The 57,671-nt window shown below is 63.1% G+C and carries 43 protein-coding genes and 1 rRNA gene (1 of these 44 running past the window's edge); 13 read left to right on the top strand and 31 right to left on the bottom strand.

The window, feature by feature from the left end:
- The 6 genes from pgaC to HX866_RS32220 form a co-directional block, all read right to left on the bottom strand.
- Nucleotides 1-881: the 5' portion of a poly-beta-1,6-N-acetyl-D-glucosamine synthase gene (gene pgaC, locus HX866_RS32245; RefSeq protein WP_177141126.1), read on the bottom strand. The gene continues 475 nt to the left of window position 1, outside the view; only the first 881 of its 1,356 coding nucleotides appear in the window; it begins with the start codon at nucleotides 879-881; its stop codon lies beyond the left edge, outside the window.
- A gap of 3 nt (nucleotides 882-884) precedes the next feature.
- Nucleotides 885-2,882 (bottom strand): poly-beta-1,6-N-acetyl-D-glucosamine N-deacetylase PgaB, encoded by a 1,998-nt coding sequence (gene pgaB, locus HX866_RS32240; RefSeq protein WP_177141125.1) that lies wholly within the window; start codon nucleotides 2,880-2,882, stop codon nucleotides 885-887.
- 12 nt (nucleotides 2,883-2,894) lie between these two features.
- Nucleotides 2,895-5,375, bottom strand: a complete 2,481-nt coding sequence (pgaA, locus tag HX866_RS32235) for a poly-beta-1,6 N-acetyl-D-glucosamine export porin PgaA (protein ID WP_177141124.1) — start codon at nucleotides 5,373-5,375, stop codon at nucleotides 2,895-2,897.
- A 181-nt stretch (nucleotides 5,376-5,556) separates the two neighbouring features.
- Nucleotides 5,557-7,866, bottom strand: a complete 2,310-nt coding sequence (locus HX866_RS32230; RefSeq protein WP_177141123.1) for a CHASE2 domain-containing protein — start codon at nucleotides 7,864-7,866, stop codon at nucleotides 5,557-5,559.
- A gap of 18 nt (nucleotides 7,867-7,884) precedes the next feature.
- Nucleotides 7,885-8,880, bottom strand: coding sequence for a FecR family protein (locus tag HX866_RS32225; RefSeq protein WP_177099473.1), 996 nt, complete (start codon nucleotides 8,878-8,880; stop codon nucleotides 7,885-7,887).
- 319 nt (nucleotides 8,881-9,199) lie between these two features.
- A complete protein-coding gene (locus HX866_RS32220) occupies nucleotides 9,200-9,451 on the bottom strand; it encodes a hypothetical protein (RefSeq protein WP_177099475.1) in 252 nt (83 codons plus the stop codon).
- Nucleotides 9,452-9,685: 234 nt separating this feature from the next.
- On the opposite strand from HX866_RS32220, the gene HX866_RS32215 reads away from it, so the two are divergent.
- Nucleotides 9,686-10,399, top strand: a complete 714-nt coding sequence (locus HX866_RS32215) for a response regulator transcription factor (RefSeq protein ID WP_177091217.1) — start codon at nucleotides 9,686-9,688, stop codon at nucleotides 10,397-10,399.
- 9 nt (nucleotides 10,400-10,408) lie between these two features.
- On the opposite strand, the gene HX866_RS32210 is transcribed toward HX866_RS32215, so the two are convergent.
- From HX866_RS32210 to HX866_RS32170, 9 genes are all read right to left on the bottom strand, one after another.
- Nucleotides 10,409-11,923, bottom strand: coding sequence for a YdgA family protein (locus HX866_RS32210; protein ID WP_177141122.1), 1,515 nt, complete (start codon nucleotides 11,921-11,923; stop codon nucleotides 10,409-10,411).
- A gap of 276 nt (nucleotides 11,924-12,199) precedes the next feature.
- Complete coding sequence (locus HX866_RS32205) at nucleotides 12,200-12,835, bottom strand: NADH:ubiquinone oxidoreductase subunit N (protein ID WP_177091221.1); 636 nt, start codon at nucleotides 12,833-12,835, stop codon at nucleotides 12,200-12,202.
- 102 nt (nucleotides 12,836-12,937) lie between these two features.
- Entirely contained in the window at nucleotides 12,938-14,386 is a 1,449-nt protein-coding gene (locus HX866_RS32200) for an efflux transporter outer membrane subunit (protein ID WP_177091223.1), read from the bottom strand.
- Nucleotides 14,383-15,285 (bottom strand): efflux RND transporter periplasmic adaptor subunit, encoded by a 903-nt coding sequence (locus HX866_RS32195; protein ID WP_177091225.1) that lies wholly within the window; start codon nucleotides 15,283-15,285, stop codon nucleotides 14,383-14,385. Before HX866_RS32195 ends, HX866_RS32200 begins: the two co-directional genes overlap by 4 nt.
- Nucleotides 15,282-15,491 (bottom strand): DUF1656 domain-containing protein, encoded by a 210-nt coding sequence (locus HX866_RS32190; protein ID WP_177091227.1) that lies wholly within the window; start codon nucleotides 15,489-15,491, stop codon nucleotides 15,282-15,284. The genes HX866_RS32195 and HX866_RS32190 overlap by 4 nt, the downstream gene beginning before the upstream one ends.
- Entirely contained in the window at nucleotides 15,488-17,572 is a 2,085-nt protein-coding gene (locus HX866_RS32185; RefSeq protein ID WP_177091229.1) for an FUSC family protein, read from the bottom strand. The genes HX866_RS32190 and HX866_RS32185 overlap by 4 nt, the downstream gene beginning before the upstream one ends.
- Nucleotides 17,569-18,027 carry a MarR family winged helix-turn-helix transcriptional regulator gene (locus HX866_RS32180; protein ID WP_177141121.1) on the bottom strand — a complete coding sequence of 153 codons (459 nt, stop codon included), beginning with the start codon at nucleotides 18,025-18,027 and terminating at the stop codon, nucleotides 17,569-17,571. The genes HX866_RS32185 and HX866_RS32180 overlap by 4 nt, the downstream gene beginning before the upstream one ends.
- A gap of 422 nt (nucleotides 18,028-18,449) precedes the next feature.
- The gene (locus HX866_RS32175) at nucleotides 18,450-18,695 is read right to left on the bottom strand and encodes a DUF2789 domain-containing protein (RefSeq protein WP_177091233.1); all 246 of its coding nucleotides are present in this window, start codon (nucleotides 18,693-18,695) and stop codon (nucleotides 18,450-18,452) included.
- Nucleotides 18,696-18,801: 106 nt separating this feature from the next.
- On the bottom strand, nucleotides 18,802-19,263 hold the full coding sequence (locus HX866_RS32170; protein ID WP_100942667.1) for an aminoacyl-tRNA deacylase: 462 nt from the start codon (nucleotides 19,261-19,263) through the stop codon (nucleotides 18,802-18,804).
- A 241-nt stretch (nucleotides 19,264-19,504) separates the two neighbouring features.
- Between HX866_RS32170 and HX866_RS32165 the strand changes: the two genes are divergently transcribed.
- Entirely contained in the window at nucleotides 19,505-20,086 is a 582-nt protein-coding gene (locus HX866_RS32165) for an NfeD family protein (RefSeq protein ID WP_371319308.1), read from the top strand.
- A 2-nt stretch (nucleotides 20,087-20,088) separates the two neighbouring features.
- Nucleotides 20,089-20,856, top strand: a complete 768-nt coding sequence (locus HX866_RS32160) for a slipin family protein (RefSeq protein ID WP_177091235.1) — start codon at nucleotides 20,089-20,091, stop codon at nucleotides 20,854-20,856.
- A 7-nt stretch (nucleotides 20,857-20,863) separates the two neighbouring features.
- Here the strand turns inward: HX866_RS32160 and HX866_RS32155 are convergent, their stop codons facing one another.
- From HX866_RS32155 to HX866_RS32130, 6 genes are all read right to left on the bottom strand, one after another.
- Nucleotides 20,864-21,844 (bottom strand): sulfotransferase family protein, encoded by a 981-nt coding sequence (locus tag HX866_RS32155; RefSeq protein WP_177141120.1) that lies wholly within the window; start codon nucleotides 21,842-21,844, stop codon nucleotides 20,864-20,866.
- On the bottom strand, nucleotides 21,832-22,623 hold the full coding sequence (locus HX866_RS32150) for an aspartyl/asparaginyl beta-hydroxylase domain-containing protein (protein ID WP_177141166.1): 792 nt from the start codon (nucleotides 22,621-22,623) through the stop codon (nucleotides 21,832-21,834). Before HX866_RS32150 ends, HX866_RS32155 begins: the two co-directional genes overlap by 13 nt.
- Nucleotides 22,624-22,714: 91 nt before the next feature.
- On the bottom strand, nucleotides 22,715-24,211 hold the full coding sequence (locus HX866_RS32145; RefSeq protein WP_177126023.1) for a TolC family protein: 1,497 nt from the start codon (nucleotides 24,209-24,211) through the stop codon (nucleotides 22,715-22,717).
- Nucleotides 24,212-24,303: 92 nt separating this feature from the next.
- Nucleotides 24,304-31,230: an Ig-like domain-containing protein gene (locus tag HX866_RS32140; RefSeq protein WP_256345047.1), complete on the bottom strand. Its 6,927-nt coding sequence runs from the start codon at nucleotides 31,228-31,230 to the stop codon at nucleotides 24,304-24,306.
- A 121-nt stretch (nucleotides 31,231-31,351) separates the two neighbouring features.
- Entirely contained in the window at nucleotides 31,352-32,197 is an 846-nt protein-coding gene (locus HX866_RS32135) for a sulfotransferase family protein (protein ID WP_177091240.1), read from the bottom strand.
- Nucleotides 32,198-32,354: 157 nt separating this feature from the next.
- Nucleotides 32,355-33,950: a glycosyltransferase family 39 protein gene (locus HX866_RS32130; RefSeq protein ID WP_177091242.1), complete on the bottom strand. Its 1,596-nt coding sequence runs from the start codon at nucleotides 33,948-33,950 to the stop codon at nucleotides 32,355-32,357.
- A 243-nt stretch (nucleotides 33,951-34,193) separates the two neighbouring features.
- On the opposite strand from HX866_RS32130, the gene HX866_RS32125 reads away from it, so the two are divergent.
- A complete protein-coding gene (locus HX866_RS32125) occupies nucleotides 34,194-34,784 on the top strand; it encodes a phage tail protein (protein ID WP_177091244.1) in 591 nt (196 codons plus the stop codon).
- A gap of 142 nt (nucleotides 34,785-34,926) precedes the next feature.
- Nucleotides 34,927-35,238: a DUF6916 family protein gene (locus HX866_RS32120; RefSeq protein WP_177091246.1), complete on the top strand. Its 312-nt coding sequence runs from the start codon at nucleotides 34,927-34,929 to the stop codon at nucleotides 35,236-35,238.
- Here the strand turns inward: HX866_RS32120 and HX866_RS32115 are convergent.
- From HX866_RS32115 to HX866_RS32100, 4 genes are read right to left on the bottom strand one after another with little or no spacing between them, the layout of a single operon-like run.
- Nucleotides 35,231-35,725: a GNAT family N-acetyltransferase gene (locus tag HX866_RS32115; RefSeq protein ID WP_177141119.1), complete on the bottom strand. Its 495-nt coding sequence runs from the start codon at nucleotides 35,723-35,725 to the stop codon at nucleotides 35,231-35,233. The two genes, HX866_RS32120 and HX866_RS32115, sit on opposite strands and share 8 nt — an antisense overlap.
- Nucleotides 35,726-35,754: 29 nt before the next feature.
- On the bottom strand, nucleotides 35,755-37,851 hold the full coding sequence (locus HX866_RS32110) for an HlyD family efflux transporter periplasmic adaptor subunit (RefSeq protein WP_177141118.1): 2,097 nt from the start codon (nucleotides 37,849-37,851) through the stop codon (nucleotides 35,755-35,757).
- Complete coding sequence (locus HX866_RS32105) at nucleotides 37,851-39,173, bottom strand: efflux RND transporter periplasmic adaptor subunit (RefSeq protein ID WP_177141117.1); 1,323 nt, start codon at nucleotides 39,171-39,173, stop codon at nucleotides 37,851-37,853. The genes HX866_RS32110 and HX866_RS32105 overlap by 1 nt, the downstream gene beginning before the upstream one ends.
- On the bottom strand, nucleotides 39,170-39,955 hold the full coding sequence (locus HX866_RS32100) for an efflux RND transporter periplasmic adaptor subunit (RefSeq protein ID WP_177126006.1): 786 nt from the start codon (nucleotides 39,953-39,955) through the stop codon (nucleotides 39,170-39,172). The genes HX866_RS32105 and HX866_RS32100 overlap by 4 nt, the downstream gene beginning before the upstream one ends.
- A 213-nt stretch (nucleotides 39,956-40,168) precedes the next feature.
- Between HX866_RS32100 and HX866_RS32095 the strand changes: the two genes are divergently transcribed.
- From HX866_RS32095 to HX866_RS34980, 3 genes are all read left to right on the top strand, one after another.
- The gene (locus tag HX866_RS32095) at nucleotides 40,169-42,343 is read left to right on the top strand and encodes an outer membrane assembly lipoprotein YfiO (protein ID WP_177141116.1); all 2,175 of its coding nucleotides are present in this window, start codon (nucleotides 40,169-40,171) and stop codon (nucleotides 42,341-42,343) included.
- Entirely contained in the window at nucleotides 42,344-43,063 is a 720-nt protein-coding gene (locus HX866_RS32090) for a DUF3142 domain-containing protein (RefSeq protein ID WP_177141115.1), read from the top strand.
- 292 nt (nucleotides 43,064-43,355) lie between these two features.
- The gene (locus HX866_RS34980) at nucleotides 43,356-43,502 is read left to right on the top strand and encodes a DUF6124 family protein (protein ID WP_177091260.1); all 147 of its coding nucleotides are present in this window, start codon (nucleotides 43,356-43,358) and stop codon (nucleotides 43,500-43,502) included.
- A gap of 249 nt (nucleotides 43,503-43,751) precedes the next feature.
- On the opposite strand, the gene HX866_RS32085 is transcribed toward HX866_RS34980, so the two are convergent.
- From HX866_RS32085 to HX866_RS32070, 4 genes are read right to left on the bottom strand one after another with little or no spacing between them, the layout of a single operon-like run.
- Entirely contained in the window at nucleotides 43,752-44,618 is an 867-nt protein-coding gene (locus HX866_RS32085; protein WP_177099498.1) for an ABC transporter permease, read from the bottom strand.
- A gap of 19 nt (nucleotides 44,619-44,637) precedes the next feature.
- Complete coding sequence (locus HX866_RS32080) at nucleotides 44,638-45,492, bottom strand: ABC transporter ATP-binding protein (protein ID WP_177091265.1); 855 nt, start codon at nucleotides 45,490-45,492, stop codon at nucleotides 44,638-44,640.
- A 5-nt stretch (nucleotides 45,493-45,497) separates the two neighbouring features.
- Nucleotides 45,498-46,535 (bottom strand): ABC transporter substrate-binding protein, encoded by a 1,038-nt coding sequence (locus tag HX866_RS32075; protein ID WP_177141114.1) that lies wholly within the window; start codon nucleotides 46,533-46,535, stop codon nucleotides 45,498-45,500.
- Nucleotides 46,536-46,560: 25 nt separating this feature from the next.
- Nucleotides 46,561-47,457, bottom strand: a complete 897-nt coding sequence (locus HX866_RS32070; protein WP_177124961.1) for a TauD/TfdA dioxygenase family protein — start codon at nucleotides 47,455-47,457, stop codon at nucleotides 46,561-46,563.
- Nucleotides 47,458-47,968: 511 nt separating this feature from the next.
- Between HX866_RS32070 and HX866_RS32065 the strand changes: the two genes are divergently transcribed.
- The 5 genes from HX866_RS32065 (at nucleotide 47,969) to HX866_RS32045 (ending at nucleotide 55,184) form a co-directional block, all read left to right on the top strand.
- Nucleotides 47,969-48,658 carry a GntR family transcriptional regulator gene (locus tag HX866_RS32065; RefSeq protein WP_177091271.1) on the top strand — a complete coding sequence of 230 codons (690 nt, stop codon included), beginning with the start codon at nucleotides 47,969-47,971 and terminating at the stop codon, nucleotides 48,656-48,658.
- 866 nt (nucleotides 48,659-49,524) lie between these two features.
- Complete coding sequence (locus HX866_RS32060) at nucleotides 49,525-50,304, top strand: DUF3050 domain-containing protein (RefSeq protein ID WP_177091273.1); 780 nt, start codon at nucleotides 49,525-49,527, stop codon at nucleotides 50,302-50,304.
- Nucleotides 50,301-51,230, top strand: coding sequence for a diiron oxygenase (locus HX866_RS32055; protein WP_177099507.1), 930 nt, complete (start codon nucleotides 50,301-50,303; stop codon nucleotides 51,228-51,230). Before HX866_RS32060 ends, HX866_RS32055 begins: the two co-directional genes overlap by 4 nt.
- Before the next feature lie 14 nt (nucleotides 51,231-51,244).
- The gene (locus HX866_RS32050; RefSeq protein WP_177141113.1) at nucleotides 51,245-54,688 is read left to right on the top strand and encodes an amino acid adenylation domain-containing protein; all 3,444 of its coding nucleotides are present in this window, start codon (nucleotides 51,245-51,247) and stop codon (nucleotides 54,686-54,688) included.
- A 28-nt stretch (nucleotides 54,689-54,716) separates the two neighbouring features.
- Nucleotides 54,717-55,184 carry an SRPBCC family protein gene (locus HX866_RS32045; protein WP_177091279.1) on the top strand — a complete coding sequence of 156 codons (468 nt, stop codon included), beginning with the start codon at nucleotides 54,717-54,719 and terminating at the stop codon, nucleotides 55,182-55,184.
- Nucleotides 55,185-55,327: 143 nt separating this feature from the next.
- On the opposite strand, the gene HX866_RS32040 is transcribed toward HX866_RS32045, so the two are convergent.
- Both HX866_RS32040 and rrf read right to left on the bottom strand, forming a co-directional pair.
- Nucleotides 55,328-57,208, bottom strand: coding sequence for a methyl-accepting chemotaxis protein (locus HX866_RS32040; protein ID WP_177091281.1), 1,881 nt, complete (start codon nucleotides 57,206-57,208; stop codon nucleotides 55,328-55,330).
- A 227-nt stretch (nucleotides 57,209-57,435) separates the two neighbouring features.
- A 5S ribosomal RNA gene (gene rrf, locus HX866_RS32035) occupies nucleotides 57,436-57,551 on the bottom strand.
- Nucleotides 57,552-57,671: the final 120 nt, after the last annotated feature.

Genomic DNA, 57,671 nt, shown 5'->3' with positions numbered 1-57,671 from the left:
AGCCGTTGCCGCCAAAGCCCGTGCAGGGTCTCCGGCATCAGGATCCAGCAGAGTGCCCGTGGCTCGTAGAAGATGCTCCAGTGATCCAGTTGCAGCTTCCAACTGATATCGATGTCTTCGGTGATCATGTCCGGGCTCCAGTAGCCCACCCGATCCAGCGCCGTACGGCGGAAGGCGCAGATCACCCCGGAGATGGTGAAAATCCGCCCGAAGACCCGCTGCGTGCGCTTGATCAAACCGATGATCGAGGAAAATTCGCCGACCTGGACCCGCCCGACCAGGGTCGAGCGGGTACGAATCCGCGGGTTGCCGGTGACGGCACCGAGACGAACGTTCTGCAACAACGGCGCCACCAGGTAGGCAGCCGTGTGCGGTGCCAGCAAGGCGTCGCCATCGATGCACACCAGGTATTCGCTGCGGGCCGCCACGGCGCCCATGCGCAGGGCCACCGCCTTGCCCTGGTTCTTCGCCAGGTGAATCACCCGCAAGCGCGGATCGAGCAGCGCCAGGCTGTCGAGCAACTGGCCGGTATTGTCGCTGGAACCATCATTGATGGCGATCACTTCGATGTTCGGGTAATGCTGGGCCAGCGCGGCCTCGAGGGTCTCGGCGACATTCGCCCCTTCGTTGAAGCAAGGGACCAGGATCGAGATCAGCGGCTCACCCGGCAACGGTGGCGGCAGGGTATCGGCTTCCCAAGGCCAGCGGCGTTCCCAGTGCAGCCAGAAGTACAGCCCGCCGGCCATCCACAATCCCGACATGAACAACGGGTAGAAAAACACGAAGTCCATCAGGAATTGCCCGGTGACCAGGAAAATCACGCCCAGGGGAACCCCCAGGACGAGCGCCAGGACGATCAGTGCCAGGATTCGATCCATCATGATCTAAGGATTCCACTGGTTGGAAAAAGCCGGGCGCACGGCCTGCACAGCCGGGCGGTTGTCCAGGAAGTTATCCGGGTAATAACCGAAATTGCTGGCACCCTGGCGCTTGAGCAGCCCCATCCAGTTCGCCAGTTGCGTGCCGTCGAGGTCCGTCGCCGACTTCTGTCGCCAGTCCCGGGCCTGCAACTCGAACACCGTATGGTCAAGCGCGCCGGGGTGCTGCTTGACCTTGCCGACCAGTGTCTGCAGCCACTCACCCGCCTGTGTCTCGCTCTGCCCTTCCATCAGCGGCATGGCCATGGGCACGGTCCAGTCGTAGCTGGCGAGAAAGTCATCGAGGCTCTGGGCGAACCACGCTTCGCTGTGCGGATCGAGTACCGGCTCGGCGAACAGGTTGCGCGCGGTCTTCACTTGCGGGCCACGAATGGCGCGGACCTTGGCGGTCAGCTCCTGGGTGAAATCGATCAGGTAGCGGCTCTTGAATCGCGTCCAGCGTTGCAGCGTCGCCGGGTCGCCGCGCAGGGCACTGAGGCTGCCCGGCAGGCCATTGGCGGCGTAGGTCCGCAACGCCTGTGGGCTGGCGTCCTCGAAGTCGGACAGCACGGCATCGTCGTGATAGAGAATGCCATCGACCGAGGTCAGCCGGGCCACGTCTTCGTAGAGCTCACCAATGATCCGCCGCACGTTCGGGTCGAACGGCGACAGGCGCCGGTATTGTTTCGGGTCCACCGAAGCTTGCCCGCTGACCGGGTCCCAACGCGTCACCCGTGGCAGTTTTTCATCCAGGGCAAAACTCAGCACCGGCATCCAGGCGAAGACCTTGACGTGGGCCCGGGTGCGCAGCTGCCAGGCGGCACGGTCGAACAGGTCGGCGCGCATCGGCAGATGGCGATTGGGGAAGTACAGCGAATGCGCCAGGCCGTCCCCCGCAGGATCGGCGAACGCTTGCAGGAACACGGTATTGGCACCCAGGTCGGCGACGCGCTGGACCAGCTTGCCGAGGTTGGCCTCCTGCTGAACCGGGTTCGGGTCGTAGACGTTATCAAGGTCGACCTGCACCACGCGCATCGCCGCGCGGTTCTGCACCGAGACAATGCTGCCAGCGTAGTGACTGCCGTCCGGGTCCGCCGACACCAGCATGCGCGGGCTGTTCATCAGTTGATCAAGGCTGTCGATGCCGTCATCCAGGGTCAGCGCCAGTTTGTAGCCCTGGCTCTCGATCACCTTCAGCGCAGTGCCATCGGCGGTGCCGTAGGGCCAGACCCAGACCCGTGGCGAATAACCGGTGGCGGCGCGAATCTTGGTCGAGATGGCAACCACATCCGCCCGCAGCCGGGCCTCGAAATCGGCCTCGCTTTCATAACGACCGGTGCTCGCATCGTAACGTCGGGTCGCTGCCGCCGGTTGCAGGTTACCCTGGGGATTGGCGAGCATACCTTGGTGGCTGGCGTTGGTGTGAGCCACGATTTCCACCAGTCCCGAGGCGGCCACTTCCTTGATCTGCGCCCAGTTCAGGAATTCGGAACGCGGGCGCATGTCACCGGCAAAATCCACCGGTTTATCCGCCGGGGTATCCATCCAGACGCCGACCGGGGCCAGCAAGGCCGGCCATTGATAACTCCTGAGCAGCGGCATCACGCGGGTGTAGAAACTCGCGTAACCGTCATCGAAGGTCAGCAGGATCGCCCTCGGCGGCAACGCCGGCCCGCCATTGCGCGCCGCCAGGATCTGGTCCACGGTCACGGGCCGATAGCCGTTCTCCCGCAGCCACGCCAGCTGTTCGAGCAACCGATCGGTACGCACGGCAACCACCGCCTGATCCGGGTCGCCATCCTCGATGTCATGGTAGGTCAGGCTCAGAAAGTGATTTTTCGGCCAGGGTGCTTCATTGACCGGCACGGCCCGCTGCGCGGGCGCGACAAATTCGACCGGCTTCTGGGCACAGGCGCCGATCAGCAAGGCTCCCAGCAACAGGATGCAACGCGTGATCCAAGGCATCATCATCCCCTTCTAGAAGCGGTAGGTCAGATCGACGGTCAGGCGCACGTCGCGTTCACGGTCACCGTCATAGGGCCGGCTGATCCAGCTCAGGTTGGCCCCGGCTTCCAACACGTCGTTCCAACTGACCCGCTGCCCGTAGCTCAGCAGGGCGATCGCGCCCGTCGAATAATCGCGCTGGCTGTAGGTCCCGGCGCCGACCTGGAACAGCTGGTTCCACTGGGTGGCGTAACGGCGATAGAGGACCTGGTTGACGGTCAGCGTCGGCAATACGCTGAAGTCGGACTTGGGGTTGAAGTACGGCGGGTCTTCGTTCTTGCTGTTGTGACTGGCACTGAGTTCCAGGCCCAGATCCACCTGCAGGTGGGAGCTGGTGTAGATGCCCTCGCGCCCGGTCAGCAGGGCTTCGGTGCGATTGTTGCCATCGCTGAAATGCGAGGGCGTGACTGCCAGTCGCCATTCGCGATTTTCATCGGCGCGCCAACGCAGGAACGCACTCGCCGAATTGGCGGTGATGTCGTTTTTCAAGGCCCGCAACGGTGTCGATGCCGACAGGCGTTCGAGGCTGCCGCCGTACTGCCAGTGATCGTCGATATCGAAGGCCCCCGACACCCGTGCACCGAGTTTGTCGCCATAACCGAAGGACTGGTTGGAGACCTCGGCTTGCAGGGTCATGTCGCGGGTCCGATCTTCGATACCAAGCCGCTGCCAGCGCCGCTGGGCGTCACCTTCGGGGAAACGGCCGAAGGCGTAGCCGGCGCCGGTGAACAGCCGCCAGTCTTCGTTGATCGGCGGGCTGTAGAGTGTGCTTTCAATGCCGTAATCACGGCTGCCGGTGACCGCGCCGGCACCGCCTGCGCCACCGCCGAAACTCTTCCCGGTATAGGCCTCGACCCGCAACTCGGCCATGTCGTGGACCGCACGCTCACGCTCCAGGCTCTGGACCTGCCCGCTTTCCGGAAAACGCTCGGCCACGTCGTCGGTGAGCACATCGAGCTGTGACCACTCCTGCAACGCCAAGGCGGTATTGGCCTGGGCGACTTCCAGACCGAGGCCCCGCGGCGCAGCGCTTTCGGTTTCCTTGTTCAAGGCCTCGGCGCTGCGCGGCCAGCCCCGGGACAGGTACATATCGGCCTGGGCCAGACGCAAACCGACGTTGCCCGGCGCTTGTGCGACCAAGGCCTCCAGTCGTTGTTCGGCGGCGGCCTGGTCGCCGTTGTTCATCGCCATCTGGATCGACAATTGCTGGGCGTCGAGCCAGGCATCGTTGGGCACACCGCCCGGCGCACCCTTGAGCACCAGCCGCGGCGGTACGGTGAGCGCCAGCGCGTCGGCCAACGAGCGGGCCTCCTCCGGCTGGTCGCTTTCCATCAGCGCAAAGACCAATGCCGAGGTATCACCCGCCTGATCAATCGGGTCCGCACTCGGTGCCGCGAGGATCTGCCGATACAACGCCACGGCTTTCTCCGGCTCGCGTACGGCGAGATAGGCCGAGGCCACCCAGCGCTGGGCATAGGGTGGGATCGCCACGCCTTCATCGATGAGTTTTTGCGACTCACTCAACACATCGGCGTTGCGCGAGCGAGCCTTGAGCGCACCCAGGCGGTCGATGCGCCAATGCACCACATCGTCATGGGCCTGCGGGTCTGCGGACCAGGCCGCGAGCAAGCGGTCGTAGTCGGCCAGGGCACGATCGGCGACGACAAAACGTTCCTGCTCGGTGCGCGTCGGCAACTCGGCCAGGCGTACCCGTTCGGCCGCCAGCTCGCCTTCGAGGCGCCGGGTCGCGACGCCATCGATCAGCCCGGGATGTCCCTGGGCCAGGCGCAGGGCTGGCTCCGGCAGGCGGGCGCGCTCCAGGGCGAACAGGTATTCACGCATCACCTCGGGTTTGTCCGAAGCCCGGACAAAGGCCTGGTCGTACTCGAACAAGGCGTCACTGTTGGCGCCCGAGCGGGTCAGCGCGTACCCCAGGGCCATGCGCCGGGCCGGATCATCGGGCTGCCGGGCAACCTGTTCCCGCGCCCGACGCACTGCGTCCTGGGGATCCCCCCCATCGGCCTCGGTAATCGCCAGGCCAATTTGCAGGTCGGCGTTCTGCGGTTCGCGCTCCAGGGCCTGGCGATACAGGCGCTCGGCCTCGTCCCAGCGCTTCTGGTTGCGATAGGCGCGGGCAACAGCGGTCAGCGCCTGGGTCGGCAAGGTCCGCTGGGCACCCTGGGTTTCATAGACATTGATGACTTCGGCATCCAGCCCGGCCCAGCTGGCAATCTGCAAGTGATCGCTGATCTGACCCGAGGATTGTTGCGGCGCGGGCAGTTGGCGCAAGAGCACCAGCGCTGGCGTGTAACTGCCATCGCGGGCCTGCCGGATCAGTTGATCGTAGGACGCATCGGCCCAAGCGCTGAGGGGCCAAAGCAACTGGCTGCACAAGGCTATTCCCAGCAAAGGGCGCAATCTGCCGTCCTGGCAGAGCAGAGCATTACGCGGCATATCGTCCTTCCCCAGTGACAGCCGGAGACCAATGCTCCTGCCTGATGCAGAGACACAGGGCGGAGCTTAGCGACAGCGGTCGAACACGCCGTCCGCCTGTCGTTCTCGAAGGGTAGACCAAAAAACCAAGGCCAATATTTATTCAATCGGTGCCAGCGAAAAAGACTTGGGACGCGCGCGATCAGTCCTGCCAGAGAGGCAGGCACAGGGTGAAAGTCGTGCCCTGCCCCTCGAGACTGATGCATTGGATGCGCCCTTCGTGGCGGTCAATCACCGCCTTGACCATGGACAATCCCAGGCCCAGGCCTTCGCTGTTGTCGGCGCCGGCAAAGCGTTTGTAGGGTTCGAAGAGCTGCGGCAATGCCTGTGCGCTGATGCCCCGGCCCTGATCACTGATGCTGCAACTCAGCGCGTGCTCCGACACCGTCACGTCGAGGCTGACGCAGGTGCCGGAAGGGCTGTATTTGATGGCGTTTTCCAGAAGGTTGAACAGCGCCCGGGTCAGCAGTGAGGCATCGGCCCGCACCAGGCTTTCATCGACTTCGTCGAGCCGATGGCGCAGCTCGATGCCCTTGAGCTGCGCCAACGGCGCCACCTGGTCGAAGGCATCCAGCACCAGCATGGCGAACAGCACCGGCTCGAAGGTGTATGCCTGCGACTCGGCCTTGGCCAGGTGCACGAAGGCCTCGGTCAAGCCCAGGGCCCGTCGAACTTGCTGCTCGATCTGTCGATAGAGCGGTGCATCGGCGTCCCGTGTGCGCTGCACCTCCAGCAACGCCAGGATCGCCGAATGCGGTGCACGCAGGTCATGGGACAGAAAACGCAACAGGGTTTCCCGTTGCTGCTCGGCCTCGCGCGCCAGGCTCAGGTCCGCCAGGCTGAACAGCCAGCCAACGACGACTTCATCTTCCGTCGACAAAAGCGGTGCCAGGTCCAGGTGCAAGATGCGCTGGTGACGATCGCAAAACTCCTGGCTCACCAACTCGGCCAATGCTGGCCGTGCAACCCCGTCAACGCCGGGAAAACCGAGATCGGCCAGGCAATCGAGCCAATCCTCGCCCAACAACGCAGGCCCCAACAGGTCCCGCGCGCTGCGGTTGGCGAGCAGCACCTGGCCCTCGGTATCGCTGATCAGCGTCGCGACGGGCAGGCATTCCAGGCCATCGGCCATAAACCGCCGGGTGTCGCGGGTACGTCCCAGGGCCTGCTCCAAGGCGGCGATGCGGCCTTGCAGCACATCGCCCCCGGGCACCACGGACCGGCGCCGTTCGGGCAGGATCCTGGGCTCCTCGTTCAGACGGGCCAGCTCCCAGCCGAAGTAAGCCAGTACCGCACTCAGACGTCGCCAGTTCCAGATCAGGTAGGCCAGCAGAAAACCGCTCAGGCTGGCGGCCGGCGACCACCACAGGCCCAGCCGCAACAATCCCCAGGACGCCAGCAGCACCGCCGCCATGCCGCCGAGCGTCAGCCACAGCGCATAACGCGCACGCAGCAGCAACCCGCCCAACAGCAGCAGCACCGTCGACACCGATAACAGCAGGCCCGGCAGCGGCGCCAACTCGACAATGCTGCGCTGCTGCAACAGGCCATTGAGCAGGTTCGCCTGGATCTCCACCCCGGCGGTGGTGCCGGCCTGCTCGGACACCGGCGTCACATACCGATCCCCCAGGCCCGGCGCGGTGGCGCCCACCAGGATCAACCGATCACGCAACAGCGCCGCCGGCACCTCGCCGCGCAGCACGCTGATGTAAGGCACGCTGGGGAAGCCGCTGGCCGCCGCGATAAAGGGCACCAGAATGGCGTTCTGGCGCTGCCACCCCTGAAACCCGGAGACGTCACCGACACCCGGCATCGGTTGCTGCTCAGCCACTGGCAGCGCCATCTGATAGGCCAGCCAGGCCAACTGTTCACGGGGTTGCCGGAGCGGCCCTTCGCGCAGGAATACCCCACGAACCACGCCGTCGTTATCCGCCTCGACGTTGATATGGCCGACCGCCCTGGCACAGCGCCGCAACGGCTCGATCGGCGCGATTTCCCTCAGTGCCGTGGCAAACCGTGGCACGCCTTCGCGCAACAACGGCAAGAGCACATTGCCGGCGCGGCACAGCGCCTGGGCCAGGCGTTCGTCGCCGCTGCCGGAGGCCTGCGGCTCGCTGAAAATCACATCGAACAAGACCCCTCGGGGCTGCGCCGCGCTCAAACGATCGAGCAACTCGGCATGCACACTGCGCGGCCAAGGCCAACGCCCCAGGGCTTCAAGACTGCGGTCATCGATGGTGACCAAAAGGATGCGAGGGTCCACCGGCAGCGGGCTCAGGCGGCTCAACCGGTCATAGAGAAAATGGCTGAACGCCAGGTTCTGGCTCAGGGACAGCACCGCTGTCAGCGGCAGCAGCAACACGCCCACCAGCAACCATTCGCGCAACAGACCACGGAACAGCCGTTGCGCCTGCGTCAACTCGCGAACCTCGTGCCGCCGCCAGAACCTCATGAACGCCGGGTGTCGCCGCTATTGCTCATGAACCGTCCTGGGCCAGTAGTAGATATCGTAGACCCCAGTCTGGCCCTCAAGTCCCTGTTCGTCGAATGCCGACAGCCGCACATGGTAGAACGCCGCCTGCAACCCGCTGAAACGGATATCCGGGGTACTGGAAAAACGCTCCTGCTTGATGTTGAGGAAATCCGTGTCGGTGGCAACCTGCGCCCGGTAGCGCCGGGCACCGTCCAGAGGCTGGAGAAAGAGTTGCCAGACCGGCTTGTCGCCGCGTTGGCCGTCCTGGCCAAGCAGGCGCGGGGCGGCCAGCAAGTCGACCGGCTTGAGTTCGCCCGAGCCCTGGATCTTCAGGCCCTGCCGGGCATTGACCCGCACCGCGGGTTCGAGCGCCACGGCGACCTTGCTCCGCGCCTTGTTGCCAGCCGCCAGCGGCGCGTCGGCGCGGCTCACCGCGACCTGACCGTCAAGCACCTCGACCAACGCCTGACCGTCTTCGCTGCGGGTGCGAAAGTGCGTACCGCGAACCCCGAGCACCCCGACCGAGGTGCGGATCTGGAAACGATCATGCTCACTGATACGCTTGATCACATAGGACTCGACCTGACCTTGTTCGAGCTGCACCTGCGGGACCGACTGCGTCTCGTCCAGCTCCAGGCGCACCTGGGAATTGGAAGGCAGGACGATCCGTGAACCGTCACCCAGCCTCAGGCTGACGAAGGCATCGCCCGAGGTTCGCACCCCTTCGTGCTCTTCCAGGTTCATCCCTTCTTCCAAAGCCACTTGCTTGCCCTTGGCATCCAATTTCCAGGCCTCGCCCGCCAAGTGCAGGACCACCGCAGGAAAAGGTTGCGGGCGGCATTGCTGTTCGCGATCAAGGTAAGGCCCACGCAGGGCCGGTGCCGCCAGGGCTTGGTGACCGAACAGGCAACAGACGACGCCGAGCAGCAGGCGCAGGCTCGGTCGGGACAGGAGAACAGCAAAAAAGGGCTGCGAAAAAAAGCGTTCGCTCATGGGCTTGACCGCTCAGGCTCTGGAGGGAGCAGGATCGAAGTAAAGGAATGACGGTACAAAACCATCCGGGGCCATCATGCCACAGCTCCCCCAATCACCCTGGCCGCACTGTGTTGCGTCGTATGAATGGAGGACGAAAAAATGGCCAAGGGAGGACATCCTGACCGTCCCTCGGCGGCAGCCCGTGTGGATCCGAACCACCACCCGTCCGTGGGTCCGACCTGCTCCAAAGTGCCCCTGTCTTACTGGGTCTACTCTATGGGTAAAACCGAAGCGCTCGGCGAATCTGTCAGAATTGTTCAGAATTACCAGTGACCGTTCAAAACACCCAGCGCGGTTGTTCCCGCGCAGTGATGACCTCGCCGGTGGTCCACAGCGTCGGTGCAGAGAAATGCGCTCTCCAGCCGTCCTCGGGCACCACCGACAACCGCTCGACAACCAGCGAGGGACGGACAGACCCGTAATGAAACAACCCAACGACAAAACCAAAGCCCAGGCTCAGGCTCACCCCGGACAACAACCCGAGCACCGCCCAGGATGGCAAACTGCTGAAACGAAGGGGACTGCCCATGGTTTCTTCTCCTTGACCGTGCAAATCGTTACCCTGCGCCTGATCCCCCAAGGGCCCCGGCACGTCGGGTAAAAGCCATTTGACATCAGCCTAGCCAGCCGCCGCCCGTCCTTGAGGAAATCGCCAGAATTGTTCAGATTTGACGGTCAACTTACAGGCTTCCCTGTAGGAAATAGCCTGTAGAGTCTTCCATTGAAGACAGATCAGTGGCTAAGCGAGGAGAAAGGTCCAGACATGCGTGTCGCCATACTCGACGACGAGCCCGCCGAACTGCGCCGGGTCGAACAAACCCTGGAGCAGATGGCCGGTGTCGGGGAAGCCCCCTGGACCCTGCGTGGCTTCGAGCGCGGCGAAGACCTGCTGCGCCAATTGCGCCGGGAAACCTTCGACCTGCTGATTCTCGACTGGCAGGTGCCGGACCTCAGTGGCCTGGCGCTGCTGCGCTGGACCCGCGAACACATGGAAGTGCCGCCGCCGGCGATCATGCTCACCAGCCGTGATGCCGAGAGCGATATCGTCCTGGCCCTGGGCAGTGGCGCCGACGATTACGTGAGCAAACCGTTCCGCGCCAACGAACTCAAGGCGCGGGTCAATGCGGTGCTGCGTCGACATGCCGGACAGCGCGGCAACGCCAGCGAAATCGCCACCTTCAATGATTTGAGCTTCGACGATGGCGAGCTGACCGTGACCCGCTCAGGCAGCCCGGTCAACCTGACCGAGCGTGAGTATCGCCTGGCGCGCTGCCTGTTCAGCAACCTGGGACGGCCGCTGTCGCGCGAGTATCTCTACGAGCGCTTCTGGCCCCATGAAGAAATACTCTCCTCGCGTCCCCTCGATACCCATATCTATCGCCTGCGCAACAAGCTGGGCCTGACCGCCGAGCACGGCTGGCAGTTGCTGACGATCTACGGCTATGGGTATCGACTGGAAAGCGTGACCTCCCGTTAAACGCCGGGTTTAAGGCTGTTCACCGCCGCCCGAACCGCCGAACTTGGTCAGCAGCAAGGTGATGAAATCTTCCACCGGCATTTTCTGCCCGTTGAAGTCCACCTGGCCGTTGGCATAGTGCAGTGTCGAGACGATATCGCTGCCCTGCACCGTCGCCATCTCCGTGGACAAGGCCATGGTGCCGGCCATTTCACTGGCCATCGAGGCTTGCTGGGTAATCGCCTTGGGGTCGGTCTGGCCCTGGATCTGCGCCTGCAGGCCCGCCAGGTCGGCGATCATCGGCTTGGACAAGGACACCTTGGCGTCCAGCTGCGAAACCAGTTGCTTGCCCAACTCCACCGGCGGCAAGTCGGTGGAAGACGGGTTGGTCAGGTCGACCACCAGGCTGGCGTGGCTTTCGCCATTGGCGCTCTTGAACGAGAGGTTTTCCAGGGCGATCTGCGGCTTGCCGGCCAACAATTGCTTGATGTCCGCTTCGGCCTGGGTTTGCTGGGCCGGGGTCAGTTCCGGGACCGCCGCTTCAGGGTCTGGCGCCCCTGCGGCCTGGGCCTTTTGCAGCGCTTCCAACTGGACCTGGTACAGCTTGATCAGCGATTGCATCGCCGGAAAGTCCAGGTTCTTGGCCGTCAAGCTCATCTGGGCACTGCCCACCGGTTTGTCGTTGTAGTCGATGGACGCCACGTTATAGGCCATTCGCCCGGCGAGTACATTGCCCACGGCTTCCGTCGAGTCTTTCTGCTCGAGGCCCTTGATGGTGATCACCGCCGGTTTGACCCCAAAGCCCACCTTGGTCTCACTCAGCTCGAGGGTGTTCTGCCCCAGGTAGAAACCCAGATCGCTCTTGGTCAGGTCACTGGCCAGGGTCAGGCCGTTCAGTTCGAGCTGCACCGGCCCCTGCTCAGGGGAGACCGCGGACACCTTGAGGTTGTCCATGTAGCCGTTGAGCTTGATCTTGGCCGCCTGATCGCTGGCGGTCACCGCCAGGTTCAGCCCGGAGAATTTCAGGCTGGTGGTGGCGTCCGGTGCGAAGTCCAGCGGCACCAGTTCGACATTGCCGTCCACCGAACGGTTGTAGCCCAGGGCGACCTGGCCCTTGAGCGGCGCGGCGCCCTTGGCGGCGTCGAACCACTTGGCGGTGACGTCGTTCTTTTCCAGCTCATAGTTGCTGTTGACCATCACCGGTGCCAGTTTCAGCGCCTTGAGACGCGACCACGGCAGCGGCCCGTGCTCGATATGGTCGACGAACAGCAGCTCTATATCTTTCTTCTCTGCGCCGGCCTGCAGGTTCTGAAACTTGACGCGGTAATGCGCAGTGCTGGTAAACAGATGGCGATCAAGCGACACCAACTCGATACTCGCGCTGCCACCGGCACTGGCCAGGGCAGTTTTCAACTGTTGGTTGGCGTCCTGGATCGAGGTGTTCAGCACCCCTTCCAACTGATTGCCGGTGTACCACGCGCCGACGGTGCTCACCGCACCGACCACCACGACAAAACCTAAAAGCAAGCCTGCTGATTTATTCATGAATTGACCCGATCGATGTCCGTTAAGTGGAAAAATGCTGGTCTTCCTGACCCCTGACCGGAGCCGGCTCGACAATGCCCGAAAGGACGCAGGGTAGCATTTGCCGGAGCAGGCCCCAAGGCTTTGCCCAAGGGGTCACTGACCACACCTTTGCCCTACAGACAAAAGCGAAGTGACTGACAACGCAGTACGGGAATAGTGCACTCAGCCGCGCTTATCGGCAGCCTGCGCACAGTGGCGACGACTGGGCAGCCGTCGGGGAGGAGGTGTGTTTACTCAGGAATACTGGACTTCCATCTCATCCAGTTGATGATCGAAAGTCTTCAACCGCGCGGTCCAGGTGTACACCAACACTTCGAAGTCACGGTTGATCACCACGCCTTCCGCCGAGTCGTTACTCGGGTCGCAGACGTCCAGTTGATAGCGTTCGCGGGCCATGGCGGTGGCGACATCGGACAATTCGCGGGCATTGGTCAGCCAGTGGCGCTCGTCATGGGCCACTTCGTGGTCGAGTTTCAGGCATTGGCTCTTGAGCATTTCAAGGCTTTTTTCCAGCGGGGTACCGGTGAGTTCGCCCATGACCTCCTGGAAGGTCCGCCCCGGCTGCCAGTAACTGCCCCAGAAATACCGGTCGAACACGGTTTCGACCCGGCGCAGGGCGACTTTGGTGTCCCAGACCAGCACCAGGGTCTTGCTCTGGGACAGCTGGCGTTTCTTCACCTGCTGCGCCTGGTAGCTGGCCCAGGCCACCACCGCGATGGACATCACCGCAATCAGGGCCGTGGCGCTGTCGAGAAAGACCAACGCCTTGTCGATCTGGTGCGCCAGCATGACGCCATAGAAGTAGGTCGCCGAGAGCAGGACCAGCGCCACCACCGCACACCAGAAGCCAGGAGCATAAGGGTTTTTCATTATTAGAATCCCCATCGGGCCACGCTGACCACGATGGCTAGGATTCTCCCAACGCTCCCAACCAGCGGCGACCAGCCGATAGTTCAAAGCATAGCAATGGACTCAGGGTTTCGCGTGTTCGGCAGGTGGCGTTCGTCCACTTTCCCAACCACCGCCCAAGGCCAGGAACAGATCGATCTGACTCATCGCAACCTGGGTGTTGGCCGACGCCAATTGAGCGCGCACATCGGTGTAGGTGCGGGTGGCTTGCAGGTCGGCGAGGAACGAAGCGCGGCCGGCGGTAAAGAAGCGGTGCGTCTGCTCCGCGGCAAGCTTGGCTGAACTGCCCGCGTCCGCCAGGGCATCGCGGCGATCGAGCTGCGCGGTGTACTGGGCCAGGCTGGTCTGGGTTTCGCGGATGGCGTTGAGCACCACGCCGTCGAAATGCGCCAGGGCGCCCTGGGTACCGGCCTCGGCTTCGCGGATACGGGCCCGGGCGCCGTTGGTCGGTACGCTCCAGCTGATCGCCGGGCCAAAGCCCCAACGATTGGTCGATGGATCACCCAGATCCCCCAGGATACCGACCGTACCCACCGTGGCACCGATGCTGATGTTCGGGTACAGCTCACCCGTGGCAACACCGATGCTGGCCGTTGCCGCCGCCAGCCGCCGTTCGGCCTGGCGAATATCCGGGCGGCGCTTGAGCAGTTCGGCGCCATCGCCCACCGGCAACAGCTGGGTGATATGCGGCAGCGCGGCGCAATCGGCAACGCCGGCCGGCAATTGCTCAAGGGGCTTGGCCAGCAGCATCGACAGACGATACAACCCGGCCTGGCGCGCGGCCTGGTAGCGCGGCAATTCGGCACGCAGGGATTTGAATTGGGTCTGGGAACGGGTGACCTGGGTTTCGTCGCCGCGCCCGGCATCGCGCAGACGCTTGGTCAGCTCGGTGCTCTGGGATTGCAGCGCGAGGGATTCCTCGGCGATGCCACGTTCTTCATTGGCCGCGCAAACCTGGGTATAGGAGCGCACCACATCCGCCACCAGGGTGATGCGGGCCACGTCGCCCGCCGCCTGGGTCGCGTCGGCATTGGCTTTCGCCGCCTCGACGCCGCGCTGCAAAGTGCCCCACAGATCGAACTGATAAGAGGCGGAAATCGCGATCTCGCCGACATTGCTCACCGGGACCTTTTCCGTCAGCAGGTAGGCCTGGCCGGACTCCTGCAAGCGTTGGGCACCGGCCTTTACCCCGGCACTGAAACCGCCGGCGGCCTCGGCCTCGTCCACCTGGGCCCGGGCCCGCGACAGGCTCGCCGCCGCCACCCGCAGGTCGGTGTTGGAGGCCAGGGCCTGGCGCACCAGCTCATCCAGGCGCGGGTCCTGGTACAGCCGCCACCAATCGGCCGGCACGGGGGCCGACACCACATTGTCACCTTCACCGGCGAGGGTCCCTTGGAGGTCCTTGCGTTGCATCGCCGAGTCGGCTGGCAGGTGATAATTCGGACCCACCATCGAGCACGCCGACAGCATCAGGCCGAGGCCAAGCGTCGCGACTTGCGCCAGCGGTTTCATTGCGCGGCCTCTTTTTTCTTCGGCGCGGCCTTGGCGTCATCGATGATCGACACCGTGGCCGTGCGCCCGGCGATCATGCGAAAGTCCGTCGGCACGTCGTCGAAGGCAATGCGCACCGGAATCCGCTGGGCCAGGCGCACCCAACTGAAGGCCGGGTTGACGTTGGGCAGCAGGTTGGTGCCGCTGGTGCGGTCACGGTCCTCGATGCCGGCGACGATGCTTTCGACATGGCCGCGCAGGCGCGCATTGTCGCCGATCACCCGAATGTCCACGGATTGGCCGACATGGATGCCGTCGAGTTTGGTCTCTTCAAAATAACCGTCGATATGGAAGGAACTGCTGTCCACCACCGCCAGCACCGCACGGCCCGCCGTGGCGAACTCCCGCTCACGGGGCGCACGGTCATTGACGTAGCCGTCCACCGGGCTGCGGATCACCGAGCGGTCCAGGTTCAACTGCGCGGCGTCCACCGCCACCTGGGACTCGGCCAGGGCCACTTCGGCCCGGGCGACTTTCGACTGGCTTTCTTCCAGTTGCTCGCCGGCCACCAGGTTACCCAGGCCACGGTTGCGCTTGTTCTCGCGCTGGGCCTGGGCCAGGGTTTCCTCACGGTCGGCGACGGCAGCCTTGGCCTGGCGCAGCGCCAGCTTGAAGCGGTCCTGGTCGATGCTGAACAGCACCTGGCCACGGCTCACCGGCTGGTTGTCGCGCACCTGCACCTGCTGGATCAGGCCGGACACGTCCGGGGCAATCTGCACGATATCGGCGCGGATATGCCCGTCCCGGGTCCAGGGCGCGAACATGTAGTACATCACCATGCGCCACACCACCAGGCAGGCGAAGATCACCACCAGTAAAGTCAGGACTACACGGCCAATGGTCAAAAGAGGTTTTTTCATGTCATCAGGTATCGACTGAACGAATCCACAACGCCCAGCAACAAAGCGTAGAGACCGACGTTGAACAAGGCCCGGTGCCAGACCAGGCGGTAGAAGTGGAAGCGCGTCAACAGCCCGTGCACCACCAGGTACAGCACATACGTAATGCCCATCAGCACCAGCAGCGTGGGCAGGAACACTCCGCTGATATCCACGTCACCGATCATAAGGGCACCCCATTGATCCCATAAGACACGCTCTCCTGCTGGTCGCCACTGTCGACGAACTCTACTCCGGGTAACAAAGCCAGCCGCAGGCCACTCAAGGCGTGTAGCAGGTGCAGGCGGGTTTCGCCATCGTCCAGCCCCTGGGAACTCAAGGCTCGACGCGTACGATCCAGCGTCATCAACAGTGGGGCAGGGGCGGGCAGACGCTCGCCGGCCTTCAGGCAGGCGCGAAAGTAGTCGCCGACCTCTTCCACCACCTGTTTGAGCAGCAGGTTCGCCACACCCAGCACGCGTGGGGTGTAGGCCAGCAGGTCGAGCAGATTGAGCGCGACCCGCAACTCACGCAGCGCAACCCCCGTGTCCTGGCCGGTCAGGGCCAGGCGCGGCAGGTGTTGCATCAGGCGGTCAAGCATCTGCACACCCATGTGCCGGTGTTGGGCCAGGGTCGCGGGCTCGGTCAGTTTCACGATGTCGCGCCAGCTGAAGCGGGTCAGGCGCTTGGCCGCGAACTCGGCACCAAAGGGCCGGGCCACCAGGGTCCAGACAAAGGCGAACAGCAGTCCCACGGGGCCGGCCAGGTTGGAGTTGGCGAAGTTGAGGAAGTCCGCGTCGTAGGCGCCCTGGATACTGATGAAGGACGAGGTGTTGACGATGGTCAGCAAGGTGCCGAGGTAAAAGGCCGGCTGAACCGTCAGGGTGCCGACGCAGATAAACGGCACGGCAAACGCGAGCACCAGCATCGGGAAATCGTGCAGGTTGGGCAGGACCACGAACAGATAGAGGCTGGCAAAGATCACCGACATCGCGGTCCAGAAAAAGAACCGGTAGATCTGCGGCGCCGGGTCGTCCATCGCGGCGAAGAAGCTGCACGCCACCGCCGCCAGGATCACTGCGCTGGCGCCGTCGGTCCAGCCCAGCAGGATCCACAACACCGAGGCGACGATGATCGCAAGGACCGTCGTGCCTGCCGAATAGAGCATCAGGCCACGGTCGAGGAACGGCGTCAGGCGACTGAGGCGCCAGTGGCGATAGACCGCGCGCCAGTTGTCCTGACTGTCGCACTGGATGGCGTATTGCAGGCTGCGCAGGTCCTGCCACAAATCGATCCATTCGCCGAGACGGTACAGGGCGTTGGAGAACAACAGCTGGCGCCGGTCATCCATTTCGACGGCGTCGGGCTGCAGGCTTTCCAGCTGGCTGCGCAGCGCTTCCCAACGCTCGACCGGGGCACCGTTGGCCGTACTTTCCAGCCATTCGCGGGTCGCGACGAGCAAGGGCTCGAAGCGTGCCACCAGTTCCGGTGTGCGGCGCTCCAGGGCGTAGAGCGCGTCGTCCAGGGCGTCGACCACCGGCAGCAGATGAATCATGCGCCCGCGCAACTCCTTGGCGTTACGCACGGTCTGGGGCCGGGCGCCTTCATGGGGCAGTTGACCGATCATCAATTCGAGACTGTTGAAGGTCACCACCATCGCCGAACGCAAGCCGCTGACTTCATCGGCCTGGACGTTGCGCGCAAGGAATTTCAGGCTGTAGTTCGAGGCGTCGCCAAACCATTTGCCGGCGGCACCGAGTAGCACCGGCGCCAGCCGACGGGGCCAGAACATGCTGCCGACCACTGCCGCGACCGCGATGCCGAGAAAAATTTCTTCGGTCCGCGATACGGCGATATCGAACACGTTCAAAGGATTGTCCACCACCGGCAGGGCAATCATCGGCATGGTGTAGCCGGCGAGCATCAGCGCGTAGCTGTTGGCGGTGCGCAGGTGCAGCGAGAGAAACAGCAGGATGCCGGTCCAGAGTGCGATCGCCACCACCAGCAGATAGGGTGTCTGCACCAGCAGAGGAACAAGCAGCACCGCCGCCGAAGCACCGAGAAAAGTCCCGACCGCGCGATACAGGGCCTTGGAGCTGGTGGGGCCGACGAAGGGGCTGGAGACAATGTAGACGGTGGCCATGGCCCAGTAGGGACGCGGCATTTCCATCAGCAAGGCGATATACAGGGCGATCATCGAGGCGGCGAAAGTGCGCACGCCGTAGAACCAGTCACGGGCGGGGGGCATGCCGGTCCAGAAACCGTTCACGGATTCGCCACTCCCAGGTTCTGCCCGGCCGCTTCGAAGGCGCGGATCACCCGCAGCGCGGCTTCCAGATCGTTCGGCTCGATACCGTCGAGGACTTCACCGCGCAGGCGGATCAACTGGATTTCGATGTCATGCATCAGGCGCTCGCCGGCCTCGGTCAGGCTCAGGCACTTGGCGCGACGATCACTGGGGTCTTCGCTGCGCAGCACATAGCCGGCTTTGCACAACTGGTCGAGCAGACGCACCAGCGATGGGCTTTCCATCCCCGCTTCCTGGGCCACGGTCACCTGGCGCACGCCCGGCCCCATGCGGCCGACCAACAGCAACGGCATGGCGCAGGCTTCGGAAATCCCATAGTTGACCAGCGTGGTCTGGCACACCCGGCGCCAATGGCGCGAGGCGACGACGAGGCCGGCACTGATGTGCTTGTGCAGCTGTTCGATGGGTTTGGACACGGGAGATTCGCATTGTTAGTTTGCTAACTATCAATATCGCGCATCCGTTTTGGCTCGTCAAGTTTTGAAACAATTACTTCATTCAACCTGGCGGAAGGCAGCGGTCTTCGGGGGCTTCCCGGATGAGATCAAGCCTAGCTCATGGGCGAACACTGCGAAGAAGAGGCGGTGTGTATAGGATTCACGCCTTCGACAGTTACAGGGGGACCGTGGCAGTGCGATATTTGTGGTGAGACACGGAACTGTAGGAGCCAGCTTGCTGGCGATGGCGTCAGCAAGCACAGCGCAAGACTCATGGGCCTAATCGCGAGCAAGCTCGCTCCTACAGGGGGGCTTCGGCAGCATGATGCTTTTGTGGTGAAACGCGGTTTTGTGGGAGCCGGCTTGCTGGCGATGGCGCCAGTTGGCATGCAGAGTATTTTTTAAACTCCCCTGCCCTTCCTCAACAACACATCCAACTGATCCACCACTTCCGCCCAGTCGGCATCGTCCAGGATCTCGTCACGCAGGAAGTCCGCCTGGCTCTTGCTCCAGAAGAACGCATCCGCCAAATGCAGCTCCGGCTTGAGCGGCGAATGGGTGGCGATGAAACGGTCGATGCTGACGGGGTCATCGGGCAGGCCCAGTTGCTTGAACAGGGACGGCAGGCTGTGGTCGGGGGATTCCATGGGGGCTCCGGTATTCAGGGTGGGCCGCGGCGCCCTTGAGAAAGTATCGCGAGCAAGCTCGCTCCTACAGATGGGGCACCGTGTGGGTGGGGCAGAGTGTACGGGGTCAGTGACAGACTTCGCACACCTCGGCATGGGGCACCAGTTTCAGGTACTGATCCATCTGCATATGCACCAGGTTGTGGTGGTTGCCGGCTTCCAGGTAGATGTCGTGCTGGCGGGTCAGTTGCGGGTCGACCACCATCTTCAAGCCATAGGACTCGCCCAGCGCCGGCACGGCGCCGCGCTCGCAGTCCTGGAACAGATAAGCCAGGGTGCTTTCCCGGGTGATCTGCCAGGTGCTGGCGCCACGGACCTTGCTCAGGTCCAGGTGCTGGCTGGCGGGCAATACCGCCATCAGGTAGTGGCCGTGCTGGTCGTCGAGGACCACCGACTTGGCCATGCGCTCGGCCGGGATCCCCGCCAGGCGGGCGGTTTCCAGGCTACTGGACGAATGCGGGTGAGCGACGATGTCGAATTCGCAGTGCGCCTGCTCCAGGCTGCGCTGCACGGTTTTTGCCATGCGCATGATGCACCTCCGAGCCCTGTCGAATGCCCCAGGGCGATGGGTTTGCTGCATTCCTTGGGTAAGAGTCTAGGCAGTCCATCGCGAGACGTCGGCTTAACGTCAGTAACCGTTCTCGCTATCACCGCCGCTCGATAGTCGAGTCGGGTCTAAAACCCCGGCGGCAAGCTCGTGTTTATCCGGCGCGGCACCACCACTCGACTAAGCTTCTAGATGGGGGTAACGAACTCGCGGGAGAATCCAAGTGAGCCGTCGTTGCGCATGGACCTGGTTGTTGCTCGGGTGGCTGATCGTCTGGCCCGTCGGGCACCCACTTGCCGAAGGCGCCGACTCCGTCGTAACCCTGCTGGTGCTGCCCATCGACGATTCCGGCTCCGGGCTGATCCTGCTCGGCATTGCCCTGATCGTCGCCGAAACCCTCCTGCCCAGCTTCGGCCTGATCGGTTTCAGTGGCCTCGTCGCCTTCATGCTGGGGATGCTGATCCTGTTCGACCCGCAACTGTTCGACGACAACACCGCACGACCGTTGAAACTCACCCTGATGCTGATCGGCCTGCTGTTGCTGGTCGGTTTGATTGTCGCGGCCCTCAAGGCCCGTCAGCGCCAGGTGGTCAGTGGCGACGCCGGACTGGAAGGCAGCCTGACCCCGATCACCACCCTGAAAGCCGGTGATGCCTATGCCGGCTGGGTGAAGTTGCAAGGTGAGAACTGGCAGGTCCTCAGCGCCACACCACTGCACCCCGGCCAACAGGTACGGGTGATCGCGCGCAAAGGCCTGCTCCTGGAAGTGAAAGCCGTTGACGGCCCGCCAAGGCGAGGAGATTGATCATGGTCCTGCAATTGGGTTCCGGCGCGCTGCTCGCGCTCCTGCTGCTGATGCTGCTGGCATCGACCTTTCGCATCCTGCGTGAATACGAACGCGGCGTGGTGTTCCAGCTCGGACGCTTCTGGCAGGTCAAGGGCCCCGGGCTGATCGTGCTGATTCCGCTGGTGCAGCAGATGGTCCGGGTGGACCTGCGCACGGTGGTGCACGACGTGCCGCCGCAGGATGTGATCACCCGCGACAACGTCTCGGTGAAGGTCAATGCGGTGCTGTACTTCCGTGTGCTCGATCCGCAGAAGGCGATTATCCAGGTGGAGAATTTTCTCGCCGCCACCAGCCAGTTGGCGCAAACGACCTTGCGCGCGGTGCTGGGCAAACACGAACTGGATGAACTGCTGGCCGAGCGGGAAAAGCTCAACTCCGATGTCCAGCAGGTACTGGACGCCCAGACCGATGCCTGGGGGATCAAGGTGGCCAACGTCGAGATCAAGCACGTCGACCTCAACGAGTCGATGATCCGCGCCATCGCCAAACAGGCCGAAGCCGAACGGGAACGGCGGGCCAAGGTGATTCACGCCGAAGGGGAATTGCAGGCCTCCGAGAAGCTGATGCAGGCCGCCGAAATGCTCGGGCGCCAGCCGGGGGCCATGCAGTTGCGTTATATGCAGACGCTGTCGTCGATTGCCGGGGACAAGAGTTCGACCATCGTGTTTCCGCTGCCGATCGAGTTGTTGAAAGGGATGGCGGATTTGTCGGCGAAAGGTAAGGCCTGACGCTGCGTCAGTGCTGCCGGCCATTGCGCAGCAGCGGGCGTCGGCCGGGAGGACTGCGTTCGGACCGCAAAGCTTCCAATGCCTGATAAGGCCCTTGCGCCCACAACGCCACCCGCTCCTTGAGCTGCTCCGACGCCTCCCGCTGTTTGTCCTCACTATCCGCGACAAACATCTGATCCGGCTGTTTGGCGTGCTGCCGGACCACGGAAAACCCCTGGTCGCGTTGCCCGGCGTCAAGCCCGAAGAGTTCGCCCAGATGCCCCTCAAACGCCCCCGGCAGCTCGTTGTAGTTGACCGGAAAACCGCCAAAAGCCACGCAATGCTCCCAACCTTTCTGGAGCAGCCGTCCGAGGCGCGACGCGATGTAGTCCTCCCGCGAATCGTCCTGCCCCGGAGTGTCCAGCACGCTGTGGCCGATCATCCCCGGCACCATGTGCAGGCCGGCCCGACGCAGATGGGACACGGCAATTTCCAGCGGATCACGGTACAGGAACAGCCAGGGCGTCTCGGGAAAGCATTCGCGCAGCAACGGCAACTCGCCGATATTCCAGGCATCCAGCTTGATCACCAGCGCCTGCTCGCTACCGCAGCGGCGCTGACCGTAGGCCGCCAGCAAACCCTGCAGCGCCGCCCGCCGCTCCTGGGGATCAAGGTCGTCGCGCAACAAGCGGTCCAGGGGCGGCGGTTCGCTGAGCACAATATGGCTGTCCAACTGCGCCAACATCTGGCCGAGCAGCGTCGAACCGCAGCGCGAAGCGTGATAGATAAAGGCGCTCGGCGCCACGGCCGGCACCTGCCATTCGCTGAGCACCGCCAGCGGCGTCTCACGCCGGAAAGCCTGGTTGAACGGCAGCTTCAGCGCCTCTTCCACCGAGTCGGCAAAGAACGGCTGATCCAGCCGGTGCTCGCCGAACCAGCACCAGTCGACACGCCAATGGGCGTCTTCGCGCCAGACGCGAATCGGCAGCCAGTCCTTCAGGCCGTCCATGCCTGACTCCAACTGCGCCGCCCACGGCTCATGGCCGCACGCAGGTCCTCACGGGTGAAATGCAGGCCATGGGCAGTGGCACGCTCCAGGGTGTGGGCGATAAAGGTTTCACTGTCGGTTTGCGCCTGTAGCTCTCGACACAGTTGCGGATCACGCTCCAGCCACTGGCGAAACTGCTCGAGCGCCACGGCCGCCCGGCCCAGGCCGGGCGCCGGAGTACTCGGCAAGCCCGCGGCAATCTGCTGCTCCAGCCAGGGACTCGGACGACAGTCGAGCACCAGGTGAACCCGCTCGCTATCGCCCCAGTTATCAACGCTATGGGGCCGCGCCAGATCAAGAAACCAGCATTCGCCGGCCTTCATGGGCACGCACTGGCCATCGAGCATGAACTCCACGTCGGGCGGGCTGAGCAGGGGAATATGCAGGCGCCGGTCGGCGTCCGGAGGACTGAGGTCGTAATCGCGATGTTCATGAATCCGCCCGCCCGGCCCCAACCGCAGCAGGCGCGCCGAACGGATCTCCAACGGCAGGCCCTGCAAGCCATAGGACCAGCGCGCGTCTTCCAACCACGGCTTGCGCGCAACCGCCTCGCCCTTGCCCGACGCCAGTTCGCCCGGAGCATCGCTGGCAGACACCAGCGCCACCCCGCTCCACTCGCCGGCGTAGTAATCGAGATTGAAATGCGCCACCCAGGCGCTCTCGTCCAACTGCGCCAGGGCCTGCCGCAACAGTGGCAAATCCACGGCCACCGGCAGGCGGGAAAACGCCGGCCGGCTCAGGGGATCACTCCGTCCACGCCCAGCCTGTCGAGCAATGGCTCGACACAGGCTGCGCACCGGCTGGCGCTGATAGGCCCCGCGGGCAGGTGGGTCATTTGGCCTTGGCAGGGCTCACAGGATCGTCGATCTTGCCTGCGGCCCACTCGGACTCACGTGTTGCCAAGGCCCCGGCAATCGCCTCGATCTTGGTCGAAGACACTTCCGGCGGCAGCGGATCCAGCCCGGCACTGGCAAAGATCTGCCCGTAGGCGTTGCGCAGGTCGGCATAGGCCAGGTCGCGACGCAGATCAGCCTGCAAGGTGTTGAGTTCGCCCTGGATCAGGTCCAGCTCACCCAACCCCGCCGCCTTGTAGCGGTTGCGCAGTTGGCCAGCGATCTGCCCGTCGATGTTCGACAGTTGCTGGCTGGTCTTGAACTGGCGTACCGCCTCATTGAAGTTGGCATTGGCCACGTAGAGCTGGGCCAGCACCGCAATGGACATGGCCTGGCGCCGCGCGGTAGCGACTTCTTCACCGGCCTTGGCAACATCGATGGCCGCCGGGGCGGAGATCACGTTGAACAGGTTCCAGGTGACCTTGACGCCGTAGTCGGCCCACTTGTCGTTGACCAGGAAGGAGTTGCTGTCGTAATGGCCGCCGGCGGAGAATTCCAGGCCCGGCAGCAGGCGCAACATGGCCTTGCGGGTTTCATTGGCGCTGATGCGGGTCTGGTAGTCCTGCTCACGCAGTTCCGGACGGTTGGCCAGGGCCTCATCCTCCAGCTTGCCCATGCCGACCTTGAGTTGCGGGATCTCGTAGTTGTCCGGGGTCGCCAGGGTCAACTCGGTGCCCATGGGCAGGTTGATCAGGGTCGCCAGTTCGGTCTTGGCCAGGGTCAGGGCCTTGCGCTGCTCTTCCAACTGGCGCGTGGCGACGATCAGGGCGCGCTGGTAACCCAGGGCCTGGATCGGATCACCGATACGCTGGTCGCTCATTTTCTCGCTGTTGCCCTGGGCCTGTTCGACCCGCGCCATCAGGCTGTCGATCTGCTTGAGCAAGCGTTCGGCGGCCACGGCGCGCCAGTAGGCCGAACGCACGTCCTGGACGATGGTGTTGACCACTTTGCGCCGACGCTCCTGGACGATCAGCCTTTGGTCGCCCTGCTGCTTGGCGTTGATGTAGCTGACACCGAAGTCGAGCACGTTCCAGACCATGGTCAGGTCGCCGACACGACGGTCGCGGTCCTGGGAGGTCGAAGGCACCAGGGACTGGGTGCCGGTGCCGACACTCTGGCTACTGGAGGCACTGACGTTGTTACGCCCGGCGTAGCCGGCGGACAGTGCCATGCGCGGCAGCATGTCGAAACTGGCGAGGTCGAGCTGACGCTTGGCCAGGGCCTCCTCCATGATCTTGAGCCGGCCTTCGAGGTTGTACTTCACCGCACGGGCCATGGCCTCGTGCAGGGTCAGCGGGCCGTTCAACGGCTCCTGATCCTTGAACATGGCCTGCCGGTCAGTCTTGGCGCGTTGTTCGCTGACGCTACGATCGATCGGCTCGCTGGTGACGGCGCAGCCACTGACTACCAGAGCCAGCAAGCTGGCGCTGAACAACTTATGACTTCTTCTCATCCCTATTACCGCCCCTGACTACCGCACTCTTCTTATAGGCGCCGACAAAGGTCAGCGCACATCTCAAATATTCTTCAGGCCGACATTTCGCTGATGCCGACTTGCTCCAAAGCCCAGGCTAGTTCATGCAGCTGTTTCTGCTCGGTGTCTTTGATCTTCTGCAACTGTTGCCCCAGGGTCGGCGCGCCAAAAATGCCGCGCACGCCCTGGGCCGGATCCCCCAGACCCTTGCCGTTGCGGTCGAAGACCTGACTGCTCGAGGTATCGCTGTTGCCTGATGCGTGGTTGAAGAGGGTCGACAAGGTACTGCTGCCGAACACCCCGCCATCACCGCCGCCAAAACCGAGGAAACCACTGGTACTGCCGGTGGCGCCGCTGTCAGTACTGAACACCTGGGCGATATAACTCGGCGCCAGCGCGTTCTGGTTGATAAAGATATTGCCCAGCGGTGGCAGGCCATCGCCCGAAGTGCGCTGTTCGAACAACGGCGGGAAGCCCAGCGGCGCACCAAGGTTGCCGGTGGGCAAGACACTGATCTGCGCCAGCAGCGGCACGTTCGGCGCCTGCGAAGGCACCACCGGCACTGTCACGCGGAACTGCGGATCGCCACCCAAGGCGACGGTGTTGACCGCGAAGTTGTTGGAGTTGGCAAAGCCGGTCCCGGCGTTGCCGGCCAGGTCCGTGACCAGGCTGTTGTCCAGGGTGATGAAGTTGCTCGGATCGGTAATATTCGCCGTCGGGGTCAGGGTCGCGGTCCAGGTCTTGCCGCCGTCGCTGCTGACCAGGTTGGACAGGGTGCCGTTGGCGACACTCAGCTCGGACAGGTCGAAGTTGCTGACTTTCTCGCTGAAGGTGAATGTCACGACGGTGCTCTGGCCGGCCGTCAAGTTCGGGTTGGCGACGCTGATGGTTGCCGTCGGCCGGTCGGCGTCGAGCGCGTAGTTGTTGGAAATCGCGATGCTGGCCCCGGCATTGCCCGCCGTATCGCTGACCAGGCTGGTGTCCAGCACGATCAGGTTGGTGGCGTCGGTGATGGCGGCCGTCGGGGTCAGGGTCGCGGTCCAGGTCTTGCCGCCGTCGGCGCTGGCCAGGTTGGACAAGGTACCGTTGGCGACGCTCAGCTCGGACAGGTTGAAGCCAGTGACCACTTCGCTGAAGGCGATGGTCACCGTGGTGGTCTGGCCGATGCCCAGGTTGTTGTTCGCCACGGAAATCGTCGCGGTCGGACGCTGGGTGTCGATGGCGTAGCTGTTGGAGTCGGTGGTGCCCGTGCCAGCGTTGCCGGCCAGGTCGATGTACGTCGTGTTGTCCAGGCTGATCACGTTGCTGGCGTGGGCGATATTGCTGGTCGGGGTGAAGGTCGCCGTCCAGGTGATACCGCCGTCGCTGCTGCTCACCGCACTCAAGGTGCCGTTGGCCACCGTCAAGTCGGCATTGCTGAAGCCCGTCACCGCCTCGCTGAAAGTAATGGTCACCAGGGAGGTCTGGCCGATGTTCAGCGTGCTGTCGGCGACCACGATGCTCGCCGTCGGACGCTGGGTATCGATGGCGTAGTTGTTGGAGTCGGTGGTGCCCGTGCCGGCGTTGCCGGCCAGGTCGGTGTACGTCGTGTTGTTCAGGCTGATTACGTTGCTGGCGTGGCTGATATTGCTGGTCGGGGTGAAGGTCCCGGTCCAGGTGATACCGCCATCGCTGCTGCTGACGGCGCTCAGGGTGCCATTGGCCACCGTCAGGTCGGCGTTGCTGAAGTTGTTCACCGCCTCGCTGAAGGTGATGGTCACCACGGCGGTCTGACCGATATTCAGGGCCGAGTGGTCGATCGACACGGTGGCCGTCGGGGCCACGGTATCGACGTTATAGGTATTGGACAGGGTGCTCCCCGCGCCAGCATTGCCGGCGAGATCGCTGACCCCGGTGTTGTCCAGGGTAATGACATTGCCGGTATGGGTCGTGCCGGCGTTGGGCGTCAGGGTCGCGGTCCAGGTAATACCGCCGTCGCTGCTGCTGACATTGCTCAGGGTACCGTCGGTCAAGGTCAGGTCGGCATTGGTGAACCCTGTCACCGCCTCACTGAAGGTAATCGTCACCAGCGACGTGCCGCCGATGTTCAGGCCGCTATTCGCCACCACGACGCTCGCCGTCGGCCGCTGGGTATCGACCGTGTAATTGCCGGAATCAGTGGTGCCCGCGCCGGCGTTGCCGGAGGCGTTCTGTACGCCGGTATTGTCCAGGATGATCACGTTGGTGGCATCGGCGATATTGCTGGTCGGGGTGAAAGTCGCCGTCCAGGTGATACCGCCATCGCTGCTGCTGACGGCGCTCAGGGTGCCGTTGGCCACGGTCAGGTCGGCATTGCTGAAGCCGGTCACCGCCTCGCTGAAGGTGATGGTCACCAGCGACGTATCGCCGATCTTGAGGGCGCTGTCCGACAGACTGATGCTCGCCGTCGGCCGCACCGTGTCGATGATGAAGTTGCCCGAGTTGGTCACGCCTACGCCCGCGTTCCCCGCCAAGTCGGTCACGCCGGTGTTGTTCAGGGTGATCAGGTTGGTGGTGTCGTGAACGTTGCTGGTCGGGGTAAAAGTCGCCGTCCAGGTGACGCCGCCGTCGCTGCTGCTGACGGCGCTCAGGGTGCCGTTGGGCACGCTGAGGTCCAAGTTGTCGAAGCCGGTCACCGCTTCGCTGAAGGTGATGGTCACCAGTGAGGTATCGCCGGCAGCCAGGGTCGGCTGAGCGACCACAATAGTGGCGGTCGGCGGTTGGCTGTCGATGTTATAGGTGTTCGAACTGACCGCGCCCGAACCCGTGTTGCCCGCCAGGTCGGTGACCCCGGCGGTATTCACCTGGATTACGTTACCCGCCTGGGTGATGCCGGCGGTCGGCGTCAGGGTGGCGGTCCAGGTGATGCCACCGTCGCTGCTGCTGACGGCACTCAGTGTGCCGTTGGCGATGGTCAGGTCGGCGTTGTTGAAACCGGTCACCGCCTCGCTGAAGGTGATGGTCACCAGCGAAGTGGCCCCAACGCCCAGGTTGCTATTGGCAACCACAACGATCGCGGTAGGACGCGCAGTATCGATGGAGTAGTTGTTGGAGTCCGTGGTGCCGGAGCCGGCGTTGCCCGAAGCAGCCGCCTGCACACCGCTGTTGTCCAGGGTGATCACGTTGGTGGCGTCGGTGATGTTGCTGTTCGGGGTAAAGGTCGCGGTCCAGGTAATACCGCCATCACTGGAGCTGACGGCACTCAGGGTACCGTTGGCCACCACCAGGTCGGCGTTGGTAAAGCCGCTCACCGCCTCGCTGAAGGTGATGGTCACCGGGGACGTTTCACCGATATTCAACGCGGTGTCACCGAGCACGATGGTCGCGGTCGGCCGCACGGTGTCGACCGTGTAGTTGGCGGAACTGGTGGCACCGGAGTTGGTGTTGCCCGCCAGGTCCTGGACACTGGCGTTGGCCAGGGTGATCACGTTGCTTGCGTCGTTCACCGCCGCGCTCGGGGTGAAGGTCGCGGTCCAGGTGATGCCACCGTCGCTGGAGCTGACGGCACTCAACGTGCCGTTGGCCACCGTCAGGTCGGCGTTGGTGAAACCGGTCACGGCTTCGCTGAAGGTAATGGTCACCAGCGAGGTTTCACCGGCCGTGAGCGCAGGGTCGGCGACGACTATGGTCGCGGTCGGCCGCTGGGTGTCGATGGCGTAGTTGTTGGAGTTGGTGGTACCGGTACCGGCGTTGCCGCTGGTGTCGGTGTAGCCGGTATTGTCCAGGGTGATGACGTTGGTGGCGTCGGTGATGCTTGCCGTCGGGGTGAAGGTCGCGGTCCAGGTGATGCCACCATCGCTGCTGCTGACGGCACTCAGTGTGCCGTTGGCGACGGTCAGGTCGGCGTTGCTGAAGCCGGTCACCGCCTCGCTGAAGGTGATGGTCACCAGTGAGGTATCGCCGATTTTGAGTGCGCCGCCCGCCACCACGATGGTCGCGGTTGGGCGCACGCCGTCGATGGCCACGTTGTTGGACGTGGTGGTGCCGCTGCCAGCGTTGCCCGCCGTATCTAGTACGCCGGTGTTATCCAGACTGATGTGGTTGCTCGCGCTAACGATACTCGCGGTCGGGGTGAAGGTCGCGGTCCAGGTGACGCCGCCGTCGCTGCTGCTCACCGCACTCAGGGTGCCATTGGAAACCGTCAGGTCGGCGTTGGTGAACCCCGTCACCGCTTCGCTGAAGGTGATGGTCACCTGCGAGGTCTGGCCGATACCCAGGTTGGTACTGCCGAACACGATGGTGGCGGTCGGCCGCTGGGTGTCGACGGCGTAACTGTTGGAGTTGGTGGTGCCACTCCCGGTATTGCTCGCGGCATCGCTAACCCCCGTGTTGTCCAGGCTGATGACATCGCCGGTATGGGTAACCCCGGCGGTCGGCGTCAGGGTTGCGGTCCAGGTGATGCCGCCGTCGCTGCTACTGACGGCGCTCAGGGTGCCGTCGGCCACGGTCAGGTCGGCATTGGTGAACCCGGTCACTGCCTCGCTGAAGGTAATGGTCACCAGCGACGTACCGCCGATGTTCAGCGCAGCATTGGATACCACGATGCTCGCGGTCGGCCGCACGGTGTCGACCGCATAGGTGTTGGACGTAGTGGTGCCGGTACCGGCGTTGGTCGCGGTATCGGTATAAAGGGTGTTGTCCAGGGTAATGACGTTGCCGCTGCTGTTGTTGCTCGCGGTCGGCGTCAGGGTCGCGGTCCAGTGGATATTGTCACTGGTGGCCAGGTTGCTCAGGGTGCCATTGGACGCCGTCATGTCGGCCAGGCTGAAACTGCTCACCGCTTCGCTGAAGGTAATGTTCACCGTCGAGTTTATCGAGGTGCTCAACGTCGGCGCGACCACCGTGACGGTCGCGGTCGGGCGCACGGTATCGACGGCGTAGTTGTTGGACGTGGTGGTACCGGTCCCTGCCGTGCTCGTCGATGCGCTGCTGACGCCGGTGTTGTCCAGGACGATATGGTTGGTGGCGCTGGTGACGCTCGCGCTCGGGGTGAAGGTCGCGGTCCAGGTGGTGCCGCCATCACTGGAGCTGACCGCGCTCAGGGTGCCGTTGGAGACTGTCAGGTCGGCGTTGGTGAACCCTGTCACCGCCTGGTTGAAGGTAAAGGTGACCAGCGAGGTGCTGCCGATGTGCTGGGCGGTGGTGGTGACCACGATGGTCGCGGTCGGTGGCGGCGCATAGGCGGTGTTCAGCGTGCCGCCGTCGTTGAAGATATTGTTCACGGCCGCCGGAACGGCCCCGGTGCTGCCTCCGCCCAGCGCCGGGCCACCGGAACCGCTGCCACCGACGTTACCGCTCATGGCCGCGAAGTTCGCGGCGGTCATTAACAGCGTGCCTTTATTCCAGATCGCGCCGACGCCCTTGCCGGCTGCGCCACCCGAGCCGCTGGAGCCGCTGCCCAGGCCGCCGCCACCGCCGCCACCGCCGCCGGCAGCAATGTTGTTGGAAATCACCGAGGTGCCGACGATGGTCAGGGTGCCGGTGCTGGCGTTGTAGATACCGCCACTGGCCGAGGCGCCGGCCGCACCGGCATGGTCCCAACCGGAGCCGCCGCCGCCGCCGCCAATGGAAATGGTGCCGTTGCTCGCCGTACCGCCGTTCCCGCCGTTACTGTAGTTCGAGCCCCCTGTGGCGCCCGCGCCACCAGTGCTACCACCAATGGCGACGGTAGCCCCCTTCCCGCCCATGTAGTTGGTGGCATAGCCACCGCCGTTACCGCCGGTGTTGGCGCCACCGGCGAGACCGGCATAGACCCCCGTACCGAAGCCCGCGTTACCACCATGGCCGCCGGTTTGTCCGCCAAGAGCGCCACCGCCACCGCCACCGCCACCGACCGTACCGCCGACATAGGGCGCCGTGACCCCGCCGCCGCCGCCGCCGCCCGAGGCCGCATTGCTGGTCACCGTGACATTGTTCAGGGTCAGGTTACCGGCGTTGACAATACCGCCACCCATCGCCGCAGTGCCATCGGTACCGGCCGCCGCGCCGTTGCCCACCGCCAGGCCCTTGGTAATGATCAGGCCGTCCAGGGTCGCGGTGACACCGGAGTTGACCTGCAGCACCTGGGTCTTGTATTGCCCACTGATGGTCACATCGGCAACGCCGTCGTGGTTCAGGTCACCTTCGACGGTGAGGTTCTTGGTGATAACCAGTTGCGAGTTCAGGTTGACCGTCATGCTGCTGCTGAAGGTAACGATATCGCCCGTCACCGCGTCGCTCAGGGCTTGGCGTAACGTACCGGCGCCGGTATCGCCGCTGTTGGTCACCGTGAGGGTCGCCAGGCCGAACTGGTACGCGGCCATGGCGTCGGCCGACAGCACGTTGTGGCTTTCGATGGTCCCGGTGGAAATTTCCAGGGTCCAGTCGCCGCCGAGGCCAGTGCGGTTGGTCGAAGCCGCGATATCGCGCCCGGTGTATTGCGCCAGGGAGTCGACAAAACCTATGCCGGTCGCGCCTTCGGCGGTATTACAGGCGTAGATCAGGATATCGCCGCCGACATTCATGTCGTTGCCGATGCGCGCCAGCACGTCGGCCCGTGCCGCGACGTTATCGGACGACAGGTAGGTGCTGCCCAACCACAGGTCGCCCGAGTTGCCGTGGGCGATGATTTCCACGGTGCTCACGCCCTGGTGGGTGTCCAGGTAATCGGCGATCTGTTGCAGGCCGTCCTTGCCGGCTTGCAGCACCACCACCTGGGTACCGGGGGCGACGCCCTTGAGCAGGCTGTCGAAATCCTGGACCCGGGAGTCGACGAAGACCACCGACTGACCGGGTACGGCCGCCGGTGCCGGGGTCGGCGTGGCATCGGATTGCGGGTGGGCATCGGCGGGCGCGGCCGCGTGATCGGTGGCCGGCGCTTTCGCCGCATCGGTGCTGGCGTGGCTGGCCGGCTGCGCGGCCTCGGCCACGGTGGCCGCCACGGCGCCGTCAAACAACATGCGCGGTTCGAGAGGGATGATCATGGGAGAAACCAGGGTTCTCACGCCTTCAGCCCGCGATTTCTGTTTGCTCCACCACATGCTTCACCTGCACTCGAACGCTCGCACGTTCAAAAGATTTTTTTGTTGGAATAAAAAACCGCGATCAACTGACCGCGGTGCTGGTTTTCATCCGAATGACATTCGCGGCGCTGGCGGAACCATCGTTCCAGAATGACAACTCCGCATATTTTTCGAACAGGTCCGGCGGCAGGATGGTATGCCGCGGCTCCATCGCCACCTTGGGTTTGACCTTGTGCAGGCCGGCGACCCCGAGGGCCTGGTCGAATTCCGGGGCGTCATACACCAGGTGGTCGAAGTCGTGTTCAAACCAGGGTTCGCCGATAAAGTCATAGACCAGCCGCAACACCCGCTCCGGGGCCTGGGACAGCAGGTCGTAATCGATCAGCAGCAAGGAGTCGGCGTGTTCGCCGTAATAGGCTTCCTTGAGTGCGGTCCAGGCATACCCCACCAGGCGATTGCGCTGGGCCAGGGTTTCACAACGGCTGTAGACGGTATTGCGCTCGACCTCATCGTTGAACAGTTTGGTGTTTTCGAAGGGGTTGGCGCGGTACAACCGCTCAAGGCTGTCCATGACCCAGGCGACATTGCGCACACAGGCGATGACTTTGGACTGGGGAAACAGGTCCATCAGCGCGGGCAGGCGCGCCGACCACTGGCGATTGGTATCGAAGACCACCGATTGCTCGGTCTTGTCGGCGTAATAGGACTCGAACAGCCCGCGCAACAAACGGCGGCGCATGTCAGTGTCGATCACCGCGCCGAACTCGCTGCCGGCACTGCACTGATCCAGCACGCTGTTGAACAGGGTGCCGACCGGACTGCTCATGCCAGCATGAAACCGCGGATTCTGTAAAAGAATCGCAGACAGCAGGGTCGACCCTGAGCGAGGTAAACCGGAGATAAAGTGAAAACTGCGCAATCCCTTCACCCTAGACGGAAGTCCATTTGTAGGACAAAGCCTAGCGCAAGGAATTGTATCGAACTAGTAGTATTTTGATATCAGCCATCAGCGCTTTACGTCTAAAAGGTTCATAAACAAAGGTGCTTATGAACCTTAAACGCGACCTGACCGCTCTAAATCAAGCCTATTGCGGTGAGTCATCACTACATGAAGGATGACAAACCTCATATAAAACCGCCTGGGTATCGCCACCGGCATGCTGGTCAATTTTTCGCCAATTGACCGGAATGGACGGAAATTCATCCGGCGCCACCCGGCTCATCACCAGCCAGACCCGACCATTACCCTCAGGCAGCTCTTCCAGATGGTCGAGATAGACACCGGCGTTTTCATCGACCAGGGTGCCGAAACCGTAGCTGTTGGGCCGGGTTGATACGCCCTTGGCGGTGGGCGGCGTGTACAGGCGTGGCGCCGTGGCGCTCTTGTCGTAGTAGCCCCAGGTGAGCAGCCAGAACATGTCGCCCAGCACCACCTGGTCGCCGGCGACGGTGTGCTGGTTCATGTACTCGACCATATTGTTGAACTGATCACCGGCGTCCACGGTGTAGTTGTTCTTCAGACCAGCGCCCTCCACCGCCAGGACCGCCACCAGCAGGAGCGCGGCCAGGACCTTGAAGCGCCGCGCCAGACGGTCGATGGCCAGGGCCAGGATAATCGGCAAGCCGAGGGCCGGCACGGTCAGGTAACGCTCGATAAACACCGGCGAGACAAAGGAAATGGCGAATACCAACAGCAACGGCAGTGCACTGTAGATCACCAACAGGGTGTCGAAGCGGTAGTGATTGCGGTCAGTCCAGACGAGGAACCCCATCACGGTCACCACCACGCTCGGCAACGTCACGAACAGCCACAGCGGCATGCCTTCCCCATCGTCCTGTGCCATCAGTTGCCAGATCATCGACGGCAGCGAGCGCAAGGTGACCGGTGGTTCCCAGCCGACATCGCCGCCCACCTTCAACTCCTCCATGTGCCGCACCAGGTCGATCAACCCCGGTAACCAGGGCAGGAACAGCAGCACGATCGCCACGTTGGCCAGCCACCACTCGCGCCGGGCGATGTAGCGGTGCGCGCTGCCCGGTTGCGGGCGGATCAGCAGCAGGTAGAGCCAGTGCGAGAGCACGCACAACGCCGAGAAATAGTGGGTATAGAACGAGGCCGCCATCAGCAGCGCATAGATCACCAGATAACGTTTGCGCGCGGGCTCGCGGACCCAGTACACCAGCGCGATGGTCGCCCCCAGCAGCCACACGCCCATCAGCGAATACATGCGTATTTCCTGGCTGTAGCGCACGGCCGTGGGCAACAGGGTCAGCAGCAGGCAGGTCAGCACCGTCGCCCGCCGGCTGGCGACCAGGTGCGCCAGCCAGGTGCCGAGCAGCACCGTGATCACCCCCGGCACCGCGCTCATCATCCGGATCGACAGGATGGAGTCGCCGAACAGGCCAATCCAGGCGTGCAGCAGCATGAAATACAGCGGCGGATGTACATCATGGGACGCATGGGACCAGATGCCGGCCAGCGGGAACTGGGCCAATAGCACGCTGGAGCCTTCGTCGCCCCAGATCGCCGAGGCCGTCAGTTCATAAAGACGTAACGCCACGGCCAGTAGCATGAGGGCTATCAGCCAGGGTTGACGAAGCAGTTGGACAAGGGATTGCGGATGCGTGACAGGCTGACCGTAAAGTCGCTTTGCTACTTCATCATTGCTCGGAACGCCCATCACCATCCTCTAGAAATCGACAACTGCACCCGCTTGCAGGGGTATGACGCGGTGATTGTAGGCTAGAACGACATCGACTTGCCTGACTGTTCCCATCACGACCTTGACCATGCAAAAAACCGGGCACGGAGCGAGACAGCGACTACGCTTCCAAACGGTGCACAGCAGACCCGGACCGGCGGCCTACGCAGCCCGTCCAACGGGCAAGGCACTTCACTTAACGCAGCTGAAGGATAAGGATCTATGGACGTATTTCTCGGCAATATCCAGATGTTCGGCTTCAACTTCGCCCCTAACGGTTGGGCTCTTTGCAACGGCCAACTACTCAATCTGCAGCAGTACCAGGCGTTGTTCACCCTGATGGGCACAACCTACGGTGGCAATGGCCAGCAGAACTTCGGCCTGCCCAACCTGCAAAGTCGCCTGCCGATTTCCCAGGGCACCGGGCCAGGCCTGACGACCCGGGTCATGGGTGAGTCCAGCGGCACCGAAAAGGTCTCCATCCTGAGCAGCAACCTGCCGCCGCAATCGATTCCCACCAGCGGCCTGACCGTCAGCACCACCATCAATCTGGTGAGCGTCGCGAGCAACCCGGTCACCACCCCGACAACCACCAACGCCTATATCGGTGCGTCCACCCCTTCCGGCCCGCCCTCGGCCGCAATCTACTCCGATGCGCAAGGCGCCTCGCCGGTCCCCCTGAAAGGCGCCACCACCACCATCGGCGGCACCATGAACATCCCCGGGGCCGGCTTGCCCGTAACGACGATGAACCCCTATCTGGTGGTGAACTTCAGCATCGCCCTGCAAGGGCTTTTCCCGTCCCGTAACTGATCAGCCGAGAAACCTGTAGGAGCGGCTTGCCAGCGATGGTGTTCCGAAAGGCGCGGTAAGGCTCAAGGGCCTCATCGCCGGCAAGCCAGCTCCCACAATGATCGAGACACGCCCCATTTACCGTATATGACGGAGAATATCGATGCTGCAACAGGTTTCAAGTGAACACTTCCAGGCGTTGATGAAACAACACTGCCCGCTGCACCTGCCTGACGGCAGTCTGCTGCCGATCGAGATCGAGGCGATCGCGCTGCGCCCGCAATCACGCCTGCCGGAAAGCAGCCGGGAACCCTTCACCGTCGTGTTACGCAGCCTGGAACCGACGGCGTTCGTCGACGGCCTGTGTGCCCTGGAGTTACCGCAGTTGGGCCGCGTAGACGCGGTCTTCGTGTCCCGCGAGCCGCCCCTGGGCCGTGATCCGGCCCTGGGTTACTTCAATATCGTCTTCAACTGAAACCCGGGTACCAGACCAGACGGTCAGCCCCCGGCGAACTCTCTTCCACCCGAAACCCCAGCGCCAGGTAATGCTGGCGCGCCTGGGGATTACTCGCCCAGACCACCGTCGCCACCGGGCAGCGCACCTGCTCGGCGGCTTTCTGCACCCCTTGCAGCACGCTGCGACCAAAACCCTTGCCACGGGCTGCCGGGATAAACGCCAGGTACAGCACGCGGATTTCATTGGGGCCGAAGTCGGCGCTGAGCACGCCGATGGGGGTGTCGAGCTTTTCCACCACATAGTGAATCGCATCGGGGAAGTTATCGCCGATCCCCCGCTCCTGCACCTGGAATTGCTGGGCGATCACCTGCTCGACCACCTCGGAATCGGCGTCGATCCACTGCAACTCGGGACGGGCCGACTTATAGAGACTCTGCAGAAAAGGCCCATCGGTAGGCCGCGAGGGCCGCATGGACAAACCGGCGGCAGACGAATTGTTCAACATCGGTTGTACTCCCTGAACCGTTGTAATGACTAGAAACCACTCTCCCGCACACCCAAGGCGGCCATTCGCCGCCAGGCCGTGCCCAATAGAGACTCACTGCGCCCTTGCAACACCGCCACGCCCCGCAAAGGATGGCTCGGCGCAGGCACGTCCTCGAGCAACCGCAGGCGGGCGCCGTATTGCGCCTGCACCGGCTCCGGGCGACGGTTTTCATCGCGACGCACGGCAATCGGGCCGTGGTGATCGGAGGTCAGGGCTTCCTGGTCGATGGCCGCCACGCCATTGGCGTCGACGTCCAGCAGCTCCAGCGGCCAGGCCGGACGCATCGGGTCGTCGGCGACAAAACGGCCCCTGGCTCCCGGTTCGACCCGCCACAAGTCCTCTTCGGCCAGATAACCGCGCACACGGGTGCCGCCCTCGACGACCCGCGCCAGCGGTTCCTTGGTCGACACCCAGCGCCCGGCGGTCAATTGCGGCAGCAGGTCGCGCACCTGGCCGGCTTGCGGCGCCCGTAACAACAAACGCTCACGGCGGGCCTGCAACCCCCGGTATTCGGCCACCGCCTCCGCCAGTCGCTGCTCGAGAATGCCGACATCCGCCGCGGTTTCGCTGCGTCCGGCCTGACGGCGCATCTGCAATTGCAGGATATCGATTTCACGGCGCACGATGATCAACCGCGAGTCGACATCCGGCGACTCCAGTTCCACCAGCACCGTGCCCGCCTCAATCATCTGCCCGTCGTGCACGTTGACCTGCTTGACCCGCGCGGCGACCGGCGCGTGCAACGCCGTGACCCGCCCGGCCTCGAGCATCACCGGTATTTCCACACTGCTGCGCCAGGGCAGCGCCACCAGCAACAGCAGCGCCAGCAGGCCCAAGCCGCTGAGCAGCACCCGCGGGGTATGCGCCTGTTCACGGCGCGACCACCATTCGCGGGTCTCCTTGAAAATCGGCAGAAAGATGAACCAGCCCAGTTCCACCATCATCAGGAAAATGCCCAGCAACTTGAAGAACAGGTGATAGACCGCCAGGGCGATCCCGAAAAACAGCGCCGCCCGCCACAACCAGGAGAGGAACCCCCACCACAACAGCCGGCGGCGCATGGCCGGCGGCCAGGGTTCCGGAGCCGGCGCGTCGTAGCCGAACAACGCCTCGCGCAAGCGCCAACGGCAGAGGGCGAAGGCCCGACCCTGGAGGTTGTCGATTTCCCAGAAGTCGCTGAGCAGAAAGTAACCGTCGAAGCGCATGAACGGGTTGAGGTTGACCGCCAGGGTGGTCAGCCAGGTGGCGCTGGCGAGCATGAACGCCGCCGTGCGCGCCGGCCCATCCGGTAAAAGCGACCAGGCCAGCAGGGCGATACAGGCCAACAGCATCTCGGCCATGACCCCGCCGGCACCGATCAATAAGCGCGCCTTGCGGTCGTTGATCCGCCAGGCATCGCTGACATCGGTGTAGAACAACGGCAGCATGACCATAAAAGCCACGCCCATGCTCTGCACCCGACACCCGGCGCGCTTGGCCATGAAGGCATGGCCGAACTCATGGCAGAGCTTGGCGAAGAACAGCGCGATGCCGAAGGCCATGGCTCCGCCGAGGCTGAACAGGTGCGGAAAGGTCGAGAGAAAACGCTCCCAGTCCCGCGAGACCAGAAACACCCCCAGCCCCAGGGTGGCCGGCAGGCCGTAGCGCAGCAGGCGCGGGCCGAAACGTTGCAGCCACGGCCAGGCGCGGTTGAGGAAGGCATCCGGGCGCCACAGCGGAATGCGAAAAAACAGGTACTGGTGCAACGCCATCTGCCACAGGCTCTGGCGCAACGCGGCGGCTTTCCAGGCGTAGCTGGCGCGCTGTTGCGGGTCCAGCGCGGCGATCAGGTCGTGGGCGCGTAAAAAGCCCAGCAATTGCTCCAACTCCGGGTCGCCCAAGGGCAGGCCCGGCTCGCGGTTCGCCGCTTGCAGCACCTGCGCCGGATCACCCAGTGACCAATGCCGCAGCAGGCGGATGGCCTGGACGCCGAGTTTGAAATAACGCCCGCGCACCGGGTCGGCCAGGGTCCAGCGCGGCGAACCGTCCAGCGCCGGGGCAGCCGCAGTGAGCTGCAGATCCGCGCGCAGGCTGGGCAGGTTCATTACAGCCCGACACTCTGGCGCAGCCCGGCCAAGGGCCGGCGCAGCAGGTACAAGGCCAGCGGCGCGCGCTGACCGAAGAGTTTCGCCGTACCGCGCAAGCCGATGCGCGGTACCGGGGTATCGCTGAAGCTGGCATCCAGGCGATAGGCCAACTGCCCGGCCGGGGTCGCCTGCGCCTCGTAGGCCACCCGCTCCAGTTTCGCCGAGTAACGCTGCAAGGGATCGCTGTCGAGGAACAAGGCCACCTCGGCGTCGGACGCCAGGGCGATGGCATCGCCGACGGCCAACTCGATGCGCAGTTCGGCCTGGGTCGGGTCGGCGATTTCCATCAGTCGCTCACCGGTCTGGACCGGCTTGCCGGTCCAGCGCTCGGCATCGGCAAACACCGCGATACCGTCACGTTCGGCGCGGACTTCACTACGTTTGAGCAATTCGGCGGCGTAATCGCGTTCGGCGCGTTTCTGCTCGACCCGCGCCGCCAGCAAATCGACTTTCGAACTCGACTCGGCATCGGCAAAGGCCCGCTGGGCATTGGCCTTCAATTCGGCTTCGGCCACCCCGAGAGCACGCTGGGCCACATCGGCCTGGGCCTTGAGGGTGGTGCTTTCGAAGCGCACCAGCAGGTCGCCGGTCTTCACCGTCTGGTTGGGTTTGACCAGGAACTCGGCAATCACCCCATCCAGCGGAGCCGCCACCACCCGACCGGCCAGCGGCACGACCTCGGCCGGCGCCAGCACCGACTGGCGCACCGGAATCAGCAGGCTCAACAACGCAAGCGCCACCAGCAACGCCTGGCGCTTGCGGGTGAAACGCAGGCGCCAGGGTCGGCGCGGCTGCAAGGCCAGCCAGGCATGGCTGTAGGTATCGCCCAATTGCGCCAGCAGCACCTGTTCGGAAGGACTCCAGGGATTATCCCGGGCCAGCCAGAGGCCACCAAAGACTTCGCCTTTGTGATCGAGCAGCGGCAACCAGAACACCTGGGGCGCCGACAGGCTCTGCCAGTCTTCGCGCACCGCGGCGGTGAACGCCTCCATCGGCACCACGGTCGCGGGTTTCGCCCGCTCCAGCTTGAAGATCTGTGCCACGGCGTGTTCGACAAAGGCGACAAACGGCGCATTCGGCTCCACCGAGCTGACCCCGGTCACCGCCCGCACCTTGCCGGCGATCAGCAGGGCGGCATGGCGAAAGCCGAACAACGCCTGGCCGTCGTTGACCAGGCTATAAGCCAGCTGTTCGGTGGTACGGGCGGCGCGGGTCAGGCGTTCGAGGTCGAGAAACTGGGCGAACACCCGCTCCACGGCGCCCGCGACAGGGGCGTTCACTTCAGCGCCTCGAAACGCGCGGTGCCGCTCATGCCCGCCAACAGGCCGTCGGCCTTGGGCAGGCTGGCCACCAGCAACAGGGTCTGGCTGCCTTCATCGATCCGCGCACCCAGGCGCTTGATGGTGGCGGTCAAGGGTTGACCGGTTTCGTCCGGCACGAAGCTGAAGGTCTGCCCGGCCTTGAGCTTGCCCATCCAACGCGACGGCACCAGCAGGTGGATTTCCAGGGTGCGGTTGTCGACGATCTCGAGCATGGGCGAACCGGCCGAGACGCTCTCATAACGCTGGACCTTGCGCTGCACGACCTGGCCGTCATAGGGCGCGATCACGCTGCAACGCTTGACCTGCACCTGGTAGACCTGGGACTGGGCCTGGGTTTCGGCGAGCTTGGCCTCGGCGCGGGCCACTTCGAAGCGGCCGACGGAGTTCAACGAAGCCAACTGTTTGTTGTGAGCCAACTCCTCACTGGCACCGCGACTGGCGGCCTGGGCCGCGTTGAGCTGGGCCTGATAGGCCGAACAATCGAAGCGAGCCAGGGTGTCGCCCTGCTTGAAGGTCTCGCCTTCGCTGAACGGCAACTCGACGATGCGCCCCGACAGCTCGCTGGCGAGCATCGCCTGGTCACGGGCGCGCAAAACACCACGGGCCTCGCTGGCGGCGACGACATGCGTCGCGGCAGCATTGTTGTTATCCAGCAGCGGGTCAGCCTCGACCGGCGTTTGTGCCTGGACCTGGCATGCCATGCAGGACAACCCTAATAAAACAACCCGCAAATACTGCATAAGGTGACTCCTTGTCGGACAATCGCGAGTCTACGGAAGACTGGGTAAGCGTCAAGCAAATTGCCACTATCCTGCTACCTGCCGCCGATGTGCGGCAGATCACAGCCTTCAATGCCTCGCGCTGTACAAGCATAGGTGTTGTCACCCACCTTCGGTATTATTCGCGCCACTCCCGGCCTCGCTGCCGCTCGTTTATGGAATTAGGGACAATTCATGCGTATCGGTCTTCTGACATCTCTGGCGCTGGCGGTGGGTGCCAGCTTCTGCTCCCTGGCCCAGGCCAGCTCCGACGACACCTGCTACCCGCACTGGTCGATGATCAAGTACGGCCTCGACGGCTGCAGCAACCTGACGTTCCTGAGCCCGGGCAACGACAGCCGGGTCAACCTGCGCCTGCTGCTGGCCGATCAGGGCACCCTGCCCCTGGCGCCGAACCCGCTGAACGAGGAAGACCTGAACACCGGTTTCGGTCCGGTGCCGTTCGCCAATAGCCGCCTCGACAGCCCGCCGCCGCCAGCCGTCAGCGCCGCACCAGGCACGCCGGTGGCCTCGCCTCTCGACGAGGCCCTGACCAAGCTCGGTATCACCCGCGACCACGGCGAAAACGTCGTCAGCCTGCTGTCTGGCGAGGGCGGACGCTGCCGCAGCAACGATGCCGACAGCGCCACGACCTTTATCAACCAACTGCTGGCCAGCCCCGAGTTGCCAGACCCCGAGCGCCAGGCCCTGGCCCGCGGCCGGGTGCAGATGCTCGACACCTGCGCCTGGGAACCGGCCCAGCAAGCGAGCCTGGTGCCCGCCGTGCAATCGGCTCAGGGCCAGGCATTTGCCAGCTACCTGAACGGTGCCATCAGCTTCTACAGCGGACGCTTCGCCGACGCCGCCCAGGCCTTCGCCAGCCTGAGCGACAGCCCGCAACCCTGGCTGAAGGAAACCGCCCAGTACATGCAGGCGCGCACCGCCCTCAACCTGGCGCAGCAGAATACCTTCGACAGCGACGGCATGCCGACCAAGGAAGACGCCGACCCGGCCCAACTGAAGCTGGCCGAAGAGGGTTTCCAGCATTACCTCGGCACCTGGCCCGAGGGCCTCTACGCGACCTCCGCCCGTGGCCTGTTGCGCCGGGTCTACTGGTTGGCGGGGGATTCCGAGAAGCAGGCGGCCGAATACCTCTGGCAGTTGGGCCAGGCCAAGGCCGAACAGCGCAACGTAACGCCCGACGAGCTGGTGCAGGAGATCGACAACAAGATGCTGTTTGGCAGCGGCCAGGTTGACCAGCCGCTGTTCCAGGCCCTCGACGACCTGATGGGCATGCGCCCCGGTTATGGCGAGAACGCCACGCCCAAGCTGACCCTGGAAATCTTGCAAAAGCAGAAACCGATCTTCGCCGCGCAACCGGCGCTGTACGACTACCTGCAGGCGGCGTTCCAGCTATACGTGGCGAAAAACCCGGAGCTGGCGCTCAAGACCCTGCCGACCGAGATCCCGGCGAAACTCGACTACCTCGCCTTCAGCCAGCAGATGCTGCGCGGCCTGGCCCTGGAAGCGAAACAGGACCCGAACGGCGCCGAAGCCCTCTGGCTGCAACTGTTGCCACAAGCCCGGCAGCCGCTGCAACGTGAACAAGTCGAACTGGCCCTGGCCAATCACTACGAACGTAACCAGCAGGTGGCCAAGGTCTTTGCCGGCGACTCGCCGATCAAGACCGTACAGGTGCGCGCCATCCTGCTGCGGCATATCGCCGATGCCGGCCTGCTGCGCCAGGTCGCCCAGGGCGAAGCCTCCACCGAGCGAGACACGGCCCTGTTCGTGCTGCTCTACAAGGACCTGCGCCTGGGCCATTACGCGGATTTCGCAGCTGACCTCAAACAGTTGCCCGCCGAACCGTCCGACACCAAGTTGGGCGCGTCCCTGGGTTACACCTACAGCGGCGGCCTGCCGCTCAAGCTGTTCCGCTGGAGTGGCGCCAAGGCCGAATCCGGTTATGCCTGCCCGACCATTGCCGAGACCGCAGCGACCTTGCAAGGCGACAGCAAACAACCCCAGGCGCTGAACTGCCTCGGCGAGTTCATCCTGCGCAACAGCCTGGACGGCATGCCCCTGGACAGCCAGCGCAGCAAGGACGAACTGGGCGGCACGCCGTCCTTGTTCAAGGGCGCCACCTTCTCGCGTCTCGACGGTTACCAGAGCGTGATCGCCGATGCCAAGGCACCCTCCACCGACAAGGCCTACGCGCTGTTCCGGGCGATCAACTGCTATGCACCGTCGGGCTATAACAGCTGCGGCGGGAAAGAGGTGACACCGGCGCAGCGCAAGGCCTGGTTCAAGCAACTTAAAACCAGCTATGCCAGCACCCAGTGGGGCAAGTCGCTGCAGTACTTCTGGTAAATGCCCGTGGGTCGCTGGCGCTGGCTGTTGCTGGCCGGGCTGCTGGCGTTCGCAGATGCCCGGGCGGCGGTCGATGCGCGGGACTACGACAGTTTCTGGCTGTGGAGCGGCGTCGCCCCGCAGCCGGTGCTGAGCCAGGCCCGGAGTTTGTACATCCTGCAAGGCCAGGTCAGCGAATCGCGGCGGTCGCCGCAGCGGACGGTCAACTTTATCGCCCAGGGCATTGCGATTCCGCGCCTGACCCGGGGCGAGGTCTGGGTGGTCTATCGCGCCCACACCCTGCGTTGGCCGGAGTTGGTTTATCAGCAGTTGCTCGGCCAGGTGAAGCGCTGGCAACAGGCGGGCAACCCGGTGGTCGGCATCCAGATCGACTTCGACGCCCGTACCCGCTACCTCAATGAATATGCCGCCTTCCTGCGCGACCTGCGCCAGCGGCTGCCGGCGGATTTGCGCCTGAGTATTACCGGGCTGATGGACTGGAGCAGCAACGCCGACCCGACCGCCATTGCCCAGCTCAAGGGTGTGGTGGATGAGGTGGTGGTGCAGACGTATCAGGGGCGGCAGAGCATTCCCGACTACGCCGCGTATCTGCCCCGGATGAACCGGCTGGGGATGCCGTTCAAGATCGGTTTGATCCAGGGCGGTGAGTGGCAGGCACCGGGGTATTTGAAGGGGAATGAGTGGTTTCGGGGGTATGTGGTGTTTTTGCAGAACCCCTGATCACCGGACAATTCCCTTTCCCTTGCATGAAGTTTCCTAGAAAATCCTTTCGCCTTGCGCCTGCTGGAAGCGCTCACTAGTCTTCGTCTTATCGCTGCAAAATCAGCGATCGGGCGTGAGAACCCGTGCTCAGTAAGCGCATCAGCGCCACTTTCGTTACGAACGCCTTTTCATCTGAAAACGTGTCATGGCGGCTGTGCGCAGGCAGACCTCGGTCTGGCCGGTTGCCTACTGTCCGGTATTCTCACCCTGTGTACAGCTGCCACCCTTTGCCGCGTGAGAACGGCAATCGATGGCGGCCACGGCTTATGAGTCCGCCGATCAACTCGATGGAGAGAAGCGCAAGTTGGCGATGGGCACGGTGCATCTGATTGAGTTGGCGCAGTCGTGGGTCGACTCGGTGATTGATGAGACGTCGACAGCGGGGAATGTGGGCTGACCCAGAGCGCTTGAGTTGAAGGCGCCCTCGCGGGCAGGCCCCAATGAAATGTGAAGCCAAGTGCGGTCTTGTGGCGAGCGGGCTTGCCCGCGCTCGGCTGCGAAGCAGTCGCAAATCCGGTCACCTCGGTCTGCCTGATAGACCGCATGCACCGGTTTTGGGGCCGCTTCGCGCCCCAGCGCGGGCAAGCCCGCTCACCACAAATCTCGCTTCGGCTGATAGACCGAGTAGGGAGACAAATCCCTCAAATCACCGCTGCATCCCCCAGCGCTTCACCGTCACCCGCTCCAAGGTGTCGAACACTAGATTCTCCACCAGCAGACCAATCAAGATCACCACCGCCAATCCGGCAAATACCTTGTCGGTATACAGCTCGTTGCGGTTCTGGAAGATGTACCAACCCAATCCGCCCTTGCCACTCGTGGCGCCAAACACCAACTCGGCCGCGATCAGCGTCCGCCAGGCAAACGCCCAACCAATCTTCAGCCCCGCCAGAATCGAGGGCAACGCCGCCGGAATCAGGATAAACAGCACAAAACGCAAACCCTTCAAACCATAATTGCGCCCCGCCATGCGCAACGTCTCCGAGACCCCGAGAAACCCCGCATAGGTATTCAGCGCCAAGGCCCAGAGCACCGAGTGCACCAGCACGAAAATCAGGCTGTTCTGCCCCAACCCGAACCAGAGCAACGCCAACGGCAACAGCGCAATCGCCGGCAAAGGGTTGAACATCGAGGTCAGGGTACTCAGCAGATCCCGACCGAACTGGGTCGACACCGCCAGGGTCGTCAAGGCAAACGCCAGGACAATCCCCAGCACATAGCCCTTGATCAGCACCACCAGGGAAATCCACACCTTGCCCAGCAACTCACCACTGATCAGGCCGTCATACAACGCACTCGCCGTCTGCAGAAAACTCGGCAGCAGCAGGTCGTTGTTCTGATAACGCGCCGCCGCCTCCCAGAGAATCGCCAACAGAATCAGGATCAGGCTTTTACGCAGCCAACCCTGCTGCCACAACCGTTGGCCCAGCGGCAATTCGCGCTCCAATGGGACTTCGAGCAAGGGCTCCAGGGCCACTTCATATTCTTCACGCACAGGGGATGAAAGACTCATCGGGCATTCCTCCAGCCGCTTAATAGGCGATGCGGATATCGGCGAAATCCAGTTCGGTTTCAGCCTGCGGGGTTTCGTCGAACAGCAGCCGGTGAATCCGTCGCGCCGACGCCTGGAACTCGACACCACCCAGGCTGTGCAAGTCGTACTGATGGCTGTGGATCTCCGCCCGCACCCGGCCCGGATGGGGTGACAACAACAGAATCCGATTGCCCACCACCAGCGCCTCTTCAATCGAGTGGGTGACGAACAGCAGGGTGAAGCGCACCTCTTCCCAGAGTTGCAGCAACTCCTCCTGCATCTTGCGCCGGGTCAGCGCATCGAGAGCGGCGAAGGGCTCGTCCATCAGCAGGATTTTCGGTTGCATCGCCAAGGCCCGGGCAATCGCCACCCGAGCTTTCATGCCGCCGGACAAGGTGTGCGGGTAAGCATCGGCAAACGCCGCCAAACCGACCTTTTCCAGATAATGCAGCGCCCGCTCTTCAGCCTCCCGGCGCTTGAGGGTGCCGGACGCCAACAGCGGAAACATCACGTTCTGCTTGACCGTCTTCCAGGGCGGCAGTTGGTCGAACTCCTGGAACACCACGATACGGTCCGGTCCCGGTTCGTTGACCACCTGGCCTTGCAGGCGGATCTCGCCTTCGCAGGGCCGGATAAACCCGGCCACCGCCTTGAGCAAGGTCGACTTGCCGCAGCCCGAAGGCCCGAGCAGAACAAAACGATCTTCGCGGTCGACTTCAAAACTGACCTGGTGCGTTGCCCGCACCACCCGCGCCGGGGTGCGGTACTCCAGGCTGACCTGATCGACCGCCAGCAACGCCGGGGTAGCGACGCTCGGTTTGCTGGCCGTGTGGCCTTGCAAGGGGGCATTCATGTCGGTCAGCTCCCTTGCAGTAGTTTGGCGTCCTCGAAGAAGTAATCCTTCCACGACTCCGGCTTGTGCTTGATGGCGCCCACGCGGTAGAGAAACTCAGCCAGTGGGTAGGTGTTCTTGGGCGTCACGCTGAATTCGAACTGCGGGTTGTCGATGATTTTCAGCAACGCCGCACGGTCGATCTTGGCCTTGGTCACCCGCAGGTAGGTGTCCGCCGCCGCGCCTTTGTCCTTCTGCGCGAAGTCGGCCGCCTCAGCCAGGGCATCGACGAAGGCCTTGTAGGTTTTCGGGTTGTCGTTGCGGAATTTCTCGGTGGCGAACAACACCGTCGGCGAGTTCGGCCCCAGCAGGTCGTAGCTGTTGAGCACCACATGCACGTTGGGGTTTTCCAGCGCCTGCTCCTGGAACGGCGGGTTGGAGAAGTGCCCGGTCAATTCGGTACCGCCGGCGATCAAGGCCGCCGTGGCATCAGGATGCGGAATGGCGACGGTGTATTTGTCCAGGCGATTGAATTCCTTGTCGCCCCACTGCTTGGCCGCCGCGTATTGCAGGAAGCGCGACTGCACGGACACACCGACCGCCGGCAAGGCGATGCGGTCCTGGTCGGTGAAGTCGGCGATGGTCTTGACCTTCGGGTTGTTGCTCACCAGGTAGTAGGGAAAGTTGCCCAGCGAGGCCACGGCCCTGACGTTCTGCTTGCCGTAGGTGCGATCCCAGATGGTCAGCAACGGCCCGACACCGGCACCGGCGATATCCACCGAACCGGACAGCAGCGCGTCATTGATCGCCGCACCACCGGACAGTTGGGTCCAGTCGACCTTGATATCGATGCCTTCGGCCTTGCCGTATTTCTCGATCAGATGCTGGTCGCGCACCACGTTGAGCAGCAGGTAGACGATGCCGAACTGTTCGGCGACGCGGATTTCGCCCTCGGCCTGGGCCGTGGCGGGCACCAGCAGGCTACCGGCCAACAGGCTCAAGCCAAGGCCGACGGAGGTGGTCAGGCGGCCGAGTTTCGGCCACAACGCAAAGGGTGCAGGCATGGGGATGCTCCTTGAAGCAATCAGGTCAGAACGGGGCATCGCCCTGGATGGTGGTGCGAAAGAGCTTGCGGCGCAGGTGGCTCGGGCAACCGGCGGCCAGGTGCACCAGCGAGCGGTTATCCCAGAACACCAGGTCGTGGGGCTGCCATTGATGGCGGTAGATGTTTTCCGGCAGCACGCTGTGGGCGTAGAGCTCGCTCAGCAGCTGGCGGCTTTCATCTTCCGGCAGGCCGACAATCCGCGTGGTGAAACCCTCGCTGACAAACAGCCCCTTGCGCCCGGTCTCCGGGTGGGTGCGCACGATGGGATGCACCACCTCGGCAACCTGGGCCAATTGCTCCGGGGTCAGGGTCGGCCGCCAGTTGCCTTCGAATTTGGTCTCGCTGTAACGCGCCGTGTAGGAGTGCGCCGCCGAACGGCCTTCCACGGCCTTGCGCAGGGTCTCGGGCAAGTTGTCCCAGGCCTTGTGCTGGTCGGCAAACAGGGTGTCGCCGCCTTCGTCCGGCAACTCCTGGGCGTGCAGCATCGAGCCCAGGCTCGGCAGCTCCTTATAGGAGAGATCGGAATGCCAGAACTTGCCCGCATCACCCAGGCCAATGTTCTGACCGTTTTCGATGATGTTGGAGACGATCAGGATCTCCGGGTGCCCGGCCAGCAGGAATTGCTTGAGCACATGGATCTGCAACACGCCGAAACGGCGGCTGAAGGCGATCTGTTGTTCGGGGCTGATACGCTGGTCGCGGAACACCACCACGTGATGATCCAGGTGCGCGCGGTGAATACGGGCAAAATCCTGGTCGTTAAGCGGCTGGCTCAAATCGAGGCCGACGATTTCAGCGCCCACGGCGCCAGCAAAGGGGCGGACGTCGAAGGGTTGTGCAGGCGCATCCGGCACACTCGAAACAGAAGAAGACAAAGACATATAAAGGCTCCTGCGCGGGGCACGCTCAGAGGTGCACGCGGTGATCAGACACTCACGCGGACGCGTGTGGGTTCAGTTCATACGGCGCACCAGCGAGGCGGTGGGCACGCAGGAATATGACCATATAGATATAAGAGCGATAACTTAAATACTATTAAGGAATATCAATAGGACGTTTTTCATGGGTGAGCGGGTGGCTGATGGGTACTTTTCCGCGCGCCCCAAAGACCTCTCCCACAAGCTCGAGCGCCTTGAAAACCCGGGTTCTGGAACCTTGTGCAAAACACTGGAGCAGTGGGAAGCAATACGCATCGCCAAGAGGGCGAGTCCCTACAGCCACTTGGGAATCGATTGATAGTTTCAGGGGGGGCTGGTGAAAGAGAATGGCACCATGCAATCATCCGTCATCGCGCGCCTCAGGTGCAGAAAATGGACGGTTTGACAAGCACCCGGGCAGCTTCTAGTGTGCCATCGGATCACCCTTCAACCTTGTTAAAAACAGAGTAGTCGCGTGGCGGAAAAACTGAATCCCTTGAACAGCGTTCACGTCAATGGACCTATACCCGCCCACCTGGCCCGGGCGGTGATAGAGGAGACCTTGCGCAACGCAATCCTGGACGGACGTCTTCCCTGTGGCCTGGCCTTGCGCCAACAGGAACTGGCGACACTGTTCGGCGTCAGCCGCATGCCCGTGCGTGAGGCCCTGCGCCAGCTCGAAGCCCAGGAACTCCTGCATGTGGTGCATCACAAGGGCGCCGTGGTTGCACCATTGATCGTCGATAACTCCATCGAAGCCTACGACTTGCGCATCCTGCTGGAGACCGAGGCCCTGCGCCTGTCGATTCCCTTGCTCGATGACAACGACTTCAAGCAAATCGAGGCGTATATCGATCTGCTGGAAACCGAACAGGACTATACCCAGGTCGGACGGCTCAACCGTTTGTTCCACATGGGCCTCTACAGCAAGGCGCCCAATCACAAACTGTTGAAACTGATCGAGCAGGGCCTGGTGGAAGAGGAACGCTTCCTGCGTTTCAACCTGTCAGCCATGGGGCTGGGCAAACTCTCCCAGGACGACCACCGCGCCCTCCTGCACGCCGCACGAGCCGGCGAGATCGAGGTGTGCATGGAGAACCTGCGGCACCACCTGCAACGGGGCATTGAAGTGATTCTGCGCTACCTGGCCAAAACCCGGCCTTGATCCCCTGAGCCGATACGCTCGCAGTGCCCATGGCCTGCTGTTTTACCGACGTGCACGCCAGCCCACGGGCTGACGTGACGGGTTGCCCGTGAACGACGACGGCGGTGCCGACAGGCTGTCATCCGCTGTTTTGCAGATTCGTGAAGTAAAGCTTGGGCGCATGCCCTGCCATGCGGGATGACCCTATCTATTCACCGCTTCGGACAGGTTTCGCCTCTTCCGGCGATAGCAGAACTACCCGTTTGGGCACAGGCTTGCTCACCGATAATGAAGGGGCGAGTGACGTACGGTTCTGCGCCTGTAACTTTTGGATTACCTCACTCACCAAGGAGCACTTCCACGCGCCGGAAGTACGGTTCAGCCGTGTATCGGCCACGCCTATCAAACTATTAACCCACTCCGCTGAGAGCCATATGAATGAGGCATTTAATCATTCATTTAAATTCTGATCGTTATGACTCGGAAGGGGCACTCTCACCCCTAAAAACATGCGATCACTCGTGTGCACGGCAACACTCGCCTGTTAAAAAATACAACTTACGATTGTTCTAAAAATAACTTGATCCGTGCTGATTATTTGTATTAATTTTTAATGGCTTTCGGGCAACCCCTGTCAACAAGGCCTTTGCCAGCCTAGACATAGGCGCCCCGCAACACCAAACAAAATACGCTCAAACCGTTTTCACGATGACACCTGGGCGTCTTTTAAATACGCCGTAATTGCTCTCGATACTTTCAATTTCTTATTGAGGACTCTGTTCGGCCGGCCGTTAGCCAATGCCGACGGCTTTACCGCCAGATTGATGAGAAGACACCGTGCAACCTGTCACAGCCCTTTCAACTTCGCAGACACGTGGTGATATTAAATGAGCGCACTAAAATCCCTTCTCGACGCCCGTAAAGAACAACTGACCCAACACCCTGTATTCAGTGAGATCCATTCACTTTCACTACTTCGGCGGTTCATGGAAGTGCATGTCTTTGCGGTCTGGGACTTCATGTCGCTGACCAAGCGCTTGCAACAGGAACTGACCTGTACCACCTTGCCCTGGCTCCCCCCCAAGGATCCCCAGGCCGCGCGCCTGATCAATGAGATTGTCCTGGGCGAGGAATCCGATCAACGCGAAGGCCCCGGCCATTGCAGCCACTTCGAGTTGTACCTGGAAGCCATGCGCGAGGTGGGCGCCAGCACGGCAGCCATCGAACGCTTCATCGAATTGCTGCGTGAAGGCGTCACGGTCGACACCGCGCTGCGCACGGTAAACGCCGCACCGATGGTGATCGGCTTTGTCAGAAACACCCTCGACATCGCCCTCGGCGCCTCGGCTCATCAGGTCGCCGCAGCCTTTCTGCATGGCCGGGAAAGTGTTATCCCGCACATGTTCCAACGCATTCTCGATGAATGGGGTATCGACCAGGCCCAGGCCCCGACGTTGCGCTACTACCTGCAACGCCACATCGATGTCGACTCCGAGGACCATGGACCGGCGGCCGAACACTTGCTGGAACGCCTGGTGGATGGTCAGCCGCAGCGCGAAGCAGAGATCTACAGCGCCGCCCTGGCGGCCGTGGACAGCCGCCTGGCGCTGTGGGACGGCTTGCAGTCGAGCCTGAAGGAGCGCGCAGTCGAGGTGGCGATCTCATGAACGCCGCCGAGTACACCTCCTTCGCCGAGTCCTGGGAAAGTCGCGCCAGCATCCGCACCCGTCCACGGCGCCTGCTCGAGGACGACGACCGGCTGATCTATCCGTTGAGTCGCCAGCCGCTGGTCAGCAGCGAAAGCTTCCTGACCCTGTGCCCGGAGCAGCGAGATTTCGTGCTGCTGCAGAGCCTCTACAAATTCATCAACGACGTGGTGATTTTCGAGACCGATATCGTCGACCGTACGGCGCGCAGCATTGCCAAGGGGCGTTTCCCGATCGCCTTCCCGTTCGCCTGTCGTTATGACGCCATGACCGTGGTGGTGGACGAGGATTATCACGCCCTGGTGGCCATGGACTTCATGCAGCAGACCGTGGCCATGACCGGCATCGAGCCCCTCGCACTGCCCGAGGAAATCGAGCTGAGCCGGGCGATACCGGCGGCCATGGGCATGGCCCCCGAGCATTTGCAGGCGGCCATGGAACTGATCTGCGTGGCGATTTCGGAAAACACCGTGACCAACGATGTTGCGGCCTTTGCCAAGGACGAGACGATCAAGCCCTCGATCAAGGGCCTGATGGCCGACCACCTGCTCGACGAAGGCCGGCATGCCGGGTTCTGGACCCGGCTGGTGCGGATCTACTGGCAGACCGCGAGCGAGGACGACCGCGATCTGATCGCGCAGATCCTGCCGGTGTTCATCGTGCATTACCTGACCAATGACATCCAGAAGGCCTTCGACTTTCGCGTGATCGAGCACCTGCCGGTAAGTGAAGAGATTCGCCAGGCCCTCAGGCGCGAGGCATCGGGGCTGGCGTATCCGATCAATCGCCACCATCCGCTGGTGATCAATATCGTGCGCTTCCTGCGCAACAGCTCGCTGCTCGATTCGCCCTGTGTTCAGGACGCCTTGAGCGACTACCTGATCTAGCCAAGGAGATCATCATGAGACGTCTCACCCTTTTGCTCGTCGGCAGCAGCCAGGCGCTGGATGAATTGCTCCGCGAGCTGGAACAGCACGGTCATTCGATTCAACGCCTGAGTCATGCACAAGCCATCGAAGCACAACCGCCGGGCGCGGCGGATCTGTTGATCGAAGATGGCAGCCTGGCGTTGCCCGCCAGTTGGCGGCGTGACCTCGGTGCCTGCCTGCACCTGGCCCTGCGCCTGGAACAAGGCCCGCCAACGCCCCAGGGCCTGCCCGAACTGAACCTGCTTTGCCGCCTGGTCGAAGATGCTGGAAGTCGCCTGATCCAACGCCTGGGCGTCGACCAGGACGGCTCGGGGAACGGCCAGGCGCTACGCCTCGCCGCGATCCAGGCCCTGGTGGAGCAGGTGGCTTTGCAGGTCAGTCGCTATTCCCGCGATGCCGAGTACTTTTCCGAGGCCGCCACATTGCCCTCGGTCTCGGCGCACCCGGAACAGGACCTGTGCAGGCTTGAGACGCTGGCCTTCGAGCATCGTTTCAACCGGACCGCACGTCCCGAATTGCTGGCCCTGGCCCAGGTCTCGGTCATCGAACATATCGAAGCCAGCCTGCTGCACTTCGCCGACCGCCCTGCACTGACCCTGGACGGGGTGTCGCTGAGCTATCGGGAGCTGCACGACCTGAGCCGAACGATCCAGCAAGCACTGCTGGCCCGGCTCGACGTCCTGGGACCTTTCGCCGAGCCGCCGGTGATCGGGCTCTGCCAGCACAAGAGTGCCGCGTTGTACGCCAGCATCCTGGCCATTCTCGGGGCTGGCGCGGTGTATCTGCCGCTGGACCCGGGCCACCCGCTGCAACGCCAACTGTTCGTCCTCAAGGATGCCGGCGCCAGCCTGTTGCTGCACGACGGGCAATCGCCACTGGCCGAGCATCTGCCGGCCCTGGATGTCCGCAGCCTGGCGCAACAACCGACCGATCAGCCCCTGGTGCGCCAGGTACGCGCCCCCCAGGCACCCTGCCTGGCGCTCTATACCTCGGGCACCACCGGACAACCCAAAGGCGTGCTGCTCAGCCAGCACAACCTCAGCCACTTCACCGCCTGGTATGCCGACTATGTGCAGCTCAGCGAAAAGAGCCGGGTCCTGCAGTTCTCCACCTTGAGTTTCGACTCGTCGCTGATCGATATTTTCCCGACCCTGGTCCGCGGTGCGGAGTTGGTGGTGCCCACTGAGGACCAGCGCCGCGATCCCTTGCAACTGCTGGCACTGATTCGCGGGCAACGCCTCAGCCATGCCTTCCTGCCGCCGGCGCTGTTGAGCATCCTGCCGCTGGACAGCCCCCTGGGCCTGAGCCATGTGATGACCGGCGGCGACGTCTGCGAACCGGATGTCATCGAGAAGCTCGCGGCGCAGTGTCATTTCTACAACCTCTACGGGCCCACCGAGGCCACCGTGCTGGTCACCGCCAGGCAGTTCCAGGCCGGCTCCGGCAATCGTAGCCTGGGCCAGCCCATTGCCAACAGCCAGGTGCTGATTCTCGACGAGCAGCGCCAGCCGGTCACCGAGCAGACCGTCGGCGAGCTGTATATCGTCGGGCCCGGGGTCGGCCTCGGTTACCTGAACAACCCCGGCAAGACCGCCGACAGTTACCTGCAACTGACCCTGGGCCAGAGCGACAGCCTGCGCGCCTACCGCACCGGCGACATGGCCAAGTGGACCGGCGAAGGCATCGAGCTGTGCGGGCGCCGGGACAATCAGGTGAAAATTCGCGGCTTCCGGGTCGAGCCGGAGGAGATCGAACAGTGCCTGCGCGACAGCCGGCTGTACCGGCAGATCGCGGTGGTCATCGATCCCCGGCGGCGGATACTGGCCTTCATGAGCCAGCCGCAGTCCGCCGCCGGACAAGAGGCCCTCAGGCAGCATGCCGAACGCTATCTGCCGGACTATATGCAACCGACCGTCTACACCGAGCTGGCCGACATGCCCTCGGCCAGCAACGGCAAGATCGACCGCGCAGCGCTGCTCAAGCTGCCGGTGGAGACACCGGAAAACAGCCGCCGCCGGCTGCCCGCCACGGCGGACGAAAGTCGCTTGCTGACGCTCTGGGCCGAGCTGCTGGAATTGCCGGTCGAGGATATTTCCACCGACGAGAGTTTCTTCAACCTGGGCGGTCACTCGATCCTGTTGTCGAAGATGCTGCTGGGGATCCGCGAACAGTATGGCCGGGGCATCTCCATCAACCGCTTTATCGAGGAACCGACCCTGTGCCGGCTGGCGCTGCTGGTCGGCGGCACGGCCACCACCCAGGCGCTGAGCGAACAGATCCTGACCGACGTCTCCCGTGAGCTGGGCCTGAACGTGCTGGCCGCCGATCGCGCCGGCGACGTCAACAAGGTGGTGGTGACCGGGGCCAACAGTTTTGTCGGCGTCCATCTGGTCGAGGCCCTGCTGGCCGGCGGGGCCGTCGAGGTCGCCTGCCTGGTCCGCGACAGCAAGACGGAGCCGGCGAGCGAACGCTTTGCCCGGGCCCTGCGGGAAAACCGCCTGGAGCATCTGGACCTGAGCCGGGTGCGAGTCTACGCCGCCGACCTGACACGCGCGCAGTTGGGATTGGCACCAGCGGTCTACGAGCGGATCGACCGCGAGTTCGGCGCCTTGGTGCACAACGCGGCCAACGTCAATCACGTGCTCGACTACGAGTCGCTGGCACCGGACAACGTCGACCCGCTGTTCGAATGCCTGCGCCTGTGCGAAGGCCGTAGCAAGAAAATCTTCAACTTCGTCTCGACGCTGTCGGCCTCCAGCAGCGTCGATGCCGAGGGCCGGGTGCTCGAGCAACCGGCGGCGCAGACACCGCCGATCTACATCCGCAACGGCTACAACCTGAGCAAGTGGGTCGGCGAGCGGATTCTGCAGCGGGCTCGCGAGCAAGGCGCCTGGGTCAACCTGTACCGGCCCGGCAATATCAGTTTCAACAGCCGCACCGGCGTCAGCCAGCCCCACAAGAACCGACTGATGTTGATGCTCAAGGGCTCATTGCAGTTGGGCCAGGTGCCCGCCCTGGAGCTCAATTTCGACCTGATGCCGGTGGACTTCCTCGCCCGCTTTATCGCCGTGCACGGGCGACGGACCAGCACCCACGGGGTGTTCAACCTGCATAACCCGCAACCCCTGAGCTGGGCCGACTACATGGCCTCGTTCCGCGAAGCCGGCCACGACTTCCAGCTGGTCAGTGTCGCCGACTGGCAAGGCCAACTGCATCGGGTCGATAGCGCTAATGCGCTGTTCGAAGTCCTGGGGTTCTACCTCAACGGTTTCGAAGAGGACATCGGCGATATCTCGGCCATCGGCCATGCCCATGCCGCCGCCGGCGTGCGCGAGATGGGCGAACAATACCCGGCCAAGACCCCGGCGCTGCTGCGCAAGGGCTGCGACTACCTCAAACAGATCCAATTCATCTGATTCACCCCCACCCACAAGGAGTTACATCATGAACAACCTGCAACCCGATAGCCTGATCCGCAACCCACAGGGCAGCCCGCTGGTGTCATCGGTGGAGATTGCCCGCGACGCCGCCTCGGTCTGGGCCGTGGTCGGCGATTTCGGTGGATTCGCGGCCTTTATCACGGCGCTGGAGCACACCGAAACAACCGGCGAAGGCGTCGGCTCGCTGCGCAAGAAATTCTTCAAGGATGGCAACCTGGTGGTCGAGCAGCTCAACTCGCGGGACGAGCAGGCGCGGCGGATGACCTGGACGACGATCTACAACACCCTGGGGGTTGGCCAGTTGTGGGCGGCGATGACCGTCGAGGCGCTGGATGCCGATCGCAGCCGGGCGACCTGGACCATCATTGCCGAACCGGCGACCGGTGGCGAGGAGGCGTTGCCGGGGTTCCGCAGTTTTGTGCAGGGGTTTGCCGATGATGCGATGAACAATGTGCGGACGTTGCTGGCCTGACAGGGGCCGCTGTTACCTGTAGGAGCGGAATGATCCGTGGAAAGCGGAACTGTAGGAGCCGGCTTGCTGGCGATGAACGATAACGCGGTCTGCCTGAAACACCGCAGCGTCCTTATCGCCAGCAAGCCGGCTCCTACGGGGACTCAGATCCGGAAACTGTCCACCAACTGCTTCAACCGGCTGGCCTGTTGCGCCAGTGCATCGCAGTCCTTCAAGGTTTCATTCAGGTTGGCCACACCCTGCTGATTCAGCAGGTTGATCTGGTTGATATCGACGTTGAGGGTTTCCACCACCGCGGTCTGCTCTTCGGTCGCGGCCGCCACCGACTGGTTCATCCCATCGATCTCGGTAATCCGCTGGGTCACGCTGACCAGACGGGCGCCGGCCTGGTTGGCGACTTCAACACTCTCTTCGCTGGAAACCTGGCTGGCATTCATCGTGGTCACCGCTTCCCGCGAACCGACCTGCAACGAGGTGATCATCTTGTGGATCTCCTCCGCCGATTCCTGGGTCCGGTGGGCCAGGTTACGCACCTCATCGGCTACCACGGCAAACCCACGCCCCGCTTCACCCGCCCGCGCCGCTTCAATCGCCGCGTTGAGGGCCAACAAGTTGGTCTGCTGGGAGATGCCCTTGATCACATCGAGAATGTGCCCGATGTTGTCGGTGCTGGCGTTCAGCGTTTCGATCTGGGTGCAGGACAGGCTGATCTTCTGCGACAACTCGGTCATCGCCAGGATGGTTTTTTCCACCACCTGACGCCCGTCATCGGCCTGCTCGCTGGCACCGCTGGCGTGTTGCGAAGCGTCCGCGGCATTGCGGGCGATTTCCTGGGTCGCCGCCCCCAATTCGTTGATCGCCGCCGCCACGCTGTTGGTCCGCGCGCTTTGCTCATCGGAGCCGACGATCGAGGCATTCGACGAGTTCATCACCCGCTGGGACAAATCATGCACCTGGCGTGTGGCCGAGGACACTTCACTGATGGATGCATGAATCCGCTCGACGAACTGGTTGAACGAACCGGCGAGCTCGCCGAATTCGTCCTTGTTCTCGATGGTCAGGCGACGGGTCAGGTCGCCTTCGCCCTGGGCAATGTCCTGCATCGCACGACCCATGGTGGTCAACGGACGCATCAGGAACTGGATCAACAGGGTCAGCAGCACTGCGATTGCCACCACGGCAATCAACATCGCGATCACCGCCGATGTGCGGAACTTGCTGAGTGGCGCGTAGGCCTTGTCTCGATCAATGGACAGGCCGATGTACCAATCCGCCGAAGGCAACCCCACCACAGGCGTGAACGAGATAATCCGCTCCTGATTGTTCAGGGTAACTTCCTGGATGCCTTTGGCAATGCGCAGGCTGGAACCCGGGTAGATGTCCTTGAGGTTCTTCATCACCTGGTCTTTGTCCGGGCTGACGATTACCTGGCCGTCGCCACTGACCAGGAAGGCCTGGCCAATGCCGCCGAAGTCTACCGAGTTGATGATCTTCACCAAGGTTTCCAGGCTCAGGTCACCACCCACCACACCGAGCAGTTGCCCGTTGCTCTTCACCGGGAGGGCGATGGTCACCACCAACCCGCCGACCGAGGCCATGTAGGGCGGCGTGAGCATGGTCTTGTCCGCGACGACGGCGGACTTGTACCAGGGACGCTGACGCGGGTCGTAGCCGTCGGGCATCTTCGCATCGGGACGCTGGGTGAAGGTGCCATCGGTCTGACCGACATAGGTGAACTGGAAGTTGGAGGTCAACGCCGGTTGATCGACCAACCCCGGGTAATCGGCCTTGCTGCCCTGATGGGCAACGTTCTGCGCCAGGTTCTCCAGTACCAGGATCCGCCCGCCCAACCAGTTCTGCACGCTGCTGGCGGTCAGGTCACCGGCTTGCTGGATGGAGGACTCGAGGTTCTGCCGGATGGTACTGCGCTGTAGATAGTCGTTGTAGAACGTAAACAGCGCAAAGGCGAGAACCACGACACCGGAGGCGGCCAAAAGGATTTTATGGCTGAACTTGAGATTCATTGTCATAGACTTCTTATGCCGAAAGTGGGGATGCGTGCGAGTACAACATTCGTTGTGCGCGTAGGCTGCGTTCTTTGGCTGCTCTACTTTGGTGCACGCATTGCTCACCATGCTGTCGGCACCATGGGGAGAAAACTTAACTCATTTCCGGAAATGTCTGGAGGCTTTTTGCGTGCCCAAAAACAAAACCCCCGTCTGCGTAAGCAGACGGGGGTTTCGGAATTCAATCTTGACGATGACCTACTCTCACATGGGGAAACCCCACACTACCATCGGCGATGCATCGTTTCACTACTGAGTTCGGGATGGGATCAGGTGGTTCCAATGCTCTATGGTCGTCAAGAAATTCTGTGGCCAGACCCGCCACTGGAGGGCGTGTCAGCAAAATCGGGAACTTCTACTAAAAACAAAACCCCAATCGCTTTCGCAATTGGGGTTTCTGAATTTAATCTTGACGATGACC

The sequence above is a fragment of the Pseudomonas gingeri genome (genome assembly GCF_013386165.1).
Lineage (GTDB): Bacteria > Pseudomonadota > Gammaproteobacteria > Pseudomonadales > Pseudomonadaceae > Aquipseudomonas > Aquipseudomonas gingeri_C.
Note: the sequence above shows the minus strand (reverse complement) of the source record. Positions and strands in the feature narration are given on the sequence as shown.

Bases quoted from the DNA above. Each gene is read 5' to 3' on its own strand.
- pgaB (WP_177141125.1), bottom strand. From the start codon at position 2,882: ATGCCTTGGATCACGCGTTGCATCCTGTTGCTGGGAGCCTTGCTGATC.
- pgaA (WP_177141124.1), bottom strand. From the start codon at position 5,375: ATGCCGCGTAATGCTCTGCTCTGCCAGGACGGCAGATTGCGCCCTTTG.
- HX866_RS32230 (WP_177141123.1), bottom strand. From the start codon at position 7,866: ATGAGGTTCTGGCGGCGGCACGAGGTTCGCGAGTTGACGCAGGCGCAA.
- HX866_RS32225 (WP_177099473.1), bottom strand. From the start codon at position 8,880: ATGAGCGAACGCTTTTTTTCGCAGCCCTTTTTTGCTGTTCTCCTGTCC.
- HX866_RS32220 (WP_177099475.1), bottom strand. From the start codon at position 9,451: ATGGGCAGTCCCCTTCGTTTCAGCAGTTTGCCATCCTGGGCGGTGCTC.
- HX866_RS32215 (WP_177091217.1), top strand. From the start codon at position 9,686: ATGCGTGTCGCCATACTCGACGACGAGCCCGCCGAACTGCGCCGGGTC.
- HX866_RS32210 (WP_177141122.1), bottom strand. From the start codon at position 11,923: ATGAATAAATCAGCAGGCTTGCTTTTAGGTTTTGTCGTGGTGGTCGGT.
- HX866_RS32205 (WP_177091221.1), bottom strand. From the start codon at position 12,835: ATGAAAAACCCTTATGCTCCTGGCTTCTGGTGTGCGGTGGTGGCGCTG.
- HX866_RS32200 (WP_177091223.1), bottom strand. From the start codon at position 14,386: ATGAAACCGCTGGCGCAAGTCGCGACGCTTGGCCTCGGCCTGATGCTG.
- HX866_RS32195 (WP_177091225.1), bottom strand. From the start codon at position 15,285: ATGAAAAAACCTCTTTTGACCATTGGCCGTGTAGTCCTGACTTTACTG.
- HX866_RS32190 (WP_177091227.1), bottom strand. From the start codon at position 15,491: ATGATCGGTGACGTGGATATCAGCGGAGTGTTCCTGCCCACGCTGCTG.
- HX866_RS32175 (WP_177091233.1), bottom strand. From the start codon at position 18,695: ATGGAATCCCCCGACCACAGCCTGCCGTCCCTGTTCAAGCAACTGGGC.
- HX866_RS32170 (WP_100942667.1), bottom strand. From the start codon at position 19,263: ATGCGCATGGCAAAAACCGTGCAGCGCAGCCTGGAGCAGGCGCACTGC.
- HX866_RS32160 (WP_177091235.1), top strand. From the start codon at position 20,089: ATGGTCCTGCAATTGGGTTCCGGCGCGCTGCTCGCGCTCCTGCTGCTG.
- HX866_RS32155 (WP_177141120.1), bottom strand. From the start codon at position 21,844: ATGGACGGCCTGAAGGACTGGCTGCCGATTCGCGTCTGGCGCGAAGAC.
- HX866_RS32140 (WP_256345047.1), bottom strand. From the start codon at position 31,230: ATGATCATCCCTCTCGAACCGCGCATGTTGTTTGACGGCGCCGTGGCG.
- HX866_RS32130 (WP_177091242.1), bottom strand. From the start codon at position 33,950: ATGGGCGTTCCGAGCAATGATGAAGTAGCAAAGCGACTTTACGGTCAG.
- HX866_RS32125 (WP_177091244.1), top strand. From the start codon at position 34,194: ATGGACGTATTTCTCGGCAATATCCAGATGTTCGGCTTCAACTTCGCC.
- HX866_RS32120 (WP_177091246.1), top strand. From the start codon at position 34,927: ATGCTGCAACAGGTTTCAAGTGAACACTTCCAGGCGTTGATGAAACAA.
- HX866_RS32115 (WP_177141119.1), bottom strand. From the start codon at position 35,725: ATGTTGAACAATTCGTCTGCCGCCGGTTTGTCCATGCGGCCCTCGCGG.
- HX866_RS32110 (WP_177141118.1), bottom strand. From the start codon at position 37,851: ATGAACCTGCCCAGCCTGCGCGCGGATCTGCAGCTCACTGCGGCTGCC.
- HX866_RS32100 (WP_177126006.1), bottom strand. From the start codon at position 39,955: ATGCAGTATTTGCGGGTTGTTTTATTAGGGTTGTCCTGCATGGCATGC.
- HX866_RS32095 (WP_177141116.1), top strand. From the start codon at position 40,169: ATGCGTATCGGTCTTCTGACATCTCTGGCGCTGGCGGTGGGTGCCAGC.
- HX866_RS32090 (WP_177141115.1), top strand. From the start codon at position 42,344: ATGCCCGTGGGTCGCTGGCGCTGGCTGTTGCTGGCCGGGCTGCTGGCG.
- HX866_RS34980 (WP_177091260.1), top strand. From the start codon at position 43,356: ATGGCGGCCACGGCTTATGAGTCCGCCGATCAACTCGATGGAGAGAAG.
- HX866_RS32085 (WP_177099498.1), bottom strand. From the start codon at position 44,618: ATGAGTCTTTCATCCCCTGTGCGTGAAGAATATGAAGTGGCCCTGGAG.
- HX866_RS32080 (WP_177091265.1), bottom strand. From the start codon at position 45,492: ATGAATGCCCCCTTGCAAGGCCACACGGCCAGCAAACCGAGCGTCGCT.
- HX866_RS32075 (WP_177141114.1), bottom strand. From the start codon at position 46,535: ATGCCTGCACCCTTTGCGTTGTGGCCGAAACTCGGCCGCCTGACCACC.
- HX866_RS32070 (WP_177124961.1), bottom strand. From the start codon at position 47,457: ATGTCTTTGTCTTCTTCTGTTTCGAGTGTGCCGGATGCGCCTGCACAA.
- HX866_RS32060 (WP_177091273.1), top strand. From the start codon at position 49,525: ATGAGCGCACTAAAATCCCTTCTCGACGCCCGTAAAGAACAACTGACC.
- HX866_RS32055 (WP_177099507.1), top strand. From the start codon at position 50,301: ATGAACGCCGCCGAGTACACCTCCTTCGCCGAGTCCTGGGAAAGTCGC.
- HX866_RS32050 (WP_177141113.1), top strand. From the start codon at position 51,245: ATGAGACGTCTCACCCTTTTGCTCGTCGGCAGCAGCCAGGCGCTGGAT.
- HX866_RS32045 (WP_177091279.1), top strand. From the start codon at position 54,717: ATGAACAACCTGCAACCCGATAGCCTGATCCGCAACCCACAGGGCAGC.
- HX866_RS32040 (WP_177091281.1), bottom strand. From the start codon at position 57,208: ATGAATCTCAAGTTCAGCCATAAAATCCTTTTGGCCGCCTCCGGTGTC.